Raw genomic sequence first — 57,671 nt, 5'->3', positions numbered from 1 at the left:
GTGTTGGTGCACGAAAGGATTGGATAGGCGTGACGTTTTATGATTTTGCCAAATCAGTGGTTACTGGAGTATTTAAACCACTTTATAGAGTTGAAGCTATCGGATTAGAACATTTCCCAAAAGAAGGTGGTGTTCTTCTTTGTGCGAATCACATCCATAATTTTGATCCCATTATAGTTGGAATTATGGCTCCGCGTCCTGTACACTACATGGCAAAAGAAGAGATTTTTTCAGTTCCTGTTTTGGGTAATATAGTTAGAAAATGTAATGCCTTTCCAGTAAAAAGGGGATTCAACGATCGAGAAGCACTTAGAACAGGCTTAAAAATCCTAAAGGATGGTCAAGTTTTCGGTCTTTTTCCAGAGGGAACAAGAAGTAAGACTGGCGAACTAGGTAAAGGACTTTCTGGAGCAGGTTTTTTTGCTTTAAGGTCCACAGCAGCGGTTGTTCCTTGCGCCATCATTGGTCCCTATCGAAGTTTCCGAAAATTAAAGGTGATCTATGGAGAACCTATTGATTTGGAGGAAATGAGAAAAGAGAAAGCGTCAGCAGAACAAGTTACTGAATTGATTATGTCAAAAATTGATAAACTTAGAAAAGAACATCGATAGGTTCTGCTTGACAAAATAGTCTATTTGTAAGAAGTTAATGGAAAGAGTTTTTTTTGAAAATTCACTGCTTTTATTTTTATATGTGTTGTATGCTGCGTGGCATCCACCAGATCATATATAGAATTTTGAAGTAAATGGATTAAGGAGGAATACATATGTCGGAAGAATTAAATCAAGTAGAAGTGAAAAGCTTTGAAATCGGGGATAAAGTAACGGGACAAGTTACCAAAGTAGAAGAAAAGCAGGTACTAGTCGATATCCAAGGCAGCAAATTAGATGGAATCATTCCAATCAGTGAACTTTCTAGTCTGCATATTGAAAAGGCATCTGATGCAGTTGCTGAGGGTGATGAATTAGAATTAGAAGTGTTGAAGGTTGAGGAAGAAGCAATTGTTCTTTCAAAAAGAAAAGTTGATGCAGAAAAGGCTTGGGATCACTTAGAAAATCAATTCCAAAACGGAGAAATTATTGAAACTGAAGTAAAGGACGTTGTAAAAGGCGGTTTGGTAGTCGATTTAGGAGTTCGTGGATTTGTACCAGCATCATTAGTTGAAGCACATTTTGTTGAAGATTTTAGTGATTATAAAGGTCGTAGTCTTACTTTTAAAATTGTTGAACTTGAAAAGGAAAAGAATCGTTTAATCCTTTCCCATCGAGCAGTGGTAGAACAAGAAAAAGGTAAGCAAAAACAAAGTCGGCTTAGTGCTGTACAAGTTGGTCAAATTATTGAAGGAACAGTTCAAAGAATCACTGATTTTGGCGCTTTTGTTGATATTGGCGGTATTGACGGTCTAGTTCATATTTCTCAACTATCCTATGATCATGTTGATAAACCATCAGATGTGGTTCATGAAGGTCAACAAGTTCAGGTTAAAGTTTTAAGTGTTGACCGTGATAGTGAGAGAATTTCTCTATCAATTAAAGAAACACTGCCTGGACCATGGTCAAATCTTTCCGAAAAAGCACCTAAAGGCAGCATCTTAAAAGGTAAAGTAAAAAGATTGGTCTCTTATGGTGCATTTGTCGAGGTATTCCCTGGAGTGGAAGGTCTTGTTCATATCTCTCAAATTGCACATAAGCATATTGGTACTCCACATGAAGTATTAAAAGAAGGCCAAGAAGTGGACGTCAAAGTCCTTGATGCAAATGAGTCTGATCAACGTCTATCCTTAAGCATTAAAGAACTACTTGAAAAAGAGTATGAGGAAAACCAAGACTATGAACTTCCTGAAGAGTCAAAAGGCTTTCAGCTAGGAGAAGTTATTGGTGATAAATTAAAGAATTTAGGAAAATAATGGTGATATAAGTGTCTAGATCTGAACGAAAATGGGATCATATTCGTTTTGCCCTTGAAAACAGGCAAAATCACTCTTCAGCTTTCGATGATTTTAAATTTATTCACCAGGGCCTACCTGATATCGGTGTATTCGATGTTGCAATAGACCATGAAATTGGCGGACTTTATTTAAGTTCGCCTATTTTTATCAACGCCATGACTGGTGGCGGTGGTGATAAAACATATCGTATCAATAAAGAACTGGCTATCGTCGCTAAAAATACAGGATTAACGATGGCTGTTGGGTCACAAATGGCTGCAATAAAGGATAATTCTCAAAAATACACATATGAAGTTGTCCGGAAAGAGAATCCCTCTGGCGTTATCATTGCAAATTTAGGCAGCGAAGCATCAGCAGAGGATGCAAAGGCCGCGATTGATATGATAGAAGCAGACGCTCTGCAAATACATTTAAATGTTATTCAAGAACTAACCATGCCCGAAGGAGATCGCAATTTTTCTGGTGCACTTAAAAGGATTGAAACAATTGTAAAAGAGATAAATGTGCCTGTAATTGTAAAGGAAGTTGGTTTCGGTATGGGGTTTGAGACGGTCAGAAAGCTATCATCCATTGGAGTTAGAGTGGTTGATGTTGGCGGCGCTGGCGGGACAAATTTTGCTGAAATTGAAAATAAACGCAGAGATAAAGCATTATCTTTTTTTAATCATTGGGGAATCCCCACTGGTGTTTCTATTCTTGAGGCATCATCTGTTTCGAAGCATCTTTCAGTTATTGGTTCTGGAGGATTTAAATCAGGACATGATATTGCAAAAGGATTAGCTCTTGGGGCGAATGCAATCGGCATGGCAGGCTATTTTTTGCCAATCCTTATTAAGGAAGGGATAGAGGTCTTACAACAAGAAATTGAAAACCTTCATAATGAATTGACGATTATCATGACTGCATTGGGTGCAAAAACGATTTCAGATTTAAAACAAGCTCCATTAATTATTTCAGGCGAAACTTATCATTGGTTACATCAACGTGGCATCGATACCAAAGAGTTCGCCCAACGTTCCATAAAATAAAGCTCTCGCAATTTTTTGCGAGAGCTTTATTGTTATTGCTGTCTAGCTCCAGCGCCTTGGCGCATCCGCTTTATTATTTTTTACCATCGTTTAATCCCCGTGCCTCTTCAGGTCCAGATAGCTTCGTGGCACCTGGATAGTGCAATGCCTGATCGCGATCTGATTCCACTCTTCCACTCGCACGTAACTTTTTTTCTTGTCGGTCTTTTCCCATTTAAACACACCTCCTCTTAATAAGATGATTCACACAGAAAATATTATTCAAGGAAGTATGAAAGTACATAAAGATTACCAATAATGAAAATAATAGGAGGTGTATGAGTTGGAAGGAGCAATCTTTTATTGGGTCTTTTGGGGTTTTTGGATCTACTTGACCTTTATTGTGGAAAAGCAAAACCCATATCGATTAAAACTGGCTGCAATAGTATTAATAGTAGTAATATTAACGAATGTCCGGTTTGCTGTAGGAGGGTTTGATATACAGGCAAGCGGGTTATTTATGTTAGGCATTTGTTATTTTTTTATAAACCAAGAAAAACGAGGAGCACTCATTTATTTTTTCATTTGTTCATTCATCATTTCAATTGCCTACGTGACCTTCCATTTATTTGAGATATTTGATCCGGTTTGGATTATTTTTAAAAAGGAATGGATGATGGGGATTACCTTGTGGTATTTAGCCTTATTATTGCAGAAATCTTTAAAAGGGAGATTATTCATCATTTTTGCTGGTGCCATGCAAGGGGACATTTTATATGCGTTTATATTAAATAAATTCGATTTTCCATATGTAATAGGGACGTTTGCATACCTTGATGTTTGCTCACTGACAGCTCTATTACTTACAGGTTGGACCGCGTTAGAAAATCTAGGACCTATCCTCCAAAATCATTTTCATTTTTTGGAAAAAGGGAAGCAAAAATCATCTTGAAATAGATTTAAAATTCTTGATGTCAGGTTTTCAGAAATCCGCTTTTCGGTTTTTTCCATTGCGGGAAAGGATTAACATTGATAAAATAACATAGTTAGGCCCTTCTAGAACACAGAAGGGTTTCTTTACTTAATAAGAACAAAGGGAATGACCCCTCATTATCGGGGAGGATGCCCCCACTGATGTAATTTTTACTCTATGCTAACATACTAATTCGTATTTAAATATAAGAAAGAAAGGATGGCGATTGTAATTGGTTAAACCTGTTATTGCCATTGTAGGACGGCCCAACGTAGGAAAATCAACAATTTTTAATCGGATTGTGGGTGAAAGAATTTCGATTGTGGAGGACATCCCTGGAGTTACAAGAGATCGTATCTATAGCTCTGGTGAGTGGTTAACACATGACTTCAACCTTATTGATACAGGTGGAATTGATATTGGTGATGAACCGTTTTTGGAACAAATTCGACAACAGGCTGAAATAGCCATTGATGAGGCAGATGTCATTATCTTCTTAACAAATGGACGTGAAGGGGTTACAGCAGCTGATGAGGAAGTGGCTAAAATATTATATCGGTCTAAAAAGCCTGTAGTATTAGCTGTTAATAAAATAGATAACCCAGAAATGCGTGATCAAATCTATGATTTTTATTCATTGGGATTTGGTGAACCAATTCCAATTTCAGGCTCACATGGGCTTGGTTTAGGAGACCTTTTAGATGAGGCTGCAAAACATTTCCCAAAAAACAAGACAGTTGAGTATGGAGAAGATGTAGTAAAGTTTTCACTAATAGGACGCCCCAATGTAGGGAAATCATCATTAGTCAATGCTATTTTAGGAGAGGAACGTGTAATCGTCAGTAATATTGCCGGTACAACTCGTGATGCTGTCGATTCTCCCTATACATATAATGGGGGAAAATATGTCATAATTGATACTGCGGGAATTAGGAAAAAAGGAAAAGTTTATGAAAGTACAGAAAAATATAGTGTACTTCGTGCTTTAAGGGCAATTGAACGTTCTGACGTTGTTCTTGTTGTCATTAATGCTGAAGAAGGCATCATTGAACAGGACAAAAAGATTGCTGGGTATGCACACGAAGCGGGTAGGGCTGTCGTTATCGTGGTCAATAAGTGGGATGCAATTGAAAAAGATGAAAAAACTATGAAAGAGCTCGAACAAAAAATAAGGGAACATTTCTTATTTCTTAGTTATGCTCCAATTGTGTTTTTATCTGCAAAAACAAAAAAACGTGTTCATACGTTGCTCCCAATGATTAATACCGCTAGTGAAAACCATTCAATGAGAGTTGAAACAAGTGTGCTTAATGATGTGATCATGGATGCAGTCGCGATGAATCCGACACCAACAGACAATGGCAGACGTTTAAAAATATATTATACTACACAAGTGGCAGTTAAACCGCCGACCTTCGTTGTATTTGTAAATGAACCTGAATTATTACACTTTTCATATGAACGATTCTTAGAGAACAGAATCAGAGAAGCTTTTGGATTTGAAGGAACCCCTATCAAAATTTATGCAAGAGAAAGAAAATAAAGATAAGGTGGGTGTGATGTAAAGTGAAGGATACTAAATCAGCAATAGCCGTTATTGGAGCTGGGAGCTGGGGTACTGCTTTGGCAATCGTGCTAGCAGACAATCGGCATGAAGTTCGACTTTGGAGCCATAATGAAGGGCAAATCAAAGAAATTAATGAAGAGCACACCAACAAGAAATACCTTCCAGAGATTGACCTTTCAGAAATGATTGTAGGATACTCATCATTAACTGATGCTTTAGCGGGCGTAGATACACTTATATTAGCCGTCCCGACAAAGGCAATACGTGAAGTAATCGGTAAAATTCGTACTGTACATGCAGAACCATTGACAATTGCGCATGTTAGTAAAGGGATTGAACCTGATTCATTACTGCGCATCTCTGAAATTATTCAAGAGGAAATGCCAAAAGATTTATTAAAGGATGTTGTTGTTTTATCCGGTCCAAGTCACGCAGAAGAAGTTAGCCTTCGCCACCCAACAACGGTTACCGTAACTTCTGAGAATATGGAAGCAGCGGAAAAAATACAGGATTTATTTATCAACAATAATTTTCGTGTTTATACTAATTCAGATGTCATTGGTGTGGAAATTGGTGGTGCATTAAAAAACATAATTGCACTTGCAGCCGGTATTACTGATGGATTAGGTTATGGTGATAATGCTAAAGCCGCATTAATGACACGAGGGTTAGCAGAAATCGCTCGTCTTGGTACGAAAATGGGTGCTAATCCATTAACATTTTCTGGACTTGCAGGTATCGGTGATTTAATTGTGACATGTACAAGTGTCCATTCTAGGAACTGGAGAGCAGGAAACCTATTAGGTAAAGGGAAAACCCTAAATGAGGTTTTGGACAATATGGGGATGGTAGTGGAAGGTGTTCGAACCACCAAGGCTGCTTATCAGTTGGCCAAAAGGTATGATGTGAACATGCCGATTACCTTTGCCCTTTATGATGTCTTATTTAATGGGAAGAGAGCAGCGGATGCTGTAGATGTTTTAATGGCCCGCGGCAAGACGCATGAAATGGAAGATTTGGTTAATGTCTTAGAGGAACGAAATATTGAAGATTAAAAAAATATAGCATAGCGGAGAAATAGGGCCTCATGCTTTGAAAAGTTTTTCTTAAAAATGGGCGTTCGGTGAGACGCTTTGTGTCTAGATTGCATACAATGCAACGAAGCAACCTAGTAGTTATACGCAGGTATGGGTTATTTAGTCGTTAAAGCTGAAGTAAAGAATTCGCCCCTCTTTACTTCAGTTTTTTTTTTTTTGTTTAAAATTTTTCTAGAAAAGTTATCGCTTGTGATATAATTAATCTTCGAAAAAGGGGGAGTTAAGTTTGTCGCCAGCTATGCTTAAAATGTGGATCTCAATTGCAGGAATGGGTTTTATGTTCTTGGCAATTATCACAATTTATCTAAGTAGATATAAGCTAAAAGGAGTACTCAGAATTGCTACTGCGATTATCGCTTACTTATTAATGATTATTGCCGGAATAACGCTTCTAATTGTTTTTTTTACATAATGGGAGTTAATACATAATAAAAGGTGATTGTATGAAATGGAACGTACTCAGTTGTTTTCTAGTATTTACTGCTCTTTTCCTATCAGGCTGCATGTATCCCGAAGAGGAATTAGCAAAAAATCAAATCCCATATAAAGATCAAATTTTAGCTGTTCAAACAGCAGTAGATACCTTTAAGGAGGATAATGGCGGGATTCTTCCGATAAAAACCAAAGAAGCAGAAACCCCGATTTATCAAAAGTATCCTATTGATTTTAAAAAAATAACACCAAAATATATCGCTGAGCCTCCTGGTAACGCATACGAAAGCGGTGGGATCTTCCAATATGTCCTTGTGGATGTTGAAACCCAGCCAACTGTAAAATTATTTGATTTAAGAATAACAGAAGCCATACGTGATATTAAATTACGAATCAAAACAAAAGGGTATCCTCCCTATAAAGAACAAATTGCAAAGAATGTTTTTACTCTTGATTATAAACAATTAGGGTATAAAAAACCCCCTTTTGTAGCAAGTCCATTTACAAATCAAAATTTATCCTTTGTCATTACAGGCAGTGCTGAGGTATATGTAGATTATCGCCCCGATTTATATCAAGCCATGGAAAATAAAGATATGAAGGTAAAACCCGGTGAAGATATTCGGCCAATTTTAGTGAAGGATTCCATGTTTGTGCCAGCATATTCCTTACCATATACCTGGGATTCTAAGACGAAAGAACCAGTATTTTTAGAAGAATAAATAGTCATAACCCTTTTCCGATGAAATATATTGTAGGAGAAGGGTTTTTTTTGGCTATTCCCAAAAGAAAACATATATTGAAACCCTCCATAATATCAAATGTTCAGACACTACAGATACAAGAGAACCTAGTGAATTTTTAATAAGGGGGGTAAAAAATTTTTATAAAAGTGTCATAACATTGTAGGACAACATCATAAACATATAGTGTCCAAAAATACCTAAAATGGATGTTTAATCCCACTTTACTCAATGATCGGGAGGGGATCACTTGGAAAAGGTTGATATTTTTAAAGATATTGCCGAGAGAACAGGCGGTGATATTTATTTAGGCGTAGTAGGTGCAGTACGGACTGGAAAATCAACATTTATTAAAAAATTTATGGAGCTTGTTGTTTTACCGAATATAAACAGTGAAGCTGAGAGGTCACGTGCACTTGATGAGTTACCTCAAAGTGCTGCAGGAAAAACAATTATGACAACCGAGCCAAAATTCGTACCAAATCAAGCAGCCACTGTCCATGTTGATGATGGATTAAATGTCAATATCAGGCTAGTTGATTGTGTAGGCTATACGGTGCCAGGCGCGAAAGGCTATGAGGATGAAAATGGTCCAAGAATGATTACCACTCCTTGGTATGAGGAACCAATCCCATTTCATGAAGCTGCTGAAATTGGCACAAGAAAAGTGATCCAAGAACATTCAACTATTGGGGTTGTTGTAACGACTGATGGGACGATTGGAGAAATTCCAAGAAGTAATTATATTGAAGCAGAAGAAAGAGTTATTGATGAATTGAAAGAAGTTGGCAAACCGTTTATCATGGTTGTTAACAGTGCACAGCCATACCATCCAAGCACTGAAACACTAAGATCGAGTTTAGCAGAAAAATATGATATTCCGGTTATTGCTATGAGTGTTGAAAGCATGCGGGACAGCGATGTTCTTAACGTTCTCCGTGAAGCACTCTACGAGTTCCCAGTCCTTGAAGTCAATGTGAACCTGCCAAGTTGGGTGATGGTCCTTAGAGAAAACCATTGGCTTCGTGAAAGCTATCAAGAGGCTGTTAAAGATACTGTAAAAGATATCAAGAGATTAAGAGATGTTGACAGGGTTGTTCAACACTTTAGCGAATTTGAATTCATTGAACGAGCTGGCTTAGCTGGAATTGAAATGGGCTCGGGCGTCGCTGAAATCGACTTATATGCACCAGATGAATTGTATGATGATATATTAAAAGAAATCGTTGGAGTCGAAATTCGCGGAAAAGATCATCTTCTTGAATTAATGCAGGATTTTGCTCATGCAAAAGCAGAATATGACCACATTGCCGATGCACTAAAAATGGTTAAACAAACGGGTTACGGTATTGCCTCACCAACCCTTTCAGATATGAGTCTTGAAGAACCAGAAATTATTCGTCAAGGTGCACGATTTGGTGTAAGGCTGCGAGCTGTAGCACCATCCATCCATATGATAAAAGTGGATGTGGAATCGGAATTCGCGCCAATTATTGGTACTGAAAAACAAAGTGAGGAACTAGTGAGATACCTAATGCAGGATTTTGAAGATGATCCGTTATCCATCTGGAATTCAGATATCTTTGGCCGCAGCTTAAGTTCTATTGTTCGAGAAGGGATCCAAGCAAAGCTTTCATTAATGCCAGAAAATGCACGATATAAATTAAAAGAAACATTAGAGAGAATTATTAACGAAGGTTCAGGTGGCCTAATTGCCATTATACTTTAAGCTATGGACTCCAATTCGGAGTCTTTTTTCTTTGAAAAGAAAGCCTGAATTATGTGACAAATTGCCATTATTTTAAAATATCTACTAAATAGGATCAAATTAAGTAGAATTTTGTTGAAACAAAGAAAAGATTACCATAATTTCATGAATTCTTCTTGATAAGCTGTTTTGATTATGATAATCTTTAAACTGAATTACATTATAGCGTTTGAACCCTTATTTCATAAGGGTTTTTCCTAAAAAAATAGATTCTAGTTACCAATTTAATCATTTATGGTAATTTTGGTAATAAAACCGCGCTATGACGTATAGAAATTAGAAAAATTGTTTAGAAATGTAGATAAGTAATCTTATTTACGAATCTTGATAATTTCTTTGGGAGGAGGTGAATGGCATGAACAAGACAGAACTTATTAATGCAGTTGCTGAAGCTAGCGAACTTTCTAAAAAGGACGCAACTAAAGCAGTTGATGCTGTTTTTGATGCGATTTTAGATGCTTTAAAAAATGGTGATAAAGTACAATTAATCGGTTTTGGAAACTTTGAAGTACGTGAGCGTGCAGCTCGTAAAGGTCGTAACCCTCAAACAGGTGAGGAAATCGATATCGCTGCTAGCAAAGTTCCAGCTTTTAAACCAGGGAAAGCGCTTAAAGACGCAGTAAAATAATTACATAAATTTATTGCTTTAAGCGAATGCTTAAGCAAAAAGGTCATGGCTATGTCCATGGCCTTTTTTCTATTTTTTTTGCTTGAACTTTAATGATTGTGCTAATATGTATTTGTCATATATACTTGACTGAACATTAGGAGGAATTTTTATATGTCACAAGTAAATCGTGCCCAAATTGAAGATGCGGTACGTTTAATATTAGAAGCAATCGGGGAAGACCCAAATCGTGAAGGTCTCCATGACACACCAAAACGTGTAGCAAAAATGTATGAAGAAGTTTTTAGCGGGTTAAATGAGGATCCAAGGAAGCATTTTGAAACAATCTTTAGTGAAGACCACGAAGAGTTGGTATTGGTTAAAGATATACCGTTTTATTCCATGTGTGAACATCATCTTGTACCTTTCTTTGGAAAAGCGCATGTAGCATACATTCCAAGAAATGGTCGTGTGACCGGATTAAGTAAATTAGCAAGGGCAGTGGAAGCAGTAGCAAAGAGACCTCAACTTCAAGAACGGATTACTTCCACGATTGCCGACAGTATGATGGAGAAATTAGAGCCTCATGGGGTCATGGTGGTCGTCGAAGCAGAACATATGTGTATGACTATGCGTGGAGTTAAAAAGCCTGGCTCTAAAACAGTAACTACGGCCGTCCGCGGTATTCTATCAGATGATGCGGTTGCACGGTCTGAAGTGCTCTCGTTAATTAAATATTAGTCCTATTTCTAAGAATATTTGAGGTGTTTATATGGAGAAGAGAGAAAACCAAAACAGTGAGTACGTAGTTATTAAGGCAATCGAAGATGGAGTTAATGTGATCGGTTTAACAAGGGGCTCTGATACCAAATTTCATCATTCAGAGAAGCTTGATAAAGGAGAAGTCCTAATTGCTCAATTTACAGAGCATACTTCGGCGATAAAAATCAGGGGAAATGCTAAAATACTTACACACCTTGGTGAAATTGAAAGTGAAATAAAAAAATAATTCTAATCACACTGTTTCATCTTATTTCATATTAGCTAAAATGATTATTTTGTGAATATCTGCCTTAAGAATACCTTTTATGTTATAATGGTGTTTGCCTTGTTTTTAGAATGAATGATTAATTATTTTTCATTATTAAAGGCTAAACGGCATGAATTTTACTATGCAAATAGGAAATAAGAATACATAAAGACATTACTAGGGGAAGCAAGGGTGATTTAATTGCTGGACATTCGACAAAAATTCACAAATATTCGAGAGCAGGTCGAACAAAGAGTTTATGATACATATCTGCTCAAATATATTGAGACTCCAATTATTGATGAGGATAAACTTCTTATCCTGGTCTCAATTATGGAACGCCTCGAATTGTCATTCAGCGATATGCAAAATTACGCCTTATCATCAATGTTAATACAAATCGCCCTTGATACACATGAACATATTTCAGATGCATCTGTTGACGAAAAAAATCGTCAATTAACTGTTCTTGCTGGGGATTATTTCAGCGGTCTTTATTATAAACTTCTTGCAGAAGCAGAAGATATTTTGATGATTAAGGCACTTTCAAAAGGAATTAAGGATGTAAATGAAAATAAAATTTCTGTTTATCACCATGAATTTGTTTCAGTTGAGGAATTAATGACAAGCATAAAAAGGATAGAAAGTTCCTTACTAGCTCGTCTTTCTGAGTATTTTAAAGTTGACCTCTGGAATGAATTTCTTGAGAATTTGATGTTGTTTAAACGGTTACTGGATGAAAAGAGTCAATTTATTAAAACAGAAAGATCCGTCTTATTCGAAGCCTTGACCTCAATTGTTTTCCCAATCCATAACTTTAAATTGAAAAAATTATCTAGTGAACAGAAGAGTCATTTATTTCAATATTGTGACCAGTATCTTGAAAGTTCAAAAAAAGTAATAGAAAATGGATTAGAGCAACTTCCTTACTTAAATGAACTGCTTGAAATTAGAATTATATCGCTCTTAAACCAATACCAGCCATATGCGAAAACTTTTGTGGAAGAAGGGTAATAAAAACATGCAGGAATCGAAAGAACAGCGGGTTCACAATGTGTTTGAAAAAATTTCCGATAACTACGATAAAATGAATTCTGTTATCAGTTTCCAACAACACATAAAGTGGCGGAAAGACACAATGAAGAGAATGGATGTAAAGCCGGGCTCACGAGCTCTTGATGTTTGCTGCGGGACCGCTGATTGGACTATAGCATTAGCTGAGGCAGTGGGTCCGACAGGGGACGTTACAGGTTTGGATTTTAGCCAAAACATGCTTAATGTGGGGATTGAAAAGGTTAAGGACCTGGGATTAAAACAGGTGAAATTAGTACATGGGAATGCAATGGAACTCCCTTTTCCAGATAATAGTTTTGATTATGTGACGATTGGTTTTGGCTTAAGGAATGTCCCGGACTACCTGCAAGTATTAAAAGAGATGCATCGTGTTGTAAAACCTGGCGGTATTGCTGTCTGCTTAGAGACATCACAGCCTACTTTAATCGGCTATAAACAGCTCTATTATTTTTACTTTCGTTATATTATGCCGATGTTTGGTAAATTACTCGCAAAAAGTTATCGCGAATATGCATGGCTGCATGAATCAGCACGTGAGTTTCCAGGGATGAAGGAACTTGCTAAAATGTTTGAACAAGCCGGCTTTAAAGATGTAAAATATAAACCATATAGCGGCGGCGCAGCAGCTGTTCATATTGGCAGAAAAAATTAATTTATTGTACTTGAAGACAGGATGAAAAGCTGGGTGAATACAAATGAAATTAAAAATGATGTATTCATTTTTGAATTCGGATATTAACTTGATTGAAAAAAAGCTAGAAGAGACCATACATGCGGAGTCCCTTCTGCTTAAACAAGCTTCTATGCATACATTACAAGCCGGAGGAAAAAGAATTCGTCCTGTTTTTGTTTTGCTTGCTGGTAAATTTGGAAATTATGATATACATGTGATGAAAAATGTTGCTGTTGCCCTTGAATTAATTCATATGGCATCACTTGTCCATGATGATGTGATTGATGATGCGGATCTTCGGCGAGGGCAGCCAACCGTGAAATCTAAATGGGATAACAAAATTGCTATGTATACTGGTGATTTTGTTTTTGCTCTTGCGATAGAATTAATGACTAACATTGAAAACCCAATTGCTCATAAAATTTTATCTAATACCATTGTTGAAGTGTCATTAGGGGAAATTCAACAAATAAAAGATAAATATCGATTTAATCAAAATCTCCGAGATTATCTTCGTAGAATTAAGAGAAAGACTGCACTATTAATTGCAGTAAGTTGTCAATTGGGAGCAATTGCTGCTGATGTAGAAGAATCTGTCCATAAAAAACTATACCGTTTTGGTTACTACGTTGGAATGTCCTATCAAATTATCGATGATATTTTAGATTTTACATCTACTGAGAAGGAACTAGGAAAGCCGGCAGGCGGAGACTTGCTGCAGGGAAATATTACTGCACCTGCTCTTTTTGCAATGGAAAAGGCTGATATACGCGCAGAAATTGAAAAGGTGCATGAATCCATGACTCCTTCAGAGATAAAGAAGATTATCACCATTATTAAAGACTCAGATGCAATTGACAAGTCAATCGCTCTTAGTGATCTTTACCTAAAAAAAGCTTTGGCTGAATTAGAAGGGTTACCTGCAAATAGAACAAAAAAAACCCTTCATGACTTAGCAAGATTCATTGGGAAACGAAAATTTTAAATCAACTTGTTAAATTTTCGAAAAAATGATAATATTTTTCATGGATTGTTTTCTAAAAAACATTCAATATACATAATAATTTTTATTAGGAGTGGAATTCATGGAAAAAACTTTTTTAATGGTAAAACCTGATGGTGTACAACGTAACCTAATTGGAGAAATCGTCTCACGTTTTGAAAGAAAGGGCTTTCAATTAGTAGGAGCTAAATTAATGAGCATTCCTAATGAACTAGCTGAAGAACATTACGGAGAACATAAAGAGCGTCCGTTCTTCGGAGAATTAGTCGATTTTATTACTTCTGGACCTGTTTTTGCAATGGTTTGGCAAGGTGAAAATGTGATTGCTACTGCTCGTCAAATGATGGGTTCTACCAATCCAAAAGATGCTGCACCTGGAACAATCCGCGGTGATTTTGGATTAACAGTTGGGAAAAATGTTATCCATGGGTCTGATTCACCTGCTAGTGCTGAGCGTGAAATTGGCTTATTCTTTAAAGATTCCGGTGTAGTAGAGTACAATAAACTAGTAAACGAATGGATCTACTAATTGAAATAAAAGAAAGGCATTTGTATAAGAAATTATACAAATGCCTTTTTTTATATGAAAAATTTATTCCTTTTTTTCTGAATAGTTATACTATGTTTATTGCGCAGTATATGGTATATTGATACAAAATTCTTTAATGAGTTGAAGGGGGAAAGTAATATGGGAATGAGATATTTAACAGCAGGAGAATCCCATGGGCCGCAATTAACAACGATTATAGAAGGCCTCCCTGCGGGTATGCCAATATTATTGGAAGATATAAATGAAGAATTATCAAGGCGCCAGAAAGGTTATGGGCGTGGAAGAAGAATGCAAATTGAAAAGGATACAGCCCAAATTGTTTCCGGTGTCCGTCACGGGTACACTCTCGGCTCACCCGTTGCATTAGTAGTTCAAAATAATGACTGGAAGCATTGGACAAAGATTATGGGAGCAGAACCTTTAGAAGAAGGACAAGAAGATGAGGTAAAACGGAAGGTAACGCGTGCTCGTCCAGGTCATGCAGATTTAAACGGCGCTATTAAATATGGACACAGGGATATGAGAAATGTCCTTGAACGATCTTCTGCACGTGAAACAACCGTCAGAGTTGCAGCAGGTTCTGTAGCGAAAAAGCTTCTATCATTAGTGGGTGTTGAAATTGTGTCCCATGTGGTTGAAATAGGCGGAATTAAAGCTAGTATTGATCGCTCCATTTCTATTAATGAATTGAAGGAAAAGACAGAACTATCCCCTGTACGATGCGCTGATGCTGCCGTGGAAAGTGATATGATGGCTGCTATTGATGAAGCAAAGAAAAATGGCGATTCAATAGGGGGAGTTGTAGAAGTAATCGCTACGGGTATGCCAGCAGGTGTAGGAAGTTATGTACATTATGATCGTAAATTGGATGGAAAATTGGCAGCCGCTATTATGAGTATAAATGCCTTTAAAGGGGTCGAAATTGGCATTGGCTTTGAGGCTGCAAGGAAACCTGGAAGTGAAGTTCATGATGAAATTGCATGGGACCAAGAAAAAGGTTACTACCGGAAGTCTAATCGCCTTGGTGGATTTGAAGGTGGGATGACAACAGGCATGCCGGTTGTGGTCAGAGGTGTAATGAAACCTATCCCAACTTTATATAAACCTCTTATGAGCGTTGATATTGATACAAAAGAACCGTTTGCAGCAAGTGTCGAGCGTTCTGACAGTTGTGCAGTGCCTGCTGCAGCTGTTGTTGCAGAACATGCGGTGGCCTGGGAACTTGCCAATGCTTTGGTTGAACAATTTTATAGTGACCGCTTTGACACTTTTGCGGAGGAAATTAAAAGACAGCGGGAATATGCGAGGGAATTTTAATGGAAACCATTCAAATCCATACAGATTCAAAAAATTATAATGTCTATGTGGGAGAAGGGGTAAGGAAAGAAATCGGCCCTTTTTTGGCGAACCATTTTGACGGTCTATCTAGAATATTAATCATTACCGATGAAACGGTTGCAGCGCTTCATCTGGAAAAATTATTGTTTGAGCTGAAATCGTTAAATCCTGTAATTTTTACTGCTCCTAGTGGGGAAAAAGCCAAAACCTTTGAAGTTTACTACGCTGCGCTTTCAACAGCACTTGAAAACAAATTAGATCGGAAATCTGTTATTCTTTCCTTTGGAGGAGGGGCTGTTGGGGATTTGTCAGGATTTGTTGCAGCATCCTTTATGAGGGGCATTCCATTTATTCAGGTGCCGACTACTATATTAGCTCATGACAGTGCCGTTGGCGGCAAGGTAGCCATCAATCATCCGCTCGGGAAAAATATGATTGGGGCTTTCCATCAGCCAGAAGCTGTTTTTTATGATTTAGCCTTCCTTAAAACACTACCAGTTCATGAAATTCGTTCTGGTTTTGCTGAGGTTATTAAACATGCACTTATTGATGATGTCGATTTCTATAATTGGTTAAAAGATAATGTGCAAAACCTTCAAACCTTACCAATGGAGATGTTATCGGAATCTTTAATAAAAGGTATAAGGATAAAAGGTAAAATTGTTGGTCAGGATGAACGAGAAACGGGGATTAGAGCTTTCTTGAATTTTGGCCACACACTAGGGCATGCCATTGAATCGGAGATGGGTTATGGGAACTTTACACATGGGGAAGCAGTGATGATAGGAATGCTTTATGCCCTAAGGCTAAGTAACCAATTACTAGGTCTTAACTTTGATATAAAAGAATTTACAAATTGGATTGAAAAACTAGGTTATGCATCAAAAATTCCAGAAATTCTATCCCATGAAAGATTAATCAACAAAATGAAGCAGGATAAAAAGTCAGTTAGGGATGCTATTCACTTTGTTCTACTTGAACAATTGGGTCAGCCTACAGTTAAGGAACTATCTGAAAAAGTACTATACGAACAATTAAACAGTAATAAATAAGGGGGACTTTTCTTGATTAGAGGGGTAAGAGGAGCAATTACGATTGACCAGAATTCCGAAGAGGAAATCATCTCTGCAACAGAAGAACTTTTTGTACGGTTAATTGAAGATAATCATATTCAACCAGATCAAGTTGGGTCAATTTTCATTTCTACAACAGATGATGTTAACGCTGCATTCCCTGCAAGAGCTCTTCGTAAATTTGAGGGGTGGACCTATGTCCCTGTGATGTGTATGCAGGAAATTCCTGTTCCCAATTCGTTAAAGAAGTGTGTCAGAGTCATGATGCATGTGAATACGAACAAGTCACAAGAAGAGATTATTCATGTATACTTAAAAGGTGCAACGGTTCTGAGACCCGACCTTGGCAGCAGTCTAGCAAAATAGGTAAAAACGATAAAGCTGTAATAGAATTAACTTATTACGAACGGAGTGAATTAATATGAGATGGAAAGAGCAGTTATTACAACTGACACCTTATCAACCAGGGAAATCAATCGAAGCTGTGAAGAGGCAATATAAACTGGACAAGATAGTAAAGCTAGCATCAAATGAAAATCCTTTTGGATGCTCATCTCAGGCCTTGGATGCACTTCAATCAAATCAAACAAGTTTGGCAATTTATCCGGATGGCTATGCCACTATTTTACGAGAGACCCTTTCAACCTATTTGCAGGTTGATGAAGAAGAATTAATCTTTGGAAATGGCTCAGATAACTTAATTCAAATTATTTCAAGGGCACTGTTACATCCGAATGCTAATACAATTATGGCTACACCTAGCTTTTCACAATATAAGCATAACGCAGTGATTGAAGGCGCGGTCTGCAAAGAAATCCCACTTGTAAACGGAAACCATGATTTAGATTCCATGTTGGCAGCCATTGATGATCAGACCAATGTCATTTGGCTATGCAGTCCTAATAATCCTACTGGTACCTATATACCTGAATCTAAGTTAAACGCCTTTCTTGAAAAAGTTCCTGCTGATATTCTGGTCGTACTAGATGAAGCTTATTATGAATATGTTGTTGCAGAAGATTACTATGATTCCATTAAATTAGCTCAAAAGTATGAAAATTTAATTGTCCTTAGAACTTTTTCAAAAATATACGGTCTCGCTGCCTTAAGAATTGGCTATGGGGTTGCCAATCCTTCAATTATTAAAGCACTTGAACCTGCTCGGGAGCCATTTAATGTTAATTCTTTAGGCCAATTAGCGGCGTCAGCAGCCATAAAAGATCAGCAATTTATTAACAGCTGCAAAGAAAAAAATAGGCAGGGACTAGAACAGTTCTATGAATTCTGTGGGAAGTATGAACTCGATTATTATCCATCACAAACCAATTTTATATTAATTGATTGTAAAACAGATGGGGACGTGGTGTTCCAGAATCTAATGCAGAGAGGCTATATTGTTCGCTCTGGGAAAGCTCTTGGTTTTCCTACAGGGGTTAGAATTACAGTAGGGTCATTTGAACAAAATGAAGGTGTTCTCCATGCATTAGGAGAAGTTTTATCACAAAAGTAAAACAGTTCTGCTTTGTTTTTATTTTTAGGGGGAGTTATCATTGAAAGGCCGTGTTTTTGTTATAGGGTTAGGATTAATAGGCGGTTCTCTAGCCCTATGTATAAAAAAGGAACATGAGGATGCAACGATTGTAGGATTTGATATTAATAGTGAACAAGCAAGACTAGCAAAAATGCTTGGGGTTATCGATGAAATAGCTGAAGATATCCAAAGTGGCGCTATTGATGCTAATTTAATTATTATTTCTGCACCTGTAAATGAAACAGAGGAAATTATCAAGTTCCTTGCGGGTCTCCCTCTTCATCCAGAGGTAATCGTGACAGATACAGGTAGTACAAAAAGCAAGATTGTTGGAAGTGCCAAAAGCCTAAAAGAGAGAGGAATCACCTTTATCGGCGGGCATCCAATGGCGGGATCACATAAAAGTGGTGTTTCTGCTGCCAAAGAAATTCTATTTGAAAATGCGTTTTATCTGTTAACACCAAAGGAACATATCGAAGATTCAAAAGTAAAAATATTAAAATCATGGTTAATTGGAACTAAAGCCAAGTTTTTAACTATCACACCAGAAAATCATGATTATCTTACAGGGATTGTCAGTCATTTTCCTCATATCATCGCTGCCTCAATTGTTCGCCAAACTGAAAAGTTAGCTGAAGCAGAGAGTTTAATTCCGCGTCTTGCAGCAGGCGGGTTTAGAGATATTACCCGGATTGCCTCCAGCAGTCCGAAGATGTGGAAAGATATTCTCCTCCACAATCGTGAGATATTAATTGAATTGCTCAATCAGTGGCAAGATGAGATGAATGATGTCAAAATGCTGCTTGAAGATGAAAACAGTTCGGCAATATATGATTATTTTCACCAAGCAAAACAATTCCGTGATGGTCTGCCTCAAAAAGATAAGGGTGCAATTCCGGCATTTTATGATTTATTTGTTGATGTACCGGACTACCCAGGGGTCGTTTCCGAGATTACTGGTTATTTAGCGAAGGAAGAAATAAGTATCACAAATATTCGAATTTTAGAAACACGTGAAGATATAAATGGTGTCTTAGTAATTAGTTTTCAAACAGAAGAGGACCGTCAAAAAGCGGAACAATGTATTGGCTCCTATTCTAGTTATGCTACATCTATTGGATCTTAAAATGATAAATAAAAAAGGTGATTTTTCATGACGTCTCTAAAACTGAAGACAAACATAACACACTTAAACGGCGAAATAACAATTCCTGGGGATAAATCAATTTCACACCGGTCAGTTATGTTTGGTTCGATTGCTCACGGTGAAACCAAAGTAACCAATTTCTTACCTGGGGAAGATTGCTTAAGCACAATATCGTGCTTTCGAAAACTCGGAGTTAACATCGAAGAATCTGATGGCCAACTTCACATTATTGGAAAAGGATTTGAAGGGTTAACCGAACCAAATGAAGTATTAGACGTTGGTAACTCTGGAACAACAATCCGTTTATTAATGGGGATATTGGCAGGTAGACCATTTTTCTCTTCTCTTGTTGGTGATGAGTCAATCGGTAAACGTCCAATGACGAGGGTAACGAACCCTTTATCGGAATTGGGTGCAAAAATAGATGGTCGTAACAACGGTTCCTACACACCCATCTCTATTCGTGGGGGTGAATTAAAACCTGTAAATTATCAACTTCCGGTTGCAAGTGCACAGGTTAAATCTGCCTTAATTCTTGCAGGCCTGCAAGCAGAAGGTCAAAGTGTGATTATTGAGCCGGAAGAAACTCGTGATCATACAGAAAGAATGATTATTAAATTTGGCGGGGAAATCCACAAGGATAACCAAATGATTATCGTCAATGGCGGTCAAAAACTAGTCGGAACGACAGTCCATGTTCCTGGGGATATATCGTCTGCAGCATTCTTTTTAGTTGCAGGTGCGATAATTCCTGGAAGTGAAGTTGTATTGAAAAATGTCGGGCTGAATCCAACAAGGACGGGAATTATCGAAGTAATGAAGAAGATGGGTGCGGACTTAGAAATTGTCCAGAACGAGGAATCATCATTTGAACCAATGGGGGATCTAATAATTAAGACTTCCAGTCTGAAAGGTACCGTGATTGAAGGAGATTTAATTCCAAAATTAATTGATGAAATCCCAATAATTGCCCTTTTAGCGACCCAGGCAGAAGGTACAACAATTATCAAGGATGCCGAGGAACTGAAAGTAAAAGAAACAAATCGAATTGATACAGTTGTTCATGAGCTAAAAACTTTAGGTGCTAAAATCGAAGCAACTGAAGATGGAATGATTATTCATGGAAAAACCAAATTAGTTGGTGGAACTGTCGCTAGTCATGGTGATCATCGAATTGGAATGATGCTGGCCATAGCTGCACTCCTTTGTGAAGAAAAAGCAGTTCTAGAAAACCCAGAAGCCATTTCCGTTTCATATCCGAACTTCTTTGACCATTTAAATAGTCTTATTAAGTAAAGCTGCATATCAATGCAGCTTTTTCTATTTTATATCCCGAATTGAATGGTATAGTTTTTGGAATTTTCGCATAGCTTGTCTTAAAGAGAATAGTCAAAAAAGAAAATAGGACACAATGAAATGGTGGTGGATAATGTATATTATTGAAAATGCCAATCTCCTAAAAGACAAGCAATTAAAAACTTGTTCACTATTAATACGTAACAATCGAATAGAAAGGATTGACTCGCATTTCAATTATTATCGGTTAATAAGAATGAATGCCGAACCATATATTATGACCCCCACCTATGTTTTATTTAATTCAAATATTCCACAAATTAGAGCCTTTCAAGAATTAAAAAAGTGTTTGACTGAAGATTTTTTGTTGAAAGGTTGCACTACCTTGTTCACCTATGTTAATGTTTCCTACGAAAATGAATTAACCACAAAAATATCTGCGCTTAAAACGGCTCTCTTAAGCAGCCCAATAGACTATCTTATTGGGGTAAGAATACCAGTTCGATTGATTTCTCCATCGTTTATTAGGAAATGTAAGAAAGAAAAAGTACCAGCTATTTTTGTAGACCTTCAATCACATGAAGAATTAGAACAAGTTCCATGGGGTTGGATTAAAGAAGCAATGTTTCCTTTCAACAGTCCGTTCATCCCAATAATTTCTTCGGTTCACAAGAAGGAAGTGAAGGGTGTTTTGTCGAAATGGAATGGTATCATGAATAGAGAGAATATACCCGCTCTTTATGAAGAAATTGAAGAAAATATCCCATTGGCTGTTTCTGTATTAAATAAAATTGGTGTATATCCGCAAAAAGGTAGTTTAATGTGTGGTACAGAAGTGAGTTATAATTTGTATACAAAAATAAATGAAGGCCAGAATGTTGATGATGTGAATATATTTCATTATCATAGTGATAGACTCGTAGTAACCGTCCACAAGGGGGAGGTTTTACGAGCAAGTGGTAACGTGATATTTAAACCTGGAAATGGAGAACATGTTAGGGTGCGAATCCCATCCTATTTTTCTCTGTCAATCTAGGAGAACGAGAGGTAAGAGTCAATGGAACGAGTGAATAAAATTATTACCATGTTAGAAAATGGTCAACATAATGAGGCCTTAATTGAATATAATGATGTATTACAAAATGGTATGCCCGATGAAAAGTTTCTTCTTAGCGAAGAAATGTATCAATATGGTTTCCTAGAAGAGGCAAAGTCACTTATAGCAAATTTATTAGAAACATTCCCTGAGGAAGGTGAGCTTCTTGTCCTATTAGGTGAAATATTAGTTGAAGCCGGTGAAGACGAAGAAGCAATTCTTGTTCTTGAAAAGATATCAGAACATGATGCGAATTATGGACAATCCCTACTTTTATTAGCCGATCTTTATCAAGTTCAAGGTTTGTATGAAGTTTGTGAAAGAAAACTTTTGAAGGCAAAAGAATTGTTGCCAGATGAAATCATTATAGATTTTGCTTTAGGCGAACTTTACAGTGAACAAGGTGAAGTGACCAAGGCACTGGAAGCATACGAAAAGGTTTTAAAAGAAGAAAATGAAATAGCTGGTGTAAATATAGATCAACGGATTGCAGATCTCTTAAGTGTATCTGGGATGTTTGAGGATGCATTAGTTTATTATGAAAAGGCAATGAATGAAAAATTAGAGATTAACACTTTATTCGGCTATGGTTTTACGGCACTTCAGGCGGGGTATTACAAGACTGCTATCGTAAAATTCACTGAATTGAAAGAGCTGGATCCGGAATACCATTCTCTATATTTACACCTTGCTTTAGCATATGAAAGGGAGGGAGAACTTGAAAATAGTTTACTTACCATTCAAGAAGGCATAAAACAAGATGAATATAATAAGGAGTTATTTTTCTTTGGCGGGAGAATAGCAACCCAATTAGGAAAAGTGGAAGAAGGAGAACAGTTTTTCCGTGAAGCACTTGCCTTAGACCCAGGATTTATTGAAGCAGCACTTACATTAAATAAACTCTTTTTACTTCAAGAAAGATATGAGGACATCATTGATTTAATTACTGAACTTGATATTAAAGAAGATGAAGAACCCCAACTTTTATGGGATGCTGCAGTAAGCTATCAGAAGTTAGAAAAATTTTCTTACGCATTAGACAAATATGAAAGTGCATATACTTTTTTTAAGAAAAATGAAACATTTTTACAGGATTACGGTTATTTTCTAATTGAAGAAGGAAAAAGTGACCGCGCCGCCGAAATTTTTAAACAGTTGCTAAATGAAGATCCAACAAACGGGGAGTATATGGATTTATTTGAACGTCTTACAGGGTTGAAAGATTAAAAAAAGCTGAATTTGCAGAGGAGGGAAACTATCATGGCAACCCCTGTTTCTGTCAACGAGAAGAAGGACTTTATTCGCTGGTTTTTAAATCATTATCAATTAAAGAGAAGAGAATGTGTTTGGATTCTTAATTATCTAATGAGCCACGATCAATTAATGGAGAAGGTCCATTTTGTGGAGCAAGCACAGTATTGTCCGAGAGGTTTAATTATGTCTACACATTGCGTCGATAAGGTACCATTTAGATTCTATAAAGAAAATGTGATGACTACAGATGCTGAAAAGTCCTTTCACGACATTCGCTTAAATCGTGATGAGGATATTTTTATCCAATTAAACTTTCATGCTGCTAATCAGGCACACCAGTATGCTGCGGTTCTTGAAGAGAATTTATACGTTCCCAAACACCTGCAAGTGAATGAGAAGGATGGAATTATTGCAGAACAATTATTGCAGCGCAGTATTGAACATTTTCAACGTGAGAAAATCCTTCAATTAATCGATGAGGCCCTTGATAATCAAGATCGAAAAGCATTTCAAGTTCTTACACAAAAGCTTAATCAGTTAACCATGTCAGAACAAAAAGGAAGCGTGCGATAAGCAGCTTCCTTTTTGTTTGGGATTTTCTAAATATTGCACTATATCTTTTATTGTTTCTGTAGAAAATGATATTATGATAATAGTGAAATCAAAAGGTTGGTGCATAAATATGAAATGGACACCTCAAGATATTGAGACGTATTTGAATGCAAAGGAATATGTAGACACAGCTGTTGTGCCATTGCTGGCTGTATCTGTGGGGGGGGAGATGAAACAGTCTGCGACAGCTGCGGAATTTATCACATTACTTACTGGACATCTAGAAAGGCAATTTACGGGAAGATTATTATTGTTACCTCCATATACATATTTGAAGTCCAAAAATGGAGAAAATATCATTAGTGATTTGAAGGAATGGGAGGCTAGCCTTCAAAAGGGGGAATTTAAACACATATTTTACATTACATCCGAAATTGATTGGAGATCACGAGAAGAAGAACTTTCCGGAACGATAATATGGCTTCCATCAATCCCACTGGAACACATGAATGATTCACAGAAAATGGTGGTTGTTGATAGTCAAGTAAAACAATTATTAGACCTTTTTACGCAAAAATGGCATGAAAATGAGTAAAACCATCTTTTAAGCATGTTTTTAAAATAGTATGATATTGACCTAACTTGCAGATTGATATATCATTGTTATGTCCTAGTTTTATATGTGTTTAAATTTGTCCGTCGGACTTAACTTCGTGAATAGAGGGGGGGATATAAGCATGAGTAAGCAACGCGTTTCAAGACGTCAATTTTTAAGCTACACATTAACAGGAGTAGGCGGCTTTATGGCAGCTGGTATGTTAATGCCAATGGTAAGATTTGCAGTTGATCCAGTTTTAAAGGCTGAAGAAGGCGGAGATTTCGTCGCAACAAAACAAAAGGTTTCTGAAATAACTAACGAGCCTGTTCGAGTTGACTTTAGCTTTAAACAAAAGGATGCATGGTATGAGTCAGAGGTTACGGAGACTGCCTGGGTTTATAAGAATGATGCAGGTAAAATTGTAGCCCTTTCACCTGTGTGTAAACATTTAGGCTGTACTGTTAACTGGAATACGGACAAGGAACATCCAAATCAATTCTTTTGTCCATGTCACTATGGCCGTTACACAAAGGATGGCACCAACGTTCCAGGTACACCACCACTTCACCCGCTTGATGTATATCCATTCAAGGAAAAAGACGGTTTTCTTTATTTAGGTAAAGCTGAACCACGGAAGGAGGCGTAACATGTTAAACAAGATTTACGATTGGGTAGATGAACGTTTAGATATTACGCCTTTGTGGCGCGATATCGCAGACCATGAAGTACCTGAGCATGTTAATCCAGCGCATCACTTTTCAGCGTTTGTATACTGCTTTGGAGGTCTAACATTCTTCGTAACAGTCATTCAAATTCTCTCTGGTATGTTTTTAACTATGTACTATGTACCAGATATTAAAAATGCTTGGGAATCGGTTTATTATCTTCAAAATGAAGTTGCTTTTGGACAAATTGTACGTGGAATGCATCACTGGGGTGCAAGTTTAGTACTTGTAATGATGTTTTTACATACACTACGTGTTTTCTTCCAAGGTGCTTACAAGAAACCTCGTGAACTAAACTGGGTAGTCGGAGTGCTTATTTTCTTCGTTATGCTTGGCTTAGGATTTACTGGTTACTTATTACCATGGGATATGAAAGCGTTATTTGCAACAAAAGTAGGTCTGCAGATTGCCGAAGCAACACCGTTTATCGGTACACAGGTTAAGGTTTTACTTGCAGGTCATGAACATATTGTTGGTGCCCAAACATTAACCCGTTTCTTTGCGATTCACGTGTTCTTCCTGCCAGGTGCACTGCTTGGATTAATGGGAGCCCACTTCTTAATGATTCGTAAACAAGGTATTTCTGGACCACTATAAAAAACGTTTTTTCTCAATCGATGTTTTTTCTACTAACTACGGAAAAAGGAGGGGGATTGCTCGATGCATCGCGGTAAAGGATTAAAGTTCGTTGGTGATTCACGTGTTTTAGCACCTTCTGAACGAAAAAAAATGATTCCGAAAGATTACTCTGAATACCCTGGTAAAACAGAGGCGTTCTGGCCTAACTTCCTTTTGAAAGAATGGATGATAGGAGCTGTATTTCTTGTCGGCTTTTTATGTTTAACTGTTGCCCATCCGGCTCCGCTTGAAAGGATAGCGGATCCGACTGATACTGGTTACATTCCATTGCCAGACTGGTATTTCTTATTTTTGTATCAATTACTAAAATATTCATATGCATCCGGACCGTATACAGTTATCGGAGCTATGATTATGCCAGGACTTGCATTTGGAGGCTTACTATTAGCTCCATTCCTGGATAATGGTCCTGAACGTCGCCCAATGAAGCGTCCGATTGCAACTACAGCTATGCTTTTGGCATTAGCTGCCACCGTATTTTTAACTTGGGAGTCTGTTGCGACACACGACTGGGAACAAGCTGAGCGCCAAGGTAAAATTGTTGAAAAGGTTGATATTGATAAGTCGAGTGCCGGCTACAAAATTGCTAGTGCGAATACATGTATTACTTGTCACGGTGAAGATCTTTCAGGAGGTGCCGGTGCTCCTGCATTAGTTGGAACTGGTCTATCTGCTGAAGAAGTAGCGAAAATTGCTAAAGAAGGTAAAGGTGGAAAAATGCCACCCGGAATCTTCAAAGGTACTGACGAAGAACTTAAAACACTTTCAGAATTTATCTCAGGCCTTGGTAAGTAATAATCGAATTATTGAAAAGCTGACGAACGATCGTCAGCTTTTTTCTTCATGAAAAAACAATCCTGGAAGGAGCATGCTTGTGAGTTGGATTTATCCTCTCTTGGCCCATAGGTCAATTATAAAGCTGCTATTATTTATAAATATAGCTGGAACTATATATGGGTATTACTGGTATGGGTGGCAACTAAAAGAAACTCCTGCAATTTTCCTCCCATTCGTTCCTGACAGCCCTACTGCTAGTTTATTTTTTGTTTTCGTTTTGATTGCCTTTCTATTACGGAGAAACTGGCCTTTAATAGAGGCTCTTGCGATTGTCACACTTTTTAAATATGGAATTTGGGCAGTGGTGATGAACATTCTAGTCTACTTTGTTCAAGGGGAACTTGATGCAGTTGGCTATATGCTAATATTTTCCCATTTTGCAATGGCTGTACAAGGGATTTTGTATGCTCCATTTTATCGTTTTAAATGGTGGCATTTAATCATCACAGCTGTTTGGACATTACATAATGATGTGATAGATTATGTATTTTTCATGTTGCCGAGCTATCATATGCTTGATCGCTACACTCCGCAAATTGGCTATTTTACATTCTGGCTTTCGATTTTTTCTATTGCCCTTGCCTATTATTTTTCCATTCGGTCCAATCGGTACAAGCTTGAAATAAAATAATCCAAAATGGTCTAACCTTGTCCACCCCTACATACATTTTATTAGTAATGAAAGGGGGGACAAGGATTGAAAATCAAATGGTTATTTTTATTTGCAATTATCATGATGCTTACTCCCACATCTATTTATGCAGAACAACAATCGCCAATGGAGAAGCTTGATGATATTTCAGATGAAGCACTCCAAATGGTGAAGTTTCATAGATATGAAGATGCGAAAAGACTACTTGATTATTTTTCAAATCAGTTCACAAGTATTGCTGGTACGGATCCACCATTAACCATGGATGAAGTGAGAATAATTAACACCTCCCATGATGAAGCAGTGGAAGCGGCAGTTAGTTCCAACATGAAATATGAGGAACGAATAAATAAATTAGTCAAATTTAGACTTGTTATTGATGCGATTGCTACAAGTCATCAACCCTTATGGGTTGAAATGGAAGATCAAATTATGACTGCTTTTCATCAAGCGAAAGATGCCGCTAAAAAAGGTGATTCTGGAAACTTTCATACAAACTTCAATTCATTTTTATCTTTGTACAATGTCATCTATCCAAGTATGAAAATTGATGTGTCCGTAGAAAATGTACAAAAATTAGATGCACGGATTGATTTTATAAATGAATACCGTTCCCTAGTAGTAAGTGACACTAAAAGTCAGCAGGAATTGGATAAACTAGATACGGACTTAGTCAAACTCTTTTCTAACATGGAAGAGGATGAGGCAGATCCTAACATTTGGTGGGTTATTATATCCACTGGAAGCATTATTATCATGACATTATCCTATGTGGGTTGGAGAAAATATCAAGGTGACAAGAACCAGAAAAAAGACCGTTCGAAGGATTGATACTAAAAAAGCAATGTCAAACGACATTGCTTTTTTAATCTACTAACGGCATTTTATTTTCGTCAAGGGTAAATCCTTCTCCATGAACATCGTGAACAATAGTAATTGAAACAAAGGCATGTGGATCGACCGAGGTGATTACATTTTTTAACCGAACGATTTCATTTTTAGCCACAACACAATATAAAACCTCACGTTCACTTTTTGTATATGATCCATAACCTTTTAAGGCAGTAACTCCTCGGTCCATTTCCTCCATAATTTTTGCGGCAATTTGTTCGTTTTTTTCCGAAATAATCATTGCCCCTCTTGCAGAATAGGCACCTTCTAAAATGAAATCGATGACTCTTGCACCAATAAAAACAGCAACAAGTGTATACATTGCCTGTTTATAATTTAAATATGTAACTAGAGATAACGCGATAACACATGCATCAAATAAGAACATCGTTTTCCCCATATTCCAGCCTGCATATTTCTGGACGAGCCTTGCAATAATATCGACTCCTCCCGTAGTTCCACCATAACGAAAGATTACTCCTAAACCAACGCCTGTAAAAACTCCAGCAAATAATGCTGCTAATGTTAAATCACTTTCAAGCGGCATATCTATCGCATAGCGTTGAAATATCCATAAAAAAATCGATACTCCTACCGTTCCTATAATGGTATATAAAAATGTATTCCGTCCTAACAATTTCCACCCGATAAAAAAAAGTGGAATATTTAAAAATAAATTTGAATATGACGGATCCCACTTGAACAAGAAATAAAATAATAGAGCAATCCCAGTGAAACCACCCTCAGCCAACTTGTTTTGCATATTAAAATTCACAAGTCCAAACGACATGATTGCAGCCCCTAAAAGGATAAATAATATGTTTTTAAATTTAAGTCCTGATATCATTCATAAACCCCCTCTGCCATAAATTCTCTTATCTGGCGATTTTTATTATATCGAATTAAAAATGCTAGAGCAATGAGTAGTGAAAAAGACTAAAAATAATTGAAAACATTTGTAAAACCGAGATAATTTAGCTAACATAAACAATGAATAAGAAAATGGGCATTAGTATCAATCATATTAACGAGGTGAAGGCAAATTGGCCAATGAAAAGACAATGAAAGAACTTCAGCAAGAAGTAGATTTGTACATTAGTCAATTTAAAGAGGGGTATTTCAGTCCACTGGCAATGCTGGCGCGACTTACAGAAGAACTAGGGGAATTTGCTAGGGAAGTAAATCATTATTATGGAGAGAAACCCAAAAAAACTAGTGAAACTGAAAAAGCGATTGAGGAAGAACTGGGAGACCTTTTATTTGTTTTAATTTGCTTTGCTAATTCCTTAAATATTAGCCTAGAAGATGCACATGATTATGTCATGCGAAAATTTAAAACAAGAGACAAAAATCGTTGGACTAGAATTAACGAAGAAAAAATGGAGTGAATGTGATGGAAAAGATTAAAATTATTATTGCAGGCCCTCGTGGAAGAATGGGGAGCGAAGCTGTAAAGTTAGTCACAAATACTGATAATTTTGAATTAGTTGCTGTTGTGGATCATAAGTATGACGGAATCATGTTAAGCGATTTGGAAGGTTTTCATTCAATACATAATGTGCAAGTTTATTCAAATATTGAAACATGTCTGCAAACAATCCAAGCAGATGTATTAATTGACTTAACCACACCTGAAGTGGGCATGCATCATACCAAAACAGCACTCTCTTACAATGTGCGGCCTGTTGTAGGTACAACAGGGTTTACCGCTGGTGATTTAGAAGAATTAGAGCGTATTTGTCAGGAGAAAGAACTGGGGTGTATTATTGCTCCGAATTTTGCTATAGGTGCGGTTTTAATGATGAAATTCTCTCAAATGGCAGCTAAATATTTTGAGGATGTTGAAATTATCGAATTACACCACGACCAGAAGTTGGATGCTCCGTCAGGAACAGCGGTAAAGACGGCCGAAATGATCTCAACTGTAAGAGAAGCAAAAAATCAAGGCCACCCAAATGAAAAAGAAACAATCGCAGGAGCGAGGGGGGCAAATTTTGATGGGATGCATATTCACTCGGTTCGATTGCCGGGATTGGTTGCACATCAACAGGTGTTATTCGGTTCAGATGGTCAGACTTTAACAATCAGGCACGATTCCTACCACCGAGGGTCGTTTATGTCAGGGGTAAAAGTGGCAGTTGAGTCTGTGATGACACATAATGCCTTTGTTTATGGCCTTGAAAATATTTTAGGATAGGAGGAAATATAATGAATATTGCATTAATTGCTCATGATAATAAGAAAAATGATTTGGTGCAGTTCGCGATTGCCTATCAGAATATTTTTTCGAAGCACTCTTTATTTGCTACTGGAACAACAGGGCAAAGAATTAGTGATGCAACAGGATTGAATATTACACGGTTTCAATCCGGACCGCTTGGTGGTGACCAGCAAATTGGTGCGATGATTGCTCAAAATGAAATGGATGCTGTTTTCTTTTTTCGAGATCCATTAACCGCACAGCCGCATGAACCAGATGTTACTGCATTAGTAAGACTATGTGATGTATACTCCATACCCCTTGCAACCAATATGGGAACTGCGGAATTGCTTATAAGAGGTTTAGAACTCGGGCTGATTGAATGGAGAAATATAATTAAAGAGAATGGTGGACATAATGAATAATCAACACCTTCAAGTCCTTGCATTTGGTGCCCATGCAGACGATGTCGAGATAGGCATGGCAGGGACAATCGCAAAATTTACATCTGAGGGAAAACGTGTAGGTATCTGTGATTTAACAGATGCCGACCTTTCTTCAAATGGGAATATAGAGCTCAGAAAGTCTGAGGCGGCGAATTCGGCTGAAGTTCTAAAAGTTTCATGGCGGTCCTCGCTGGGTTTTCCGGATAGGGGCTTATACCTTAATGATGAATACATAAGAGAAATTGCAAGGGTAATAAGAATCAACAAGCCTCAAATCGTGTTTGCACCTTATTTTGAAGACCGTCATCCTGACCATGGAAATTGTGCTAGTTTAGTGGAAGAAGCCGTTTTTTCAGCTGGAATCCGAAAATATAAAACAGATGGAAATGAACCTGCTCACCGAGTGGAAAGAGTTTATTTTTATATGATTAATGGTTTTCACAAACCTGATTTTGTTATCGATATTTCTCAATACATAGATTTAAAGCTCGAAGCATTAAGGGAGTATAAGAGCCAATTCCAGCAAACAGAAGAAACCCACAATACTCCACTTGTTAATGGGTATATTGAAACAGTCGAGGCGAGGGAAAGAATGTTTGGCAAGCTTGTTGGTGTTACATTTGCAGAAGGGTTCAAAACGAAAGTTCCCATTCTTTTGAATCGAGATTTGATAGGAGAATAACCATGAGGAAATTAAAAATTGGAATTACTTGCTATCCAACAGTAGGTGGTTCAGGGGTGGTAGCAACGGAATTAGGAAAAATGCTGGCTGAAAAAGGGCATGAAATACATTTCATTTCATCAAGCATCCCTTTTAGGTTGAACAAAATTTATCATAATATCTATTATCATCAAGTTGAAGTGAATCAATATTCCTTATTTCAGTACCCACCCTACGATATTGCTTTAGCAAGTAAAATGGCGGAAGTTGCTAATCGGGAAAAATTAGATCTACTTCACGTTCATTATGCTATTCCTCATGCGGTTTGTGCTATATTAGCCAAGCAAATGAGTCACCGAGATTTTAAAATAGTCACTACCCTGCACGGAACAGACATAACCGTTTTAGGGTATGATCCTTCGTTGACAGATGCAATTAAATTTGGAATAGAAAAATCTGATGTGGTAACTGCTGTATCGAATTCGCTTGTGAATCAAACTTATGACCTCATCAATCCTGATAAAACAATCGAAACTGTCTATAATTTTATTGATGACCGCGTCTATAAAAAAACTGATGCACATGGTTTAAAGTCAGATTTTGAAATAAGGGAAAACGAGAAGGTAATCATACATGTTTCAAATTTCCGTCCAGTAAAGCGCGTGAAAGATGTAGTAAAATCTTTTTCAAAGATTGCATCTGCAATGCCTGCAAAATTACTATTGGTCGGTGATGGTCCCGAAATGACTATCGTTTGTAAGCTCGTCAGAGAGTTGGGCTTGGAAGATCAAGTCATTTTTCTTGGTAAACAAGAGAGTTTAGAGGAATTGTACTCTATTAGTGATTTAATGTTGTTATTATCAGAGAAAGAAAGCTTTGGACTTGTTGCACTAGAGGCGATGGCATGTGGTGTCCCTTGTATCGGGACGAATGTTGGCGGTGTTCCAGAGGTTATTAATCATGGTGTCAATGGATTTATTTGTGAAGTAGGTGACATAGAGGATATTTCTAGTAGAGCATTAGCAGTTTTAAATGATGCGAAGCTTCATCAGCAATTTTCTCAACAGTCCATTTACACAGCAAAAACAAAATTTAAAGCAGATCAAATCGTTGAACAGTATGAGCAAATATATTTTAATATACTGAATTAAGGTGAAGGAAATGACAGACCCATTCTTAACTGCAATTCCTGTCTTAGAAAAGCTAGAGGATGCCGGTTATGAGGCCTACTTTGTTGGCGGATCAGTTAGAGATTTTCTTTTAAATAGAGAGATAAATGACGTGGATATTGCGACAAGTGCAACTCCAGATGAAGTGAAAAAAATCTTTCCAAAAACAGTAGATATTGGAATAGAACATGGAACAGTTCTAGTCCTGGTTACTAATGGGGCATATGAAATTACTACCTTTAGGACAGAATCGGAGTATGAAGATTATCGTAGACCTAAAGAGGTTACGTTTATACGGAATTTAAAGGATGATTTGCAGCGCAGGGATTTTACAATGAATGCCATTGCAATGGACAGAAATCGGAAACTGATTGATCCTTTTAACGGATTTTTAGCTATACAGAATAAATTAATTCAGACAGTCGGAAGTCCGAGTGACAGGTTCCAAGAAGATGCCTTAAGAATAATGAGGGCCGTACGGTTTGTAAGTCAACTTTCATTTCAAATAGAAGCGGGAACTATCACCGCATTAGCCAATCAGGTTCATTTACTTGAGAAAATTGCTGTGGAGAGAAAAAAAACAGAGTTCGAAAAACTGTTAATCGGTAAAAACAAAAAAACCGCGTTAAATATCCTTCTAGATACAAGCATTTTTTTATATTTGCCTGGTTTAAAAGAAGAGAGGAAGTCTTTAGAGAAACTGATTCGCTTTGAAAGTATCCCTCTTAATATTAATGAAATGTGGTCATTATTAATTTTCTGTTTACAGTTTAAAGAAAAAGAGATCGAGGTATTTCTAAAAGACTGGCGGCTTTCAATTAAGGAAATAAGAGAAATTGGACGAACGGTCCATTTCTTATATAAAAGACTTGAACAAGAATGGTCTATTTATGATCTCTATGCTGCAGGTCGTGATACAATCCTTTCAACAGAAAGACTTTACCTTGTGATTAACCAAATAAAGGATATTCGATCAATTGAAAATTGGGAAAAAATGTATGATTCTCTTCCGATTAAAGATCGTACAGAAATAAATGTTTCAGGAAATGACTTAATGGATTGGTTCAATAAAAGAGGCGGACCATGGCTAAAGGAAACCCTATTAGACATTGAAAATAACATCTTATCTTGTCAACTTCCTAATAACAAAGAAAAAATCAAGGAGTGGCTAATGAAGTGCAATCAGAAATAAGAAAAGAATTAATTGATGCCTTTACAAATGCCGGAGATGCCTTTTTGTCAGGTCAATATCTAGCTGAACTCATTGGTTGCTCTAGGACGGCAGTTTGGAAGCATATAGAGGAACTAAGAAAAGAAGGCTTTGAATTAGATGCAGTTAGAAATAAGGGTTATCGGATTCTAAAGACCCCAGAAAAAATAACTGCCGATGAAATAAGACTGGGTCTAACAACTCACTTCATGGGGAGGAATATCCATTATGAGGAGACTGTTGAGTCAACTCAGAAGATAGCCCATCGCATGGCTTCTGAAGATGCACCAGAAGGAACGGTCATCATTGCAGAAGAGCAGTTGTCAGGCAGGGGAAGAATGGCCCGAAAATGGCATTCTCCAAAATATTCAGGGATTTGGATGAGCATGATCCTGCGTCCCAATATACCTCTTAGTAATGCGCCACAATTGACATTATTAGCTGCAGTTTCCATTGTTCAAGCCATTGAAGAAATGACAGACTTAGTCCCAGATATTAAATGGCCTAATGATGTTCTAATTAGCGGAAAAAAAGTCACTGGAATATTAACTGAGCTACAAGCTGAGGCCGATCGAATTCATTCCATTATTATTGGAATTGGTATCAATGTGAATCAAAAGTTAGAAGATTTCCCAGCAGAAATTCAAGATATTGCTACGTCCCTTTTTATTGAGAAAAAAGACACTGTCTCGAGAGCGGAATTAATTAGAACGATCCTAAAGAACTTTGAAAATTTGTATACAATGTATCTGGAACAGGGCTTCTTGCCGATAAAGCTTTTATGGGAAGGTTATGCCAGCAGTATCGGCAAGTACATAAAAGCGAGAACATTGACAAATACCATTGAAGGTATTGCACTCGGTATCACAGATGATGGTGTGTTGAAACTTGAGGACCAGACTGGATTCATCCACCATATTTATTCAGCCGATATTGAGTTATAAGGCTTGAACTTTTCGAGAAATTTGCTATAATTCATTCCAATGGGCAGTATCCATAGTGAACTGCACCTAAATGAAGTAACCAACAATTAAAAAAGGTTTCTGCCTAGATCCGTTTACGGACCGGGACAGAGGGATGAAGCTTGAATTGAGTAATAGGGATCCTCTGCCTTCAGAAGGATCTTTTTATTTGCTCTTCGAAATCTTCATATCCCCTCTCCCAACAAAAAAGGAGGGAAAAATGGATGAAGCAAGCAACAGATTTTTTAAAAATGAAGGAAAAAAATGAAAAAATAGTCATGTTAACAGCGTATGATTACCCCTCTGCTAAACAAGCAGAAGAAGGTGGAGTTGACATTATTTTGGTGGGTGATTCCCTTGGTATGGTTGTCTTAGGGTATGACTCGACCATACCGGTGACACTTGAAGACATGATCCATCATACGAAAGCAGTAAAACGAGGTGCAAAGGATACATTTATTCTCGCGGACTTGCCATTCTTAACCTATCATTTATCCGTCCGTGATACATTAATGAATGCAGGCAGACTCATTCAAGAAACAGGCGCACATGCGGTGAAACTTGAGGGTGCAGATGATGTCCTAGAAAAAATAACTGCTCTAACGAAAGCGGGCATCCCTGTGTGTGCTCATTTGGGGTTAACACCACAATCAGTTGGTGTATTAGGCGGGTATAAAGTACAAGGGAAAGATGCTGAGGCAGCAAGGAAATTAATAGATGATGCGAAGAAATGTGAACAAGCAGGAGCTTTCGCCATCGTTCTTGAATGTGTCCCAAAACAATTGGCTGAAGAAATTACACAAAGTCTTTCAATACCTATCATTGGTATTGGTGCCGGGATTGATGTGGACGGTCAAGTGCTCGTGTATCATGATATTCTTGGTTATGGTGTTGAGCGTGTACCGAAGTTTGTGAAACAATACCATTCCGTAAATCCATTTATGCTTGAATCTATTCAAGCTTATGCAGCAGATGTTAAAAATAAACAGTTTCCAGAAGATAAGCATTCATTCACAATGAAGGAGCAGGAACTGAAAGGGCTTTATGGAGGTATAAAATGAAGGTAGTTACCACAATTAAAGACATGCAAGAGTTAATTTTGAAACAAAAGTCCCAAGGAAAATCGATTGGCTTTGTTCCAACGATGGGTTTTCTGCATGAAGGACATTTGACGCTTTTAAATAGAGCTAGAAAAGAAAATGATATCGTCGTCCTTAGCATTTTTGTTAATCCTTTACAGTTTGGTCCGAAAGAGGATTATGCTGAATATCCCCGTGACTTTGAGCGTGACCGTGCATTGGCTGAAAGTGAAAAGGTAGATTTTCTGTTTTATCCAAGTGTAGAAGAAATGTATCCGACCAGCCCTTCAGTCAAAGTTACCGTACAGGAGCGCACAGATGTATTATGTGGAAGTTCACGCCCTGGCCATTTTGATGGCGTTGCAACAGTTATAACAAAATTCTTTAACATCATTATGCCAACACGTGCTTATTTTGGGAAAAAAGATGCCCAGCAAGTTGCGGTTATTGAAGGGTTAATTTCAGATTTTAATATTCCTGTAAATCTGGTAGCAGTAGATATTGTCCGGGAAAATGATGGACTGGCTAAGAGTTCTCGAAATGTTAATCTCTTGCCGACAGAAAGAAAAGAAGCAACTGTTCTTTATCAAAGTCTTCAAGCAGCAAATGCAGCGATTGATAAAGGAGAGAGAGATCCTATTAAAATAATTGATATGATTTGTGAAGTGATTGGCAATGAATCATCGGGTGTAATTGATTATGTCCAAATATACTCCTATCCACAATTAAAACCATTGGAAAAATTAGAGGGTACAATTATTATTGCTCTCGCTGTAAAATTTACGAAGGTTCGTTTAATAGACAACATCATTACAAAAATAGATTGATAGGTAAGAGGAAATGGAGGAAGAGGATATGTTTCGCAACATGATGAACGGAAAGATCCACCGTGCCACTGTTACTGAGGCAAATTTAAATTATGTAGGAAGTATCACAATTGATGAAGATATTTTAGATACAGTTGGAATGATTGCTAATGAAAAGGTTCAAATTGTTAATAATAATAATGGTGCACGCCTAGAGACTTATATTATTCCAGGTGAAAGAGGCAGTGGAGTTATTTGTTTAAATGGTGCTGCCGCCCGTCTTGTTCAAAAAGGTGATATCGTGATTATCATATCCTATGCGTTGATTGCTGAAGAAAAAGTAGCAGCACATAAACCAAAAGTGGCGATCATGGATGAAGGTAATCGGATTAAAGAACTGATCCATGCTGAACCAGCACTAACGATTATGTAATCCCCGTTTAGGGGATTTTTCTTTTTTAACGAGGGTTTTATATAATAGATGTAGTAACATTAATCAAAAAGTTTGTGGTAGAATCAAAAGCTTAAAGTAGTGTATACTTTTTCTTTTAAAGATTATGTGATACCGTTTGAATGAACGAAGGTTTGGGGTGTTAATAAATGTTAAATAAATTCGTCGTAATCGACTTGGAAACAACGGGAAACATTCCAAAAAAGGGTGATAAAATCATTCAATTTGCAGCTGTGGTCATTGAAAATGGGAAAATCACAGAAAAGTTTTCATCACTCATTAATCCCAAAAAATCCATCCCCATATTTATTGAAGAATTAACGGGTTTAAATGATGATATGGTTAAAGATGCGCCGCTTTTTTCCGAAATTGCGGAAAAAGTCATGTCTTTACTGGACGGGGCTTATTTTGTTGCACATAATGTTTTGTTTGATTTGTCCTTTCTTCAAGAAGAATTAATCCAAGCGGGCCAAGAAGGGTTCTTCGGTCCTGTTCTAGATACGGTTGAAATGGCTAGAATTCTTTATCCCACGGCAGATGGTTATAAGCTATCTGATTTAGCGGAGAGAGAAAAATTGAATCATGATCGCCCCCATCAAGCAGATAGTGATGCACAGGTTACAGCTGAGCTTTTACTGATTCTTTTAGAGAAATTGGCTTCATTACCACTCACAACATTAAAACAGCTTGCACATTTATCAGGCGGATTGAAAAGCGACCTACAACAGCTGCTTGATGAATTACTGATTAATAAAGAAGAAACTGTCGAAGGCTTATCTGAGACATTGGAGATATTTAGGGAACTTGCTTTAAAAAGGATTCCAGACCAAATTAGGCTCCCTGCTGAAGATAAAGAATATCATTTCCCTGCATCTGAGGCTGAAAAAATCAGAATGGTCAGTCAGGCATTTAAAGCTTTCGAGCAAAGAACGGGTCAATTTACCATGATGGATACAATCTATCAGGCTTTTCAAAATGAAAAACATGCTGTGATTGAGGCTGGTACAGGTGTAGGAAAGTCACTGGGCTATTTGCTGCCAAGTGCTTACTTTTCTAAGAAGAATAGGCTTCCAATCGTTGTAAGTACACATACTATCCATTTGCAAGAACAGATTTTAAAAAATGAAATACCGCTTTTGGCTAAACTTTTGCCTTTTCCATTAAACACTGTATTACTTAAGGGAAGAAATCATTATATTAGTTTAGAAAAGTTTCACCAGACGCTGGCAGATGATAACGATAATTACGATACCGGTTTAACAAAGATGCAAATTCTCGTTTGGCTGATTGAAACAGAAACAGGTGATCGGGATGAGTTAAACCTTTCAAGTGGCGGTCAAATTTTTTGGAATAAAATAAAGAATGAACCAGGAATTTTTTTACAGGACGAAGCGTGGCAAGAAAGAGATTTTTATTTAAGGGCAAAAAGAAAAGCGGAAGTTGCTGATATTATTATTACAAATCATTCTTTATTATTAAGTGATATTAAAGGTGAAGTGGCGATCCTGCCTGAATTCTCTTATGCCATTATTGATGAAGGGCATCATTTTGAGAAAGCCGCTAGTCAGTTTTTTGGACATACATTGGATTATTTATCGACCCGTCTCCTATTAGGTCAATTTGGACTGTATGAACAAAAACAGCTCTTTTATGATTTGGAGATGCTGCTGGATTCTGTACCAAGTAAAAATGAAGCCAGGACCAACACTACTAAGTTAAATCAACTTATGACAGATCTTACGTTTGAAATGGACGAATTTTTCCAATTGATTGCTCTTTTTGCGAGAGCCAAGATGGCGAATAAAAAAGGAGTTAATCGTGCCAAAATTCGCTTTTCACCCAATGACGAAGCAAGAGAAAAAAAGGCATTGATTCATAGTGCTGAGAGATTTGCCTTTTTACTAAAGGACCTTGATTCAGAAATTAGTGAACGTCTTGAATGGTTAAAAAATGCGAGTACTTCTTTTTCACGGATAGAAGAAAATAAATTGGAAGAAATCCTTCAATTTCAAAGCGAATTAGCAGATCTTAGAGATACGGTTACTAATTCCTTTCTTAAAAAAACGAATGATGTAAAATGGATTGAAATAGATATACGCTCACCGCAAAATGTTACTACCTTTATGGTTCAGCCAACATCCGTAGCAGGGAAGCTAAATGAACAATTCTTTCAATTAAAAAAAGCGGTAGTATTTACTTCAGCAACGTTGACTGTAAATAAATCATTTGATTATTTTATAAAGGAAATGGGTCTAGACCCTGAATCTACGGTCCAATTAAATATCCCGTCTCCATTTGCATATAATCAACAGGTTCAGCTTTTAATTCCTGAGGACTTACCAGAAATTAATACAGTTTCTTTAGATGATTATGTAATTTCAATTACGGAGCATATCATAACAATAGCTGAAGCAACTAATGGGAGAATGCTGCTTCTATTTACCGCCTATGACATGTTAAAGAGAACCTATGAATTAATCAAAGAGAGTGGTTTTTTACATGATTATGCAATGATTGCCCAAGGGATAACTAGTGGAAGCAGAACAAGACTAACCCGAAACTTTCAACGCTATGATAAGGCGTTATTGTTGGGGACAAGCAGTTTCTGGGAAGGTGTAGATATACCTGGAGAGGACTTGTCCTGCCTTGTTATTGTTAGACTTCCATTTAGCCCGCCAGATGATCCTTTAACAGAGGCGAAATGCCAGTTAATCGAAAAACGCGGGGGGAATTCCTTTTCAGAATACTCCCTTCCAGAAGCAATTCTCCGTTTTAAACAAGGTTTTGGACGCCTTATTCGAACAGAAAGTGATCGAGGTATCATTGTGGTGTTTGATAAAAGAATTGTAACCACCAAATATGGGAAGGCCTTTTTGAAATCTATACCTCCCGTTCCTATTAATCGAGGAAAGATGGATGAATTAGTTGAAATTATCCACTCGTGGTTATGATTTGAGAGACATCAGTCAACTTAATCTGGATAAAAATTGGTAAATAAACACATCCTTAATATAGGAGGTGTGTCATGAGAACCTTACTAATTATCTTGTCATTATTTATTCAAACGACGCTTATGGTAGAGGCATCAGAGCCTTCGTTAAATAATATTGAAAATATTAATTTAAATATTAAGGACCATGAAGTTGCAGTCACTTTTCTGGGTTTGTCGGAAGGGGAAGCAACACTGATTCAAGGCGCAAATAACGAGAATACCTTGATCAATACCGGAGGGAAAGAAACTGCTGCTGAATTAGAGGGTTGGCTATTCCTTTATGATGTAAAAGAGATTTCTAAATTAATCCTTACACATAACGGAACAGAACTTTCTAAACAACAATTAAATCGTCTAATCTCGAAATATAATATTAAAGAAATTATTTCAACACCTAAATTCTCTGCTAAAATCAAAAAGGAACTAGATTCAACAAATAAGCCTGCAGTTGTCTCATGGGGGCAGGGTACAAAGAGGCCAATTCTGCCTGAGATGACTGCTGAAGTTCAATTTGTGGGAAATGATACGAATGAAGGTATGGATTTAACACTTGATTTTTTTAATCATCGAATATTCCTAATGACTTCATTCACCCCAAGGGCAGAAGAGACACTCTTGGAGAAAAATCTAGAGAATATTAATGTGTTTAAAATCCCTAATGGTGCACCGGAAGACTCTTTATCTGAGAAATTAATTCAATATCTAAATCCGCAAATTTCAGTCCTTTTTGCACCAGAAGAAGAGACGCATGATCCAGATATACTGGTTGATCTTCACGAAACTTGGTCAGAAATTTATTCAACGAAAAAACATGGAACTATAACAATAAAATTCACCGATTCAAATTATGAAATCATAACCATTCCGATTGAATCAGATGAATAAAATTTTATTAAAAAAATCATAGCATCTTTGACCCGCTTTTTGCTTCCACCTGTTATAATAATGGATAAGATTTATCAAATAATGTAGATAAACAGGAAAATATTGGAGGATAACGGATGGAAAGTAAAATAGAAGTTTTATCAACAGTGAAAATCCAACACAGTCCGGATCTGTATAAAATTGTTGATGCCCTTAATCGAACCTTGAAACAGGAAGACCTTATGTTTGGACTTGCACTGGATCAAGCGAATCAAAATACAGCGATTTTTACGATTTATCGTACATAAAGAAGTGAATTAGTAATGAAAAAGTGGATTATTGTTCTTTCAATAATAGTATTAGCCTTTTGTGGGTTATTGATAAAAGTTTATTTATCAGCATTGGATCCCGTGAAAACAGCAGAGACAAAAGCTGTCTCACGTGCTCAAGGGAAAATTTCACTAAAGGAAGTAGACGATTTTCATATTTATAATGGTATTGAAACGGTTAATGTCATTGAGGGGAAAAGTAAAAATGGTGACAAAATTATCGTATGGATGCCTGAGAAAAGTAAGGAAATTATCGTAAGAAAAGCAAAGAATGGGTTAACAAAGGAAGAAGCAATTCAAAAACTTCAACAAGAGAAAAGCCCGAAGAAGATTATCTCTGTTCGTCTCGGTATGGAAAAGAATATCCCACTTTGGGAAATTTATTACCGTTCTAATAATAATTTAATAAATTATTACTATGTTCACTTTGATACAGGTGAATGGCTAAAAAAAATTGAAAACCTATAAATAGATGGAGAGCGGAGGAATTGAAATGGTAGTGGAATTAGCTAATCGTGTAAAAGCACTTACACCTTCAACGACATTAGCGATTACAGCAAAAGCAAAAGAACTAAAGGAACAAGGGGAGGATGTTATCGGTCTAGGTGCTGGTGAGCCTGACTTTAATACCCCACAACATATTTTAGATGCTGCATTTCAATCAATGAATGAGGGGCATACGAAGTATACCCCTTCAGCTGGCTTGCCTGCATTAAAGAAGGCAATTATTAAGAAATTTATTGAAGACCAGGGACTAGCTTTTAATCCTAATGAAATCATTGTTGGAAATGGCGCGAAACATGTCCTTTATACTTTGTTTCAAGTGATTTTAAATGATGGTGATGAGGTCATCATTCCAACCCCATATTGGGTCAGTTATCCAGAACAAGTAAAATTAGCTGGTGGAGTCCCAGTTTATATTGAGGGATTTGAGGATAATCAATTTAAAGTGACACCAGAACAATTAAAAAAGGCAATTACGAAGAAAACAAAAGCTGTTATTATTAATTCACCGAGTAACCCTACTGGAGTCCTATATACAGCTGAAGAACTTTTGGAAATAGGCAAAGTTTGCCTTGAGGAGAACATTCTCATTGTTTCAGATGAAATATACGAAAAGCTAGTTTATGGAGAAAATAAACATATTTCAATTGCTCAACTTTCTCCTGAATTAAAAGAGCAAACGATTGTTATTAATGGCGTTTCCAAGTCACATTCGATGACAGGTTGGAGAATAGGGTATGCAGCTGGAAATAAAAAAATTATTGAAGCGATGACAAACCTTGCAAGCCATAGTACATCTAATCCAACAACAACTGCCCAATATGCAACAATTGCTGCTTATACTGGTTCACAACAGCCAGTTGAAGAAATGAGGAAGGCATTTGAAGAAAGATTAGAAATTATTTTTACAAAGCTTGTTTCAATTCCAGGTGTGACATGTGTAAAACCACAAGGAGCTTTTTATCTTTATCCAAATGTAAAGAAAGCAGCAGAAATAACTGGGTACCAGAATGTGGATGCTTTTGTAGAGGCACTACTCGTGGACGCTAAAGTTGCAGTAATTCCTGGATCAGGATTTGGAACGCCTGATAATATTCGTCTTTCCTACGCAACATCTTTAACATTGTTAGAAAAGGCAGTGGAGAGAATCCACCAATTTGTGGTTTCAAAGTCAAGTATGGTCAATCATTAATTATTTTAAAAAGTCTGCGAATCGCTGCAGGCTTTTTGCTTTTAGTTACCAAAGATGGATGCCGTATACTCTTACTCGGATAGAATGTTCATGATATACTTAACAGGAGGTGTCCTGAATATGAAAACAAACTTATTAGCATGGGTTCAAGAAGGAAACATTACTGTTCCTACATTATTATTTTCTGAATATCGCAATTTAAATTTAAATGAATATGAACTTGTTCTTTTATTAAATATTCTCACTTATTTAGAAAAAGGTCATGAATTCCCTACTCCGGATGAGCTTTCAGCAAGAATGACGATAACTATTTCTGAATGTAATGAAATGCTCAGGAGACTGATTCAAAGAGGCTTTATTCAAATCACCGATGGACATAATCATGAGGGTATTCGATATGAGAAGTATTCCATTGAGCCTTTATGGGAAAGACTGATAGAACAGTTCTTAATAAATAATAAAATGAATAAAGAATCGGACAAGAAAGCTGATGAAACAGATCTTTATACATGTTTTGAAAAGGAATTCGGACGTCCGCTTTCTCCGTTTGAATGTGAATCACTTGCAATGTGGATGGATGATGACCATCATGACCCAATGATCATAAAAGCAGCTTTACGTGAAGCGGTAATGTCGGGGAAATTAAATTTCCGCTATATTGATAGAATTCTCTTTGAGTGGAAAAAGAATGGAATAAAAACAATTGAGCAGGCCAAAAACCATGGTCTTAAATTTCGGCAAAAGCAAACACAAAAGGGAAGTATCAAAGACGAACCACACCAACCAACTGTCCCTTTCTACAACTGGTTAGAACAATAAATTCGAAGAGCGAGAGACATATCTCTCGTTTTATTTCATTTAAATAGAAGTAGGTGAAAGATATGCTAAATAACAGCCAAATCCGTTATTGCCTTGATCAAATAGGCGAAATGTTTCCCGATGCCCACTGTGAGCTTAACCATTCGAATCCATTCGAACTGGTCATTGCTGTAGCTCTATCAGCGCAATGTACCGATGTCCTTGTAAATAAAGTAACCAAATCATTATTTGAAAAATATAAAACACCCGAGGATTACCTAGCTGTTCCACTTGAAGAATTACAAAACGATATTCGTTCGATTGGCCTTTACCGGAATAAAGCTAAAAACATTCAAAACCTTTGTCGAATTGTAATAGAAGAATATAACGGTGACATCCCAACAGACCGTGATGAGTTAACAAAACTGCCTGGTGTTGGCAGGAAAACAGCGAATGTTGTGGTGTCGGTTGCTTATAATATACCCGCAATTGCAGTAGACACACATGTGGAAAGAGTTAGTAAACGATTAGGTATCTGCAGGTGGAAAGACTCTGTCCTTGAAGTGGAAAAAACATTAATGAGGAAAATTCCAAAAGAAGAGTGGTCACTCACACACCACCGCCTGATTTTTTTTGGGCGTTATCACTGTAAGGCACAAAATCCACAATGTCCAAGCTGCCCTTTATTAGAGCTCTGCAGGGAAGGAAAAAAGAGGATGAAAGGGCAGGTCGCAAGCAATGGATAAAAGGGAAGTGGAGATTTCCAACCTTCTGACAGAATGGAAAAATAGTAAAATGCAATTGGAAGTACTATTTCGGGAACGTGAGTATAAAAATACAAAATTGTTGATGGATAAGGGAATTCAATTGTTTATTCAATTTCTGGCTTGGTCCAATGATTTGCCAGTTGCTTTGAATGAATCGCTTAATCTTAAACAATTAGAGTTTAAGCCGGTTAATGTTGAGGAACGATTGGCCTTTATTACCTCAAGGCCAGCATTATATCATTCTTATCGACAACTATCAGAGTTGATGATGGAGCAGGAAAAATTGTTTGTAAAGAGAAACTTATTAAAAAAAGCGTCTAAACCAAATGGTTAGACGCTTTTTAATGTTTTCTGATTGCTATTTAGCCAGGAGTCCCTACAGCTGGCTGCTCTCCTGTCCCACTGTCAACTGGGATATCTGGTGGGGCGGTTCCTTCTCCATTTCCTTGTTCCCCGCCGTTGTCACCAGTGCCATCACCTGTACCAGTCCCGTTCCCGTTGCCAGTCCCGTTCCCGTTGCCAGTCCCGTTCCCGTTGCCAGTCCCGTTCCCGTTGCCAGTCCCGTTGCCAGTCCCAGTTCCGTTGCCAGTTCCGTTACCGTTACCGTTACCGTTACCGTTACCATTACCATTACCATTACCATTACCATTACCATTACCATTACCATTGCCGTTACCGTTACCTGGCGGGGTGGCTGGCTCATTACCCGTGCCAGGGTTAGTTTCTTGGGCTGGAATTTCAATGGTTGCCGTTACGGGATCGCTTTGTCTATCTCCACTAATCGCAATAATGGTGAAGGAATACTTTGCCCCCGGTACTGCTGGAATAGTTAATGAAGTCTCTGATTGAGTATATTTTTTCTGTTCTGTACCACTAGACACTGTAATAGAGAAAGTAACATTGGATTTTTTAGAGTGCTTCCAAGATAATCCTATCGTATTACTTGCCTGATCATAGTTTGCTTTTAGATTTTTTGGAGCAGCTAGTTTGTCATACTTTGTGGAAACTCGATTAGGTGAGTGACCCTTCACAGCATACTCTGTAATAATTTGACTTGATGGTGTGTATTGACTTGCTAAAACTGGAGGCATTGAGCCTCTCTCAATCCTTACTCTTTGAACGCTGCTAGGCATTTTAAAGTCAGGTGTATCGGTATCCCTAGATACATGTTCCATGACGTTTTTAAAAATTAATTGGGCTAAACGTTGATTATTTCCAACCGCATTAATAGGGGTACTCCGGTCTTTATAACCAGTCCAAATAGATGCAGTGTAATTGGTCGTATAACCCGTGAACCATGCATCAGGAACGGATCTGCTGCTTGGAATATTCCATTTTTGAATTTCTTCATCTGTATAGTTAGTTGTACCTGTCTTACCGGCTATATCAAGTCCAGGAACATCCGCTCTTGTGCCTGTACCAGGATAATCGAGGACACTTTCCATCATACTTGTTATCATAAAAGCAGTAGAGTCTTTCATTACTACTTTCGGTTCTGGAGCAGTGCTTATCACAGTACCATCACGGAGTTTAATTTTCCTAATTGCATGAGGTTTTGTATAAATGCCTTTATTACCAAATGCACTGTAGGCACCTGCCATTTGCAGCGGTGATACACCCGTTTTAAAACCACCAATCGCATAGGATTCAAAAATTTCCTTTAAAGGGATACCTAAATCCACTGCAAAGTCTTTTGCTTTATCAAGGCCAACTTGTTGCAATGCTTGAACAGCAGGTGAATTTCGTGATAATTGCAATGCTGTTCTGATAGTCATAGCTCCCTTATAGCTTTGGTCCCAGTTCCCAAACTTTTTCCCAGAAGAATAAGTAATAGGCTTATCTTCTATCATTTGATAGGTTCCCCAGTTTAAATACTCAATTGCAGGAGCATAATCAAGAATGGGTTTGATAGTTGATCCAGGTTGACGCTGGGTATCAATTGCATAGTTAAATCCCCGTTTGACTTTTTGATTTCTACCGCCCCCAATGGCACGGATTTCACTCGTTTTCGTATCCAGAAGTGCTACTCCAGCTTGGAACTCATCATCTGGATAGTCGATCACATCATCTTTGTTAAGGATATCCTCAACATAAGATTGTGCATTCGGATCAAGTGTTGTATGAATGGTTAAGCCATCAGTAAAAATATCAAAATCAGATGTTTCTTTCACTTCATCAATTACTGCATCGACAAATGAATCAAAAGGTTTCTCTTTAACCTTTCGCTCTTTTTCATTTAATACGGTATCTTTAACTGATACTTTTTTCGCATCTTCCATGGCTTGTTTCGAAATAAATCCATGCTGGTGCATTAATGTTAAGACGATGTTGCGTCTTTTTTGAGCTAATTCAGGATGGTAGAAAGGATTATAATTATTTGGACTTTGCGGCATCCCAGCAATTTGGGCCGCTTCTGAAAGTGTTAAATCCTTTAATTCTTTTCCATAGAAAATCTTTGCAGCCGTAGCAATCCCATGACTATTTTCAGAAACATACACTTTATTTACATACATTTCGAAAATTTGGTGCTTTGTATATTGCTGTTCCAATTGATAGGATAGCCAGGCTTCTTCAACTTTTCGCTTTAAAGTTTTTTCTGGGGTTAAAAATGAGTTTTTAACTACTTGTTGTGTAATGGTGCTGGCACCCTCAGAACCAAAGCCATGTTTGATATTTGCGAGGACAGCCCCTCCTAATCGAATCGGGTCAATCCCATGGTGCTTGTAAAAACGATAATCTTCTGTTGCTAAGATCGCATTTTCGACTACCTGAGGAATATCTTTATAGTTTACATATTCCCGATTAACAGCACCCACTTCTGTTACAAGTTTGTCATCTTTATCTAAAATCTTCGAAGGGATTGGATCTTTTAATAATTTCGGGTCAAGTACGGGAGCATCCTTAACTAAGTACGCGAAAGTACCCACACCAGCCAGTATACCAATAATACCAAGGGCTACTATTGTTAGAAAAATTTTCTTTACAAGCCCCCCAGATTTTTTCTTGGCTTTTGGTTTACCTTTAGTTTGGAGTTTCTTTCTGCGCTCCTCTCTTGATTGGTATTGTTCAGACATTGTAATATTCCTTCCTTTCGAGCCTAATCTCAATTGTAGAGCTTATCTATTATTTTAATATAGTCAATTCGGGGTTGAAAACCAAGTGGAATCAGGTACCCTTTTTGTTCCACTTCTTCTTTCGTAATTGATTTTCTTCCGCCATTTGTCATTCGCTCCCAAAAAGTCAACAAGTGCTTTGATTCAAGTAAGAAAACTTGCTCAAACTTTGTAAAACGGAGGATAACAAAACATATACCACCTTGATAAAGCACTTCTTCCATATGCTGTATCTGGTGTTGATGAAAATTCTTTAATGGAAATGAGGTAGGATTTTGTGTTTCCTTTGCTTCGAAGTCAATATACCTTCCTTTATAAACCCCATTATAATCCGTCGTAGATGCTAACTTAAAATAAGCTTCCTTAATCACAGCTGCACTCCGATTTGGATAATCAACTTGGACTATTTGAACAGGTGTTGGTTTCTTATGAATAACGGCTATCTTTCTCTCCCGGTAATATTCATTTGTTTCATTTAAATCTTCTTCCAGCGTCATACCTCTGTTACTATAAGAATCATTTTTCCTTTTTTTACTGGTACTTTCTGTGTCTGCGTCAAGGGCTTTAGGTATGTACCTTTTTCCGTTTGGATAGTTAAAATTCATCTTTTACACCTCTCAAGCTATTCCTTATCATACCAAATCTTAGCGAGATTGGGGTGTATAAAATACTTTTGCATACAAAGGCTAATAACAATTGTAACGATAATGCCAAAATTATACATGATGCATTTTTCATAAAGGAACTAAACGCTAAAATGTACTAATAATCTATTAAAAAACATAAGGGAAGATGAATATGAATCATCTTACAATACAGGAACAAACAATCATTCGTCAAATTCAAGCAGAAACGAAGAAGAAAAATGTCGATAATATCTCAAGGACAGAAGCTTATTTATCTTATTTTAAAAAAAATCCTGATATCATTTGGGCTTTTTTAGCAAGTATGGTTTCAAGAAATGGTGGATGGAATATGTGTGACCTGCAAGGCTCCATCTTTCCTCAATTAATCACAGATATGACGAGAAAACAGCTTTTTCTTACCTATGAACGGGCAAATTGGCTTATTTTTAATGATGTCTATCCTCAGTTGTTGGTCTATCAATATTCGACGAAAATGAATCGACAAATGTTTCATTTACTACCTTATTTTCATGTATCAGCGTTTATACAAAAGGAATGGTATCGATATTGGAAAGAAAACGATAAGAATAGACTAACCACTTGTTTAATCATAAATGAGCAAAATGTCATTCAAACTCCTGTAATTGACCATCCTGTTTATAAAAAAAAGATTTTCAAATCAAAGCTTTTTTCTTTTCAGGATTGGCTGCATTTCAGCTGCGTTTTGTTTCCAACATGCGGAGGAGAATTATACGGCGCTAGTGTCAATGGTTTCAAATCACTATCGAAACGAATCAATCTAGGTAAACGACTTGCCAGTATTCTTTTTCACCCGAGACTATTTCCTTACTTTTTTGAGTTTGCAGAGAAAACGCCTCATACTGGTTCAAGATATGATTATGAACAATATTTTAAAATAAAATCAGGTCAAAAAACACCGATTTTACGAGCAACCTTTCCAATTATAGAGCATAATCAACAAAAATTTGAAGATTGGAGTTTGCGTCGAAGGGTCCCCCCTAGTTGGATGTATTTTCCGGTAGACAATCGTCACCCCATTCATCTGACAGATTGGTACTTTTCAAAATCCAATCAACTTCAGTTAATACTAGCGCTCCAAAAAACCTTGCAGTTAAAAAAGTGGAATTAGAAAAAGCAAGGGAGACCCCCTTGCTTTTTTGGGTATTATTCAGCCGGACGGTTTTCACCAACAAGCTTTTTATCACCATAGCCTGTCTTTTTTACTTCATCAGCTGGTCTTGATTGTTCCTTTTTAATTTGATTTTTATTTTTTGGCATTAATTGCACCTCCAATAATAGAATGTGCGCTTTTTTAATTTTCATGCAGGTAAAGTGGTGTCGAAACCTTAAGGGAAAAATGCCATTTTACCACTACCTTTGGCGAATAGAAACTAGTTTTGTCAAGGCAGAAGGAAGCAAAAAAGAGAAGGAGAATTATACTAAATAGAAAATGCTGGGAGGGGTTTGATTGATGAATAAGCCATTGTCCGATAAAGAAAAGTTGATTTCAATGCTTACGGAAATATATGATCAATTAGAAGACTTGGAAGTGGTGCTAGAAGCATCCTTCTCAGACCTGCGCAAAAGTTTAGATCAGGAAGAACAGGATAAGATAATGGAATCCAAACAAAAACTATTTGGACTAGAAAAAACAATGGAAAAAGTTAACTCTATTTCAAACGTAGAAATAGCAGGAGAGCCATACAACTTGAATTGGGCTTTTAATTGCCGTTAAAATAACAATATCAATGAAAGTAGCATGGAAAAAACTTCATGCTACTTTTTTATTTTTGGAAGGAAGGGTTTTTTCGAGATGTCTGAAGAAATTATTGATTTAACAGAAAAACTATTAGCTTTTAACAGCTTATTCATGAAGTATTATCAAGAGGGGCGGACAACAGGGACTAAGTATGATTTTCATGAAGTCATAAAGCCATTTGCAAATGAAGTAAAGGAGATAAATGACCAATGGAAACTGGCGATGAAGAGGTGGCTTTCAGACTCAGACCATAAACATCTTCATTTAAAGCAAGTTGACACCACCTCTGAACATATTGATCAACTTTCAATCCAAGCTTTTTTCCCAGAGACCAGTAGAACAAGGTTTATTAATGCCAATCGCACGGTTGAATTTTTCCTTTTAGAAATATTAAAAGAGTTAAAAAAATAGAAAAGAGATGCATTTGCATCTCTTTGATGAGTATTAAGAATGTTCGATGAGGGAGTTTTCATTATCCGTTTCAGGTATGACTGCGCCTTGTTTTTCAAGCTCACAGACTAGAAGACGATATTCTTTAATATTTATATCGTTATGAATATACGCTTTCTTAGCAAAATCCATTAATGCATTTACATCATCAGTTGTATAATCCCTGCTTTGAATAAATTTGCTTTTTAATTCGCGAATGTCCATCTATTAGCTCCTCCTTCATCCTTTTTTCTATCGTAACACGAAAGTGATGATTTTCTAGTTTTTAAAATATTTAAACTTTAGACAAAATTCTTGTCATTATGACATTGGGAATCTTTTCAGGAGGAATCACCATTCCTTCCTTTTCTTCATAAAGTGTAGTAGATAAAATGCGGAGGAGATGTTTGCCCATGTTTGGAAAGAAAAGACCAACCAATTACTACTTCAATAATGGATATCCGGGGCAAATGATGCACCAAGGTCCAGTTGGTCAACAAAGAAATCAGCAGCATTTTACTAGTAATCCACCATACTTATATCAAGCACCACCTCAAAACTTTGATTGGACATTATACCAACAACAAAATCCACCAAACCCACCAAACCCATATTATCAGCAAGCCTATCCGCCTTATATGCAAAACTATCAACCTGGCCATGTTCCACAAGGTTCTTTTAATAACCAGTCTTTTTCACAAGGGGATTCGCAATTCCTATTCCAAAATCCATTGCAACCTCAGGAAAAAATGGTTCAAAAACCACAGTATATGCCAATGAATGGTTATCCAGCGATGAATCCATATCCTAAACAAAGTGCAATCCCGAAACAGGCGGGAGGAGTCCAGTCCTTTATGAACTCTTTTAAGTCCCAGGATGGATCGGTAGATATTAATAAAATGGTTAACACTGCTGGGCAAATGATGAATGCTGTTAGTCAAGTAAGTTCACTTGTCAAAGGATTTGGTGGAATATTTAAAGCATAAGGAAAGACGGCTCATCAGGAAGCCGTCTTTTTATTTGGAGATATATAGATGTTTACTCCTCAATTTCAATCATTTTCCCTTTTTCCTGGGGAATTCTGACTTTTAATAAACCATCACGATAGGAAGCTTTGACATTTTTTTCGTTAATTGTGTGTGGAAAGGAAATGGTTCTGGATGATTTTTGTTGTAAGTATTTTCGCCGATAAATCTGGTTATGCTCATCTTCGGCTGTTTCAAGTTCTTTATTTTCTACAGAAATAGTCAAATAATTACCTGAGATATTTAATTGAATCTGCTCCCGTTTAACCCCAGGCAGTTCAGCTGAGATGATATATTCGTTACCTGTTTCAAGTGTGTCAACATGGAAGTTTGCCCCTGGTGGAAATGGACTTTTGAAAAAATCATCAATTGACTGTAAAAAGCCCTTAATCGGTTTTTCATGGAAAAATTCGTTCATCGTTTTCATTAAATCACCAAAAGAATCAGTTCTAGGCTTTTTTGAATTTTTATCATTCGGCACCAAAGATGACATATGGATTCCCTCGCTTTCCAGTTTTTCACTTGCCAGTATATGCGAATATAACTGGGTATGTGCCGTCATATTTTATCCTTGGGATTCAGAAGAATTCGGATTGTCCAAAAACGTTTAAATTTATAAATAAAAACCGCAGCCGATATGCTGCGGTATTAATGCCTATATTAAATGAATTTCTTCCATTAAAATTTTAATATCTACTATCATGTTGCCTTCATCATCTACTTCAATTAATTCATCTTTTTTCATTTTTGTCAGTGTTCTGCTAATGGTTTCCCTAGTAGTCCCAATCATATTAGCAAGATCCTTGTTCGTAAATTCCGATTTTAAGAGGATTGTCCCATCTTCTTGTTCTTTTCCATGATTTTGGGCAAGGCGTATCAGAAGTTTTACTATTTGCTCATATGTATTATTGAGAATTTGCTCTTCTAAACGGTTTTGTAAATCAACGATTTTTTCACCCAACACTTTAAACACTTTAATACATAACTCGGGGTTATCAATTAAAACCGTTTCAAATTTTGAAATTGGAATGGCAATAAGTGTTGATGACTCAAGTACTTCCGCATAGGCAGGATAATCACCTTTTCTGAAAAAGCCCACATGCGGAAACATCTCCCCTTTTTTGGCAATTGCAACAATTTGTTCTTTGCCATTAATGTCACTTTTGTAGATTTTGATTTTTCCGTCATAAATGAAATAGACATTTTCAAGCGGGTCACCTTGGAGAAATACATGGCTTTGCTTTTTCCATTGTCTGGAGATGGCGATATCAGTGATTTTCGTTAATTCAAATTCATTCAATTCTCGAAAAAGAGTAAAATCAGCCAGCACCCTTTTTATTTCTTCTATTTTCATTAGATTCACCTTCACAGTCATAGTCAGTTATTATCTATTGTAACAAAAATTTTAGAAATAGTTTATGGTATTAATAAATGTTAAAAAATAGATGGAACATTTTATAGTAGAGGAAAAAGATACCACCGGAATAAAAGCAAAAATTAATTATTTTTACTTTTGTTACGAACGTTCATTCGATAGAATAGAAGTAATGAGGTGATAAGCATGAAGTTAAGAAAAACCCTACAAGAAATTTTAACTGATTTACAAATAAATGAACAATTCAAGGACAATATCGTCACTTGGCACACAATAGATGAAAAGCAGGCCCAAACAGTACCGCTTCCCAATGACCTGCATCCAGTATTAAAATCTACGCTATTTGAAAGGGGAATAGAGCAGCTGTATACACATCAAATAGCTGCTTATGAAAATATTATGGAGCGAAAGAGTATTGTTGCAGTTACTCCTACAGCTTCAGGGAAAACCCTATGCTATAATCTTCCAGTCCTACAAACAATCCTAGAAAATCCAAGTGCACGCGCACTTTATATGTTTCCTACTAAAGCACTGGCACAGGATCAAAAGAGTGAAATTAATGAAATTATTCAAGCAGCAGGAGTAGACATCAATAGTTACACGTACGACGGAGATACGCCAGCAAATATTCGTCAAAGAGTCAGACAAGCAGGACACGTGGTGATTACTAACCCAGATATGCTCCATTCAGCGATTCTGCCGCATCATACAAAATGGGTTTCCTTGTTTGAAAACCTTAAATTTGTTGTCATAGATGAACTTCATACGTATCGCGGCGTATTTGGCAGCCATGTAGCAAATGTAATTAGAAGGCTAAAACGCATTTGTAAATATTATGGGAGTAACCCTGTATTCATTTGTACATCCGCAACGATAGCGAACCCACTAGAGTTAGCCGAAACTCTTACAGAGGAAAAAATGCACCTGATTGATAACAATGGAGCCCCAAGTGGTACAAAGCACTTTCTCTTCTATAACCCGCCTATCGTAAACAAGCCGTTAAACATTAGAAGAAGCGCCACGCTAGAGGTACGGAAAATTGCTGGCGAACTATTAAAAAATAAAATTCAAACAATAGTCTTTGCCAGAAGCAGAGTAAGAGTCGAAATTATTTTAACCTATTTGCAAGAATTAGTGAAAAACCAATTGGGTGCAAAGTCTATAAGAGGCTACCGAGGTGGATACCTTCCTACTGAACGAAGGAAGATTGAAAAAGGTCTTCGTTCAGGTGAGATTTATGGCGTAGTCAGCACCAATGCTCTAGAACTAGGAGTAGATATTGGACAATTGCAAGTATGTATTATGACTGGCTATCCAGGTACTATTTCAAGTGCTTGGCAGCAAGCGGGAAGAGCCGGAAGAAGACATAGTGAAGCTCTGGTAATAATGGTAGCGAGTTCTAGTCCGCTTGACCAATATATTATCCAGAACCCTGAATACTTTTTTAATAAAAGCCCTGAAACAGCTAGGATCAATCCTGATAACCTAATAATTTTAATAGATCATATGAAATGTGCTGCATATGAACTCCCTTTTAAAGCAGGTGAACAATTTGGCAGTGTCGAAACAGAGGAATTGTTAGAATACTTAACCGAGGAACGTGTTCTTTATCATAATAGCGGCAAGTGGTATTGGATGAATGATTCCTTCCCTGCACATAACATTAGTTTACGATCGGCATCACAGGAAAATGTCATCATTGTTGACCAATCAGATGTGGCCAATGTCAAAGTTATAGGTGAAATGGACCGCTTTTCCGCGATGACACTTCTCCACGATGAAGCCATTTATTTGCATCAAGGTACACAATTCCAGGTGGAAAAACTTGATTGGGAAGAGAAGAAAGCTTTCGTAAGGGAAGTAGATGTAGACTATTTTACTGATGCAAATCTAGCGGTTCAATTAAAAGTACTGGAAGTGGACAAACTTCAAACATTGGATGAAGCTGAATTTGGCTATGGAGATGTAAGTGTACGAGCCATGGCAACCATTTTTAAAAAAATAAAATTTGAAACACACGAAAACATTGGGTCGGGACCAATCCATTTGCCGGAAGAGGAACTGCATACCAGTGCAGCTTGGATCTCCTTAAACCAGCCATTGTCAGAGCTGGGCCATGAGAGACTCGAACAAGGGCTTGTAGGGACGGCCCATGCACTAAACCATATTGCCCCCTTATTCGTTATGGCCGACCCACAGGATATTCATGTCATACCGCAGGTAAAGGCGGACCATAACGAAAAGCCAACCATTTTCTTTTATGATCGCTACCCAGGAGGGGTCGGATTAAGCGAGAAAATACACACGGGAATGTCAGAAGTATTTGCGGAAACAAAGAAAATGATTACGGGATGTCACTGTGAATGTGGCTGCCCGTCTTGTATTGGGACGGACACGGTTAGTGAGGCAGCTAAAAAGGATGTCTTAAAAATAATTGAAGCATTTTTAAAATCCTCAAAATAGGGGGAAGGAAGATTAGCGATGTCGTTAAAAAATAAATTAAATCGTCTAAAGCCACATCTTTCTGCTGGCGGAACTTCAGAAAAAAATTTCATTCCTCCACAATCCGCTAGCATTGAGGTTCCCTTCAAGGAGAAATGGGAGCAAGCAAACGTGTTTCCTTATTATTTCGACGAGAATTACTGTTTAATAAGAGAAGTAAAATATCCACTCTCGCACCAGCATGGGCATTACTGTTTTCGTGATTTCCTCGCTGCAGTCGACATTTGGAACAACCAGCCCGTTAATCATCCATTATCGGCAGAGGGACACCAAGCTGACGAATTATTCTTTTTTGATACCGAAACAACGGGTCTCGGAGGAGGTGTAGGAAACACCATTTTCCTTCTTGGATATGCGAGTATTTCGGGAGATTCCCTTGTTTTGAGACAACATATTTTACCAAACCCAGGAGCAGAAGTCCCTTTATATCAAAGCTTTCTAGAGAAAATCAATTATAAAACATTAGTGACATACAATGGGAAGTCATTTGATTGGCCACAGGTAAAAACAAGGCATACCTTAGTTCGAGAACATGTACCCAAACTGCCGCAGTTTGGTCATTTTGATTTGTTCCATGCCGCGCGGAGACTTTGGAAGCATAAATTAGAACGCTTGAAATTAGCTGTGGTTGAGAAAGAGGTTCTTGGTGTGGAAAGAGTTGATGACATTCCGGGCTTTTTAGCTCCAATGATTTATTTTGATTTTATTGAGAGTAAACAACCTGATGGGATGATGGGTATTCTAAAGCATAATGAAATTGATATTTTATCGCTTGTTACCTTATACACTCATATCACGTTTCAGCTTTGCGGGGTGGATATAGATCAAACAAGGTCGGAGTCTTTTGAGGTCGGGCGCTGGTTCGCATCTTTAGGGGAAAGAAATCAAGCCGAGAAAGTATTAAGCAAACTTGTAAATGGCAGTGATATGACATCCTATCAAGCTAAATTTTCTTTGGCTTTACAACGCAAAAAGGAAAAAGATTGGGTAAAAGCAATGGAGCTGTATTCGGATGTCACCGATTCTGGTGATACTCGGCTGATGTTGGAAGCCTGCTTAGAACTCGCAAAAATTCATGAACATAGAATAAAAGATTATGAACTTGCCATAGATTACTGTCAGAAAGCGATCATGCTCGTGTCTCGATCGGAACAAACTGCCGTAATTTCAGGTCAATGCAGTCTAGAACAACTTCAGTTCAGGCTTCAGCGGTTAGAAAGGAAAATGGAAAAATAACTGAAAAACGATTGATTATTATAACGTTCACATTTTTGTCAAAAAAACTTTGTAATTTGTTTGTAAAACCAGCATTTCCATATTGTTAAACAACGTTAAAAGTTGTAAAATTTGAAATTGGATTGAAAAAAATGAAATACAAAACATTTGGAGCTGGTAATATATGTACAAGGCGATTTTATTTTTATTTTTTGTTGTCGTATGTTTGACTGCAGTTATTTTTACAAGTTTAAAAGATAGCTTTTATTCTTTTCTATAAAAAAAGCATATGCCTAGTGTGTATAGTTCAGAAGCTAGGCAGTTTTACATATATAAATAGAAATCAAGAAAATGAACTGTTCTCAAGGAAAAATAGGTATTTTCATTAGTACAAGAGTAATCCCTTCAACATAGGCTGTAATGTAAACAAAATACTGAAGGGAGATTATCATATGTATCTTGGAACTAATTTTATGCCGCCTGTTATTCATCCGACTCAACAAATTGTGAACCATACGTTTTCAACAACAGTGGTTCCCCATATTCACCCTGTCCACACAACTACGGTGAATCATCATCTGTTTCAACACAAACATTTTTGCCCGCAAACTGCATCATGCGCTGAAGAGGTATGCAACCAGCAAATTAATTGCTGTAACCCATGTGCTGCTCCAATGCCAGCGACTTTACCTGCTGCAAATGCTTTGCCAAATGCTTTGCCAGGAGGTCCAGGATTTGGCCCAGGAATGGGAGGTCCAGGATTTGGCCCAGGTATGGGAGGTCCAGGATTTGGTCCAGGAATGGGAGGCCCAGGATTTGGTCCAGGAATGGGAGGTCCAGGAGGCCCGGGATTTGCACCAGGACCATTTATGGGACCAAGACGCTAATATCAAAACGGCGATTACAGGGGCTTTTCAGCCCTTGTTTTTTATTTATTTTTACTACATGATATGCTATTCTTGTCCAAATGTTTGTCCATTTTAAAAAATTTTTTCATTGAGGAGAACATTTTAGATGAAAGTTTTAGCCATATCCGGTTATAAACCGTTTGAATTGGGGATTTTTAAGAATGATC

The 57,671-nt window shown here is 37.2% G+C and carries 65 protein-coding genes (2 of these 65 running past the window's edge); 58 read left to right on the top strand and 7 right to left on the bottom strand.

Annotated elements, in window-relative coordinates:
- From cmk to fni, 4 genes are all read left to right on the top strand, one after another.
- Nucleotides 1–27 carry the final stretch of a (d)CMP kinase gene (gene cmk, locus ACE198_RS06600; protein ID WP_375375050.1) on the top strand. 648 nt of this gene lie to the left of the window's left edge, so 27 of the gene's 675 nt are visible here — the last part of the coding sequence; the start codon falls outside the window, past its left edge; its stop codon occupies nt 25–27.
- A gap of 2 nt (nt 28–29) precedes the next feature.
- Nucleotides 30–611 (top strand): lysophospholipid acyltransferase family protein, encoded by a 582-nt coding sequence (locus ACE198_RS06595; RefSeq protein ID WP_098574816.1) that lies wholly within the window; start codon nt 30–32, stop codon nt 609–611.
- Between the two features lie 155 nt (nt 612–766).
- Entirely contained in the window at nt 767–1,906 is a 1,140-nt protein-coding gene (rpsA, locus tag ACE198_RS06590) for a 30S ribosomal protein S1 (RefSeq protein ID WP_098574815.1), read from the top strand.
- 11 nt (nt 1,907–1,917) lie between these two features.
- Nucleotides 1,918–2,976, top strand: a complete 1,059-nt coding sequence (fni, locus tag ACE198_RS06585) for a type 2 isopentenyl-diphosphate Delta-isomerase (protein WP_375375049.1) — start codon at nt 1,918–1,920, stop codon at nt 2,974–2,976.
- 73 nt (nt 2,977–3,049) lie between these two features.
- Here the strand turns inward: fni and ACE198_RS06580 are convergent, their stop codons facing one another.
- Nucleotides 3,050–3,190: a YpzI family protein gene (locus ACE198_RS06580; protein ID WP_098574813.1), complete on the bottom strand. Its 141-nt coding sequence runs from the start codon at nt 3,188–3,190 to the stop codon at nt 3,050–3,052.
- 108 nt (nt 3,191–3,298) lie between these two features.
- Between ACE198_RS06580 and ACE198_RS06575 the strand changes: the two genes are divergently transcribed.
- From ACE198_RS06575 to ypjB, 28 genes are all read left to right on the top strand, one after another.
- Nucleotides 3,299–3,907 (top strand): YphA family membrane protein, encoded by a 609-nt coding sequence (locus ACE198_RS06575; RefSeq protein WP_375375048.1) that lies wholly within the window; start codon nt 3,299–3,301, stop codon nt 3,905–3,907.
- Between the two features lie 253 nt (nt 3,908–4,160).
- Nucleotides 4,161–5,471, top strand: coding sequence for a ribosome biogenesis GTPase Der (der, locus tag ACE198_RS06570; RefSeq protein WP_098574811.1), 1,311 nt, complete (start codon nt 4,161–4,163; stop codon nt 5,469–5,471).
- A 23-nt stretch (nt 5,472–5,494) separates the two neighbouring features.
- On the top strand, nt 5,495–6,550 hold the full coding sequence (locus ACE198_RS06565; RefSeq protein ID WP_375375047.1) for an NAD(P)H-dependent glycerol-3-phosphate dehydrogenase: 1,056 nt from the start codon (nt 5,495–5,497) through the stop codon (nt 6,548–6,550).
- A gap of 268 nt (nt 6,551–6,818) precedes the next feature.
- Nucleotides 6,819–7,004, top strand: coding sequence for a DUF2768 domain-containing protein (locus ACE198_RS06560; protein ID WP_098574809.1), 186 nt, complete (start codon nt 6,819–6,821; stop codon nt 7,002–7,004).
- 31 nt (nt 7,005–7,035) lie between these two features.
- Nucleotides 7,036–7,746, top strand: a complete 711-nt coding sequence (locus ACE198_RS06555) for a hypothetical protein (protein WP_251456964.1) — start codon at nt 7,036–7,038, stop codon at nt 7,744–7,746.
- A gap of 271 nt (nt 7,747–8,017) precedes the next feature.
- Nucleotides 8,018–9,496, top strand: a complete 1,479-nt coding sequence (gene spoIVA, locus ACE198_RS06550) for a stage IV sporulation protein A (RefSeq protein ID WP_098574807.1) — start codon at nt 8,018–8,020, stop codon at nt 9,494–9,496.
- 394 nt (nt 9,497–9,890) lie between these two features.
- The gene (locus ACE198_RS06545; RefSeq protein WP_026563932.1) at nt 9,891–10,163 is read left to right on the top strand and encodes an HU family DNA-binding protein; all 273 of its coding nucleotides are present in this window, start codon (nt 9,891–9,893) and stop codon (nt 10,161–10,163) included.
- 153 nt (nt 10,164–10,316) lie between these two features.
- Nucleotides 10,317–10,883: a GTP cyclohydrolase I FolE gene (folE, locus tag ACE198_RS06540; RefSeq protein ID WP_098574806.1), complete on the top strand. Its 567-nt coding sequence runs from the start codon at nt 10,317–10,319 to the stop codon at nt 10,881–10,883.
- Nucleotides 10,884–10,914: 31 nt separating this feature from the next.
- Entirely contained in the window at nt 10,915–11,151 is a 237-nt protein-coding gene (gene mtrB, locus ACE198_RS06535) for a trp RNA-binding attenuation protein MtrB (protein ID WP_026563930.1), read from the top strand.
- Between the two features lie 222 nt (nt 11,152–11,373).
- Nucleotides 11,374–12,186, top strand: coding sequence for a heptaprenyl diphosphate synthase component 1 (locus ACE198_RS06530; RefSeq protein ID WP_375375046.1), 813 nt, complete (start codon nt 11,374–11,376; stop codon nt 12,184–12,186).
- 7 nt (nt 12,187–12,193) lie between these two features.
- The gene (locus ACE198_RS06525) at nt 12,194–12,898 is read left to right on the top strand and encodes a demethylmenaquinone methyltransferase (protein ID WP_375375045.1); all 705 of its coding nucleotides are present in this window, start codon (nt 12,194–12,196) and stop codon (nt 12,896–12,898) included.
- 43 nt (nt 12,899–12,941) lie between these two features.
- Nucleotides 12,942–13,904: a heptaprenyl diphosphate synthase component II gene (gene hepT / locus ACE198_RS06520; RefSeq protein ID WP_375375044.1), complete on the top strand. Its 963-nt coding sequence runs from the start codon at nt 12,942–12,944 to the stop codon at nt 13,902–13,904.
- Nucleotides 13,905–14,004: 100 nt separating this feature from the next.
- Nucleotides 14,005–14,451: a nucleoside-diphosphate kinase gene (ndk, locus tag ACE198_RS06515; RefSeq protein ID WP_026563926.1), complete on the top strand. Its 447-nt coding sequence runs from the start codon at nt 14,005–14,007 to the stop codon at nt 14,449–14,451.
- Between the two features lie 165 nt (nt 14,452–14,616).
- Nucleotides 14,617–15,789: a chorismate synthase gene (gene aroC, locus ACE198_RS06510; protein ID WP_251457611.1), complete on the top strand. Its 1,173-nt coding sequence runs from the start codon at nt 14,617–14,619 to the stop codon at nt 15,787–15,789.
- Nucleotides 15,789–16,862, top strand: a complete 1,074-nt coding sequence (aroB, locus tag ACE198_RS06505) for a 3-dehydroquinate synthase (protein ID WP_375375043.1) — start codon at nt 15,789–15,791, stop codon at nt 16,860–16,862. The genes aroC and aroB overlap by 1 nt, the downstream gene beginning before the upstream one ends.
- A 12-nt stretch (nt 16,863–16,874) precedes the next feature.
- The gene (gene aroH / locus ACE198_RS06500; RefSeq protein WP_098574801.1) at nt 16,875–17,249 is read left to right on the top strand and encodes a chorismate mutase; all 375 of its coding nucleotides are present in this window, start codon (nt 16,875–16,877) and stop codon (nt 17,247–17,249) included.
- A 55-nt stretch (nt 17,250–17,304) separates the two neighbouring features.
- A complete protein-coding gene (gene hisC / locus ACE198_RS06495) occupies nt 17,305–18,393 on the top strand; it encodes a histidinol-phosphate transaminase (RefSeq protein ID WP_375375042.1) in 1,089 nt (362 codons plus the stop codon).
- 40 nt (nt 18,394–18,433) lie between these two features.
- Nucleotides 18,434–19,540 (top strand): prephenate dehydrogenase, encoded by a 1,107-nt coding sequence (locus tag ACE198_RS06490; RefSeq protein ID WP_375375041.1) that lies wholly within the window; start codon nt 18,434–18,436, stop codon nt 19,538–19,540.
- Between the two features lie 27 nt (nt 19,541–19,567).
- Nucleotides 19,568–20,857: a 3-phosphoshikimate 1-carboxyvinyltransferase gene (aroA, locus tag ACE198_RS06485; RefSeq protein ID WP_375375040.1), complete on the top strand. Its 1,290-nt coding sequence runs from the start codon at nt 19,568–19,570 to the stop codon at nt 20,855–20,857.
- A 133-nt stretch (nt 20,858–20,990) separates the two neighbouring features.
- The gene (locus ACE198_RS06480) at nt 20,991–21,893 is read left to right on the top strand and encodes a hypothetical protein (protein WP_375375039.1); all 903 of its coding nucleotides are present in this window, start codon (nt 20,991–20,993) and stop codon (nt 21,891–21,893) included.
- Between the two features lie 21 nt (nt 21,894–21,914).
- Nucleotides 21,915–23,180 carry a tetratricopeptide repeat protein gene (locus ACE198_RS06475; RefSeq protein WP_375375038.1) on the top strand — a complete coding sequence of 422 codons (1,266 nt, stop codon included), beginning with the start codon at nt 21,915–21,917 and terminating at the stop codon, nt 23,178–23,180.
- Between the two features lie 33 nt (nt 23,181–23,213).
- Nucleotides 23,214–23,780 (top strand): ReoY family proteolytic degradation factor, encoded by a 567-nt coding sequence (locus tag ACE198_RS06470; protein WP_098574795.1) that lies wholly within the window; start codon nt 23,214–23,216, stop codon nt 23,778–23,780.
- A gap of 109 nt (nt 23,781–23,889) precedes the next feature.
- Complete coding sequence (locus ACE198_RS06465) at nt 23,890–24,354, top strand: YpiF family protein (protein WP_375375037.1); 465 nt, start codon at nt 23,890–23,892, stop codon at nt 24,352–24,354.
- 142 nt (nt 24,355–24,496) lie between these two features.
- Nucleotides 24,497–25,003 (top strand): QcrA and Rieske domain-containing protein, encoded by a 507-nt coding sequence (locus ACE198_RS06460; protein WP_098574793.1) that lies wholly within the window; start codon nt 24,497–24,499, stop codon nt 25,001–25,003.
- Nucleotide 25,004: 1 nt separating this feature from the next.
- Nucleotides 25,005–25,679, top strand: coding sequence for a menaquinol-cytochrome c reductase cytochrome b subunit (qcrB, locus tag ACE198_RS06455; RefSeq protein WP_026563914.1), 675 nt, complete (start codon nt 25,005–25,007; stop codon nt 25,677–25,679).
- Nucleotides 25,680–25,742: 63 nt separating this feature from the next.
- The gene (locus ACE198_RS06450; RefSeq protein WP_098574792.1) at nt 25,743–26,516 is read left to right on the top strand and encodes a menaquinol-cytochrome c reductase cytochrome b/c subunit; all 774 of its coding nucleotides are present in this window, start codon (nt 25,743–25,745) and stop codon (nt 26,514–26,516) included.
- 79 nt (nt 26,517–26,595) lie between these two features.
- Entirely contained in the window at nt 26,596–27,189 is a 594-nt protein-coding gene (lhaT, locus tag ACE198_RS06445; RefSeq protein ID WP_098574791.1) for a lipoprotein heptaprenylglyceryl N-acetyltransferase LhaT, read from the top strand.
- Between the two features lie 66 nt (nt 27,190–27,255).
- Nucleotides 27,256–28,041 carry a sporulation protein YpjB gene (ypjB, locus tag ACE198_RS06440; protein ID WP_375375036.1) on the top strand — a complete coding sequence of 262 codons (786 nt, stop codon included), beginning with the start codon at nt 27,256–27,258 and terminating at the stop codon, nt 28,039–28,041.
- A gap of 34 nt (nt 28,042–28,075) precedes the next feature.
- On the opposite strand, the gene ACE198_RS06435 is transcribed toward ypjB, so the two are convergent.
- Nucleotides 28,076–28,948, bottom strand: coding sequence for a YitT family protein (locus tag ACE198_RS06435; RefSeq protein ID WP_098574790.1), 873 nt, complete (start codon nt 28,946–28,948; stop codon nt 28,076–28,078).
- A 214-nt stretch (nt 28,949–29,162) separates the two neighbouring features.
- On the opposite strand from ACE198_RS06435, the gene ACE198_RS06430 reads away from it, so the two are divergent.
- The 18 genes from ACE198_RS06430 (at nt 29,163) to ACE198_RS06345 (ending at nt 44,865) form a co-directional block, all read left to right on the top strand.
- Nucleotides 29,163–29,489, top strand: a complete 327-nt coding sequence (locus ACE198_RS06430) for a nucleotide pyrophosphohydrolase (RefSeq protein ID WP_375375061.1) — start codon at nt 29,163–29,165, stop codon at nt 29,487–29,489.
- Between the two features lie 5 nt (nt 29,490–29,494).
- Nucleotides 29,495–30,298, top strand: a complete 804-nt coding sequence (gene dapB, locus ACE198_RS06425; RefSeq protein ID WP_375375035.1) for a 4-hydroxy-tetrahydrodipicolinate reductase — start codon at nt 29,495–29,497, stop codon at nt 30,296–30,298.
- An 11-nt stretch (nt 30,299–30,309) separates the two neighbouring features.
- Nucleotides 30,310–30,726, top strand: coding sequence for a methylglyoxal synthase (gene mgsA, locus ACE198_RS06420; RefSeq protein ID WP_098574787.1), 417 nt, complete (start codon nt 30,310–30,312; stop codon nt 30,724–30,726).
- The gene (gene bshB1, locus ACE198_RS06415) at nt 30,719–31,429 is read left to right on the top strand and encodes a bacillithiol biosynthesis deacetylase BshB1 (protein ID WP_375375034.1); all 711 of its coding nucleotides are present in this window, start codon (nt 30,719–30,721) and stop codon (nt 31,427–31,429) included. The genes mgsA and bshB1 overlap by 8 nt, the downstream gene beginning before the upstream one ends.
- A gap of 2 nt (nt 31,430–31,431) precedes the next feature.
- Nucleotides 31,432–32,559, top strand: coding sequence for an N-acetyl-alpha-D-glucosaminyl L-malate synthase BshA (gene bshA / locus ACE198_RS06410; protein ID WP_375375033.1), 1,128 nt, complete (start codon nt 31,432–31,434; stop codon nt 32,557–32,559).
- A gap of 10 nt (nt 32,560–32,569) precedes the next feature.
- Complete coding sequence (locus tag ACE198_RS06405) at nt 32,570–33,769, top strand: CCA tRNA nucleotidyltransferase (RefSeq protein ID WP_375375032.1); 1,200 nt, start codon at nt 32,570–32,572, stop codon at nt 33,767–33,769.
- Nucleotides 33,754–34,731: a biotin--[acetyl-CoA-carboxylase] ligase gene (locus ACE198_RS06400; protein WP_098574783.1), complete on the top strand. Its 978-nt coding sequence runs from the start codon at nt 33,754–33,756 to the stop codon at nt 34,729–34,731. Before ACE198_RS06405 ends, ACE198_RS06400 begins: the two co-directional genes overlap by 16 nt.
- A 242-nt stretch (nt 34,732–34,973) precedes the next feature.
- Nucleotides 34,974–35,810, top strand: a complete 837-nt coding sequence (gene panB / locus ACE198_RS06395) for a 3-methyl-2-oxobutanoate hydroxymethyltransferase (protein WP_098574782.1) — start codon at nt 34,974–34,976, stop codon at nt 35,808–35,810.
- Nucleotides 35,807–36,655, top strand: a complete 849-nt coding sequence (panC, locus tag ACE198_RS06390; protein WP_375375031.1) for a pantoate--beta-alanine ligase — start codon at nt 35,807–35,809, stop codon at nt 36,653–36,655. The genes panB and panC overlap by 4 nt, the downstream gene beginning before the upstream one ends.
- Nucleotides 36,656–36,683: 28 nt before the next feature.
- Nucleotides 36,684–37,067, top strand: coding sequence for an aspartate 1-decarboxylase (gene panD, locus ACE198_RS06385; protein ID WP_375375030.1), 384 nt, complete (start codon nt 36,684–36,686; stop codon nt 37,065–37,067).
- 167 nt (nt 37,068–37,234) lie between these two features.
- Nucleotides 37,235–40,036 carry an ATP-dependent DNA helicase DinG gene (gene dinG / locus ACE198_RS06380; RefSeq protein WP_375375029.1) on the top strand — a complete coding sequence of 934 codons (2,802 nt, stop codon included), beginning with the start codon at nt 37,235–37,237 and terminating at the stop codon, nt 40,034–40,036.
- Between the two features lie 74 nt (nt 40,037–40,110).
- Nucleotides 40,111–40,962: a ComEC/Rec2 family competence protein gene (locus tag ACE198_RS06375; RefSeq protein ID WP_375375028.1), complete on the top strand. Its 852-nt coding sequence runs from the start codon at nt 40,111–40,113 to the stop codon at nt 40,960–40,962.
- A gap of 116 nt (nt 40,963–41,078) precedes the next feature.
- Nucleotides 41,079–41,249, top strand: a complete 171-nt coding sequence (locus ACE198_RS06370) for a YpmA family protein (RefSeq protein ID WP_098574777.1) — start codon at nt 41,079–41,081, stop codon at nt 41,247–41,249.
- Nucleotides 41,250–41,264: 15 nt separating this feature from the next.
- On the top strand, nt 41,265–41,738 hold the full coding sequence (locus ACE198_RS06365; RefSeq protein ID WP_375375027.1) for a cell wall elongation regulator TseB-like domain-containing protein: 474 nt from the start codon (nt 41,265–41,267) through the stop codon (nt 41,736–41,738).
- Between the two features lie 31 nt (nt 41,739–41,769).
- On the top strand, nt 41,770–42,966 hold the full coding sequence (locus tag ACE198_RS06360; RefSeq protein ID WP_375375060.1) for a pyridoxal phosphate-dependent aminotransferase: 1,197 nt from the start codon (nt 41,770–41,772) through the stop codon (nt 42,964–42,966).
- Nucleotides 42,967–43,086: 120 nt separating this feature from the next.
- Complete coding sequence (locus tag ACE198_RS06355; protein ID WP_375375026.1) at nt 43,087–43,785, top strand: DnaD domain protein; 699 nt, start codon at nt 43,087–43,089, stop codon at nt 43,783–43,785.
- A gap of 62 nt (nt 43,786–43,847) precedes the next feature.
- Nucleotides 43,848–44,510, top strand: a complete 663-nt coding sequence (nth, locus tag ACE198_RS06350; protein ID WP_375375025.1) for an endonuclease III — start codon at nt 43,848–43,850, stop codon at nt 44,508–44,510.
- On the top strand, nt 44,503–44,865 hold the full coding sequence (locus ACE198_RS06345; protein WP_375375024.1) for a YpoC family protein: 363 nt from the start codon (nt 44,503–44,505) through the stop codon (nt 44,863–44,865). Before nth ends, ACE198_RS06345 begins: the two co-directional genes overlap by 8 nt.
- 28 nt (nt 44,866–44,893) lie before the next feature.
- On the opposite strand, the gene ACE198_RS06340 is transcribed toward ACE198_RS06345, so the two are convergent.
- Together ACE198_RS06340 and recU are read right to left on the bottom strand one after the other, a co-directional pair.
- Nucleotides 44,894–47,605, bottom strand: coding sequence for a PBP1A family penicillin-binding protein (locus ACE198_RS06340; RefSeq protein ID WP_375375023.1), 2,712 nt, complete (start codon nt 47,603–47,605; stop codon nt 44,894–44,896).
- 29 nt (nt 47,606–47,634) lie between these two features.
- On the bottom strand, nt 47,635–48,249 hold the full coding sequence (recU, locus tag ACE198_RS06335; RefSeq protein ID WP_251456928.1) for a Holliday junction resolvase RecU: 615 nt from the start codon (nt 48,247–48,249) through the stop codon (nt 47,635–47,637).
- A gap of 193 nt (nt 48,250–48,442) precedes the next feature.
- Here recU and ACE198_RS06330 point away from each other — a divergent pair, with 193 nt between their 5' ends.
- The 3 genes from ACE198_RS06330 to ACE198_RS06320 all read left to right on the top strand — a co-directional run bounded on the left by ACE198_RS06330 (nt 48,443) and on the right by ACE198_RS06320 (nt 50,461).
- On the top strand, nt 48,443–49,420 hold the full coding sequence (locus ACE198_RS06330) for a DUF2515 domain-containing protein (RefSeq protein ID WP_375375022.1): 978 nt from the start codon (nt 48,443–48,445) through the stop codon (nt 49,418–49,420).
- 342 nt (nt 49,421–49,762) lie between these two features.
- On the top strand, nt 49,763–50,026 hold the full coding sequence (locus tag ACE198_RS06325; protein ID WP_375375021.1) for a hypothetical protein: 264 nt from the start codon (nt 49,763–49,765) through the stop codon (nt 50,024–50,026).
- A 78-nt stretch (nt 50,027–50,104) separates the two neighbouring features.
- The gene (locus tag ACE198_RS06320) at nt 50,105–50,461 is read left to right on the top strand and encodes a DUF1798 family protein (protein WP_098571174.1); all 357 of its coding nucleotides are present in this window, start codon (nt 50,105–50,107) and stop codon (nt 50,459–50,461) included.
- Between the two features lie 33 nt (nt 50,462–50,494).
- Here the strand turns inward: ACE198_RS06320 and yppF are convergent, their stop codons facing one another.
- A complete protein-coding gene (gene yppF, locus ACE198_RS06315) occupies nt 50,495–50,704 on the bottom strand; it encodes a YppF family protein (protein ID WP_098571175.1) in 210 nt (69 codons plus the stop codon).
- Between the two features lie 188 nt (nt 50,705–50,892).
- Between yppF and ACE198_RS06310 the strand changes: the two genes are divergently transcribed.
- Nucleotides 50,893–51,465: a YppG family protein gene (locus tag ACE198_RS06310; RefSeq protein WP_375375020.1), complete on the top strand. Its 573-nt coding sequence runs from the start codon at nt 50,893–50,895 to the stop codon at nt 51,463–51,465.
- 52 nt (nt 51,466–51,517) lie between these two features.
- On the opposite strand, the gene ACE198_RS06305 is transcribed toward ACE198_RS06310, so the two are convergent.
- Nucleotides 51,518–51,997, bottom strand: coding sequence for an Hsp20/alpha crystallin family protein (locus ACE198_RS06305; RefSeq protein WP_098571214.1), 480 nt, complete (start codon nt 51,995–51,997; stop codon nt 51,518–51,520).
- Between the two features lie 162 nt (nt 51,998–52,159).
- Entirely contained in the window at nt 52,160–52,858 is a 699-nt protein-coding gene (locus ACE198_RS06300; RefSeq protein WP_375375019.1) for a Crp/Fnr family transcriptional regulator, read from the bottom strand.
- Between the two features lie 207 nt (nt 52,859–53,065).
- Here ACE198_RS06300 and ACE198_RS06295 point away from each other — a divergent pair, with 207 nt between their 5' ends.
- From ACE198_RS06295 to ACE198_RS06280, 4 genes are all read left to right on the top strand, one after another.
- Nucleotides 53,066–55,342 carry a DEAD/DEAH box helicase gene (locus tag ACE198_RS06295; RefSeq protein ID WP_375375018.1) on the top strand — a complete coding sequence of 759 codons (2,277 nt, stop codon included), beginning with the start codon at nt 53,066–53,068 and terminating at the stop codon, nt 55,340–55,342.
- Nucleotides 55,343–55,360: 18 nt separating this feature from the next.
- Complete coding sequence (locus tag ACE198_RS06290) at nt 55,361–56,617, top strand: ribonuclease H-like domain-containing protein (RefSeq protein WP_375375017.1); 1,257 nt, start codon at nt 55,361–55,363, stop codon at nt 56,615–56,617.
- 431 nt (nt 56,618–57,048) lie between these two features.
- Nucleotides 57,049–57,483 carry a CotD family spore coat protein gene (locus tag ACE198_RS06285; RefSeq protein ID WP_251456908.1) on the top strand — a complete coding sequence of 145 codons (435 nt, stop codon included), beginning with the start codon at nt 57,049–57,051 and terminating at the stop codon, nt 57,481–57,483.
- A 127-nt stretch (nt 57,484–57,610) separates the two neighbouring features.
- On the top strand, nt 57,611–57,671 hold the start of the coding sequence (locus ACE198_RS06280; RefSeq protein ID WP_375375016.1) for an SLOG family protein. The gene runs 497 nt beyond the window's last position; 61 of the gene's 558 nt are visible here — the first part of the coding sequence; its start codon is at nt 57,611–57,613; the stop codon falls past the right edge of the window.

The sequence above is a fragment of the Neobacillus sp. KR4-4 genome, assembly GCF_042136325.1.
GTDB lineage: Bacteria > Bacillota > Bacilli > Bacillales > Cytobacillaceae > Neobacillus.
Note: the sequence above shows the minus strand (reverse complement) of the source record. Positions and strands in the feature narration are given on the sequence as shown.

What these genes read in the sequence shown, in the direction of transcription:
- ACE198_RS06580 (WP_098574813.1), bottom strand. Translation starts at nt 3,190, where the DNA reads ATGGGAAAAGACCGACAAGAAAAAAAGTTACGTGCGAGTGGAAGAGTG.
- ACE198_RS06305 (WP_098571214.1), bottom strand. Translation starts at nt 51,997, where the DNA reads ATGTCATCTTTGGTGCCGAATGATAAAAATTCAAAAAAGCCTAGAACT.
- aroB (WP_375375043.1), top strand. Translation starts at nt 15,789, where the DNA reads ATGGAAACCATTCAAATCCATACAGATTCAAAAAATTATAATGTCTAT.
- ACE198_RS06470 (WP_098574795.1), top strand. Translation starts at nt 23,214, where the DNA reads ATGGCAACCCCTGTTTCTGTCAACGAGAAGAAGGACTTTATTCGCTGG.
- ACE198_RS06480 (WP_375375039.1), top strand. Translation starts at nt 20,991, where the DNA reads ATGTATATTATTGAAAATGCCAATCTCCTAAAAGACAAGCAATTAAAA.
- ACE198_RS06355 (WP_375375026.1), top strand. Translation starts at nt 43,087, where the DNA reads ATGAAAACAAACTTATTAGCATGGGTTCAAGAAGGAAACATTACTGTT.
- ACE198_RS06545 (WP_026563932.1), top strand. Translation starts at nt 9,891, where the DNA reads ATGAACAAGACAGAACTTATTAATGCAGTTGCTGAAGCTAGCGAACTT.
- bshA (WP_375375033.1), top strand. Translation starts at nt 31,432, where the DNA reads ATGAGGAAATTAAAAATTGGAATTACTTGCTATCCAACAGTAGGTGGT.
- aroA (WP_375375040.1), top strand. Translation starts at nt 19,568, where the DNA reads ATGACGTCTCTAAAACTGAAGACAAACATAACACACTTAAACGGCGAA.
- panC (WP_375375031.1), top strand. Translation starts at nt 35,807, where the DNA reads ATGAAGGTAGTTACCACAATTAAAGACATGCAAGAGTTAATTTTGAAA.
- ACE198_RS06555 (WP_251456964.1), top strand. Translation starts at nt 7,036, where the DNA reads ATGAAATGGAACGTACTCAGTTGTTTTCTAGTATTTACTGCTCTTTTC.
- ACE198_RS06435 (WP_098574790.1), bottom strand. Translation starts at nt 28,948, where the DNA reads ATGATATCAGGACTTAAATTTAAAAACATATTATTTATCCTTTTAGGG.
- panD (WP_375375030.1), top strand. Translation starts at nt 36,684, where the DNA reads ATGTTTCGCAACATGATGAACGGAAAGATCCACCGTGCCACTGTTACT.
- panB (WP_098574782.1), top strand. Translation starts at nt 34,974, where the DNA reads ATGAAGCAAGCAACAGATTTTTTAAAAATGAAGGAAAAAAATGAAAAA.
- mtrB (WP_026563930.1), top strand. Translation starts at nt 10,915, where the DNA reads ATGGAGAAGAGAGAAAACCAAAACAGTGAGTACGTAGTTATTAAGGCA.
- rpsA (WP_098574815.1), top strand. Translation starts at nt 767, where the DNA reads ATGTCGGAAGAATTAAATCAAGTAGAAGTGAAAAGCTTTGAAATCGGG.
- ACE198_RS06340 (WP_375375023.1), bottom strand. Translation starts at nt 47,605, where the DNA reads ATGTCTGAACAATACCAATCAAGAGAGGAGCGCAGAAAGAAACTCCAA.
- ACE198_RS06465 (WP_375375037.1), top strand. Translation starts at nt 23,890, where the DNA reads ATGAAATGGACACCTCAAGATATTGAGACGTATTTGAATGCAAAGGAA.
- ACE198_RS06475 (WP_375375038.1), top strand. Translation starts at nt 21,915, where the DNA reads ATGGAACGAGTGAATAAAATTATTACCATGTTAGAAAATGGTCAACAT.
- ACE198_RS06285 (WP_251456908.1), top strand. Translation starts at nt 57,049, where the DNA reads ATGTATCTTGGAACTAATTTTATGCCGCCTGTTATTCATCCGACTCAA.
- hisC (WP_375375042.1), top strand. Translation starts at nt 17,305, where the DNA reads ATGAGATGGAAAGAGCAGTTATTACAACTGACACCTTATCAACCAGGG.
- aroC (WP_251457611.1), top strand. Translation starts at nt 14,617, where the DNA reads ATGAGATATTTAACAGCAGGAGAATCCCATGGGCCGCAATTAACAACG.
- ACE198_RS06460 (WP_098574793.1), top strand. Translation starts at nt 24,497, where the DNA reads ATGAGTAAGCAACGCGTTTCAAGACGTCAATTTTTAAGCTACACATTA.
- dinG (WP_375375029.1), top strand. Translation starts at nt 37,235, where the DNA reads ATGTTAAATAAATTCGTCGTAATCGACTTGGAAACAACGGGAAACATT.
- ACE198_RS06300 (WP_375375019.1), bottom strand. Translation starts at nt 52,858, where the DNA reads ATGAAAATAGAAGAAATAAAAAGGGTGCTGGCTGATTTTACTCTTTTT.
- mgsA (WP_098574787.1), top strand. Translation starts at nt 30,310, where the DNA reads ATGAATATTGCATTAATTGCTCATGATAATAAGAAAAATGATTTGGTG.
- ACE198_RS06375 (WP_375375028.1), top strand. Translation starts at nt 40,111, where the DNA reads ATGAGAACCTTACTAATTATCTTGTCATTATTTATTCAAACGACGCTT.
- ACE198_RS06320 (WP_098571174.1), top strand. Translation starts at nt 50,105, where the DNA reads ATGTCTGAAGAAATTATTGATTTAACAGAAAAACTATTAGCTTTTAAC.
- ACE198_RS06370 (WP_098574777.1), top strand. Translation starts at nt 41,079, where the DNA reads ATGGAAAGTAAAATAGAAGTTTTATCAACAGTGAAAATCCAACACAGT.
- ACE198_RS06310 (WP_375375020.1), top strand. Translation starts at nt 50,893, where the DNA reads ATGTTTGGAAAGAAAAGACCAACCAATTACTACTTCAATAATGGATAT.
- ACE198_RS06365 (WP_375375027.1), top strand. Translation starts at nt 41,265, where the DNA reads ATGAAAAAGTGGATTATTGTTCTTTCAATAATAGTATTAGCCTTTTGT.
- ACE198_RS06430 (WP_375375061.1), top strand. Translation starts at nt 29,163, where the DNA reads ATGAAAGAACTTCAGCAAGAAGTAGATTTGTACATTAGTCAATTTAAA.
- nth (WP_375375025.1), top strand. Translation starts at nt 43,848, where the DNA reads ATGCTAAATAACAGCCAAATCCGTTATTGCCTTGATCAAATAGGCGAA.
- bshB1 (WP_375375034.1), top strand. Translation starts at nt 30,719, where the DNA reads ATGAATAATCAACACCTTCAAGTCCTTGCATTTGGTGCCCATGCAGAC.
- ACE198_RS06525 (WP_375375045.1), top strand. Translation starts at nt 12,194, where the DNA reads ATGCAGGAATCGAAAGAACAGCGGGTTCACAATGTGTTTGAAAAAATT.
- ACE198_RS06405 (WP_375375032.1), top strand. Translation starts at nt 32,570, where the DNA reads ATGACAGACCCATTCTTAACTGCAATTCCTGTCTTAGAAAAGCTAGAG.
- yppF (WP_098571175.1), bottom strand. Translation starts at nt 50,704, where the DNA reads ATGGACATTCGCGAATTAAAAAGCAAATTTATTCAAAGCAGGGATTAT.
- ACE198_RS06290 (WP_375375017.1), top strand. Translation starts at nt 55,361, where the DNA reads ATGTCGTTAAAAAATAAATTAAATCGTCTAAAGCCACATCTTTCTGCT.
- ACE198_RS06330 (WP_375375022.1), top strand. Translation starts at nt 48,443, where the DNA reads ATGAATCATCTTACAATACAGGAACAAACAATCATTCGTCAAATTCAA.
- recU (WP_251456928.1), bottom strand. Translation starts at nt 48,249, where the DNA reads ATGAATTTTAACTATCCAAACGGAAAAAGGTACATACCTAAAGCCCTT.
- qcrB (WP_026563914.1), top strand. Translation starts at nt 25,005, where the DNA reads ATGTTAAACAAGATTTACGATTGGGTAGATGAACGTTTAGATATTACG.
- dapB (WP_375375035.1), top strand. Translation starts at nt 29,495, where the DNA reads ATGGAAAAGATTAAAATTATTATTGCAGGCCCTCGTGGAAGAATGGGG.
- folE (WP_098574806.1), top strand. Translation starts at nt 10,317, where the DNA reads ATGTCACAAGTAAATCGTGCCCAAATTGAAGATGCGGTACGTTTAATA.
- ACE198_RS06450 (WP_098574792.1), top strand. Translation starts at nt 25,743, where the DNA reads ATGCATCGCGGTAAAGGATTAAAGTTCGTTGGTGATTCACGTGTTTTA.
- ACE198_RS06345 (WP_375375024.1), top strand. Translation starts at nt 44,503, where the DNA reads ATGGATAAAAGGGAAGTGGAGATTTCCAACCTTCTGACAGAATGGAAA.
- ACE198_RS06325 (WP_375375021.1), top strand. Translation starts at nt 49,763, where the DNA reads ATGAATAAGCCATTGTCCGATAAAGAAAAGTTGATTTCAATGCTTACG.
- ACE198_RS06295 (WP_375375018.1), top strand. Translation starts at nt 53,066, where the DNA reads ATGAAGTTAAGAAAAACCCTACAAGAAATTTTAACTGATTTACAAATA.
- hepT (WP_375375044.1), top strand. Translation starts at nt 12,942, where the DNA reads ATGAAATTAAAAATGATGTATTCATTTTTGAATTCGGATATTAACTTG.
- ndk (WP_026563926.1), top strand. Translation starts at nt 14,005, where the DNA reads ATGGAAAAAACTTTTTTAATGGTAAAACCTGATGGTGTACAACGTAAC.